44 protein-coding genes (2 of these 44 cut by a window edge) are annotated in these 57,671 nt (G+C 68.4%); 14 read left to right on the top strand and 30 right to left on the bottom strand.

What is annotated here, in order from left to right; translation table 11 throughout:
• The 7 genes from IFSED24_RS17445 to IFSED24_RS17415 form a co-directional block, all read right to left on the bottom strand.
• Positions 1-1,420, bottom strand: the 5' end (the start) of a protein-coding gene (locus tag IFSED24_RS17445) for a WD40/YVTN/BNR-like repeat-containing protein (RefSeq protein ID WP_491332761.1). The gene continues 1,883 nt to the left of window position 1, outside the view; 1,420 of the gene's 3,303 nt are visible here — the first part of the coding sequence; the start codon lies at positions 1,418-1,420; its stop codon lies beyond the left edge, outside the window.
• Between the two features lie 81 nt (positions 1,421-1,501).
• The gene (locus IFSED24_RS17440; protein ID WP_491332760.1) at positions 1,502-2,092 is read right to left on the bottom strand and encodes a PepSY domain-containing protein; all 591 of its coding nucleotides are present in this window, start codon (positions 2,090-2,092) and stop codon (positions 1,502-1,504) included.
• 102 nt (positions 2,093-2,194) lie between these two features.
• Complete coding sequence (locus tag IFSED24_RS17435; RefSeq protein WP_491332759.1) at positions 2,195-4,018, bottom strand: mechanosensitive ion channel domain-containing protein; 1,824 nt, start codon at positions 4,016-4,018, stop codon at positions 2,195-2,197.
• Between the two features lie 37 nt (positions 4,019-4,055).
• Positions 4,056-5,162, bottom strand: a complete 1,107-nt coding sequence (locus tag IFSED24_RS17430; RefSeq protein WP_491332758.1) for an AI-2E family transporter — start codon at positions 5,160-5,162, stop codon at positions 4,056-4,058.
• A 158-nt stretch (positions 5,163-5,320) separates the two neighbouring features.
• A complete protein-coding gene (locus IFSED24_RS17425; protein WP_491332757.1) occupies positions 5,321-6,289 on the bottom strand; it encodes a lipid A deacylase LpxR family protein in 969 nt (322 codons plus the stop codon).
• Between the two features lie 2 nt (positions 6,290-6,291).
• Positions 6,292-7,011: an HAD family hydrolase gene (locus IFSED24_RS17420; protein WP_491332756.1), complete on the bottom strand. Its 720-nt coding sequence runs from the start codon at positions 7,009-7,011 to the stop codon at positions 6,292-6,294.
• Positions 7,012-7,015: 4 nt separating this feature from the next.
• A complete protein-coding gene (locus IFSED24_RS17415) occupies positions 7,016-7,978 on the bottom strand; it encodes a haloacid dehalogenase-like hydrolase (RefSeq protein ID WP_491332755.1) in 963 nt (320 codons plus the stop codon).
• 126 nt (positions 7,979-8,104) lie between these two features.
• Here IFSED24_RS17415 and IFSED24_RS17410 point away from each other — a divergent pair, with 126 nt between their 5' ends.
• Positions 8,105-8,815, top strand: coding sequence for a class I SAM-dependent methyltransferase (locus IFSED24_RS17410; RefSeq protein WP_491332754.1), 711 nt, complete (start codon positions 8,105-8,107; stop codon positions 8,813-8,815).
• On the opposite strand, the gene IFSED24_RS17405 is transcribed toward IFSED24_RS17410, so the two are convergent.
• Positions 8,812-9,096 (bottom strand): hypothetical protein, encoded by a 285-nt coding sequence (locus IFSED24_RS17405; protein ID WP_491332753.1) that lies wholly within the window; start codon positions 9,094-9,096, stop codon positions 8,812-8,814. The two genes, IFSED24_RS17410 and IFSED24_RS17405, sit on opposite strands and share 4 nt — an antisense overlap.
• A gap of 158 nt (positions 9,097-9,254) precedes the next feature.
• Here IFSED24_RS17405 and IFSED24_RS17400 point away from each other — a divergent pair, with 158 nt between their 5' ends.
• Positions 9,255-9,953, top strand: coding sequence for a hypothetical protein (locus IFSED24_RS17400; RefSeq protein WP_491332752.1), 699 nt, complete (start codon positions 9,255-9,257; stop codon positions 9,951-9,953).
• A 66-nt stretch (positions 9,954-10,019) separates the two neighbouring features.
• On the opposite strand, the gene IFSED24_RS17395 is transcribed toward IFSED24_RS17400, so the two are convergent.
• A complete protein-coding gene (locus IFSED24_RS17395) occupies positions 10,020-11,501 on the bottom strand; it encodes a choice-of-anchor Q domain-containing protein (RefSeq protein WP_491332751.1) in 1,482 nt (493 codons plus the stop codon).
• Between the two features lie 261 nt (positions 11,502-11,762).
• On the opposite strand from IFSED24_RS17395, the gene IFSED24_RS17390 reads away from it, so the two are divergent.
• On the top strand, positions 11,763-12,935 hold the full coding sequence (locus IFSED24_RS17390) for a serpin family protein (protein WP_491332750.1): 1,173 nt from the start codon (positions 11,763-11,765) through the stop codon (positions 12,933-12,935).
• An 81-nt stretch (positions 12,936-13,016) separates the two neighbouring features.
• On the opposite strand, the gene IFSED24_RS17385 is transcribed toward IFSED24_RS17390, so the two are convergent.
• The 5 genes from IFSED24_RS17385 to IFSED24_RS17365 form a co-directional block, all read right to left on the bottom strand.
• The gene (locus tag IFSED24_RS17385) at positions 13,017-13,886 is read right to left on the bottom strand and encodes an alpha/beta fold hydrolase (RefSeq protein WP_491332749.1); all 870 of its coding nucleotides are present in this window, start codon (positions 13,884-13,886) and stop codon (positions 13,017-13,019) included.
• A 122-nt stretch (positions 13,887-14,008) separates the two neighbouring features.
• The gene (locus IFSED24_RS17380) at positions 14,009-16,657 is read right to left on the bottom strand and encodes a c-type cytochrome (RefSeq protein ID WP_491332748.1); all 2,649 of its coding nucleotides are present in this window, start codon (positions 16,655-16,657) and stop codon (positions 14,009-14,011) included.
• A 1-nt stretch (position 16,658) separates the two neighbouring features.
• Positions 16,659-17,717, bottom strand: a complete 1,059-nt coding sequence (locus tag IFSED24_RS17375) for a hypothetical protein (protein ID WP_491332747.1) — start codon at positions 17,715-17,717, stop codon at positions 16,659-16,661.
• Between the two features lie 141 nt (positions 17,718-17,858).
• Entirely contained in the window at positions 17,859-19,988 is a 2,130-nt protein-coding gene (locus tag IFSED24_RS17370) for a hybrid sensor histidine kinase/response regulator (RefSeq protein ID WP_491332746.1), read from the bottom strand.
• Positions 19,985-21,010, bottom strand: a complete 1,026-nt coding sequence (locus tag IFSED24_RS17365) for an ABC transporter substrate-binding protein (RefSeq protein WP_491332745.1) — start codon at positions 21,008-21,010, stop codon at positions 19,985-19,987. The genes IFSED24_RS17370 and IFSED24_RS17365 overlap by 4 nt, the downstream gene beginning before the upstream one ends.
• 95 nt (positions 21,011-21,105) lie before the next feature.
• Here IFSED24_RS17365 and IFSED24_RS17360 point away from each other — a divergent pair, with 95 nt between their 5' ends.
• A complete protein-coding gene (locus IFSED24_RS17360; protein ID WP_491332744.1) occupies positions 21,106-21,681 on the top strand; it encodes a nitroreductase family protein in 576 nt (191 codons plus the stop codon).
• A 3-nt stretch (positions 21,682-21,684) separates the two neighbouring features.
• On the opposite strand, the gene IFSED24_RS17355 is transcribed toward IFSED24_RS17360, so the two are convergent.
• Positions 21,685-23,739 carry a GxGYxYP domain-containing protein gene (locus tag IFSED24_RS17355; protein ID WP_491332743.1) on the bottom strand — a complete coding sequence of 685 codons (2,055 nt, stop codon included), beginning with the start codon at positions 23,737-23,739 and terminating at the stop codon, positions 21,685-21,687.
• 199 nt (positions 23,740-23,938) lie between these two features.
• On the opposite strand from IFSED24_RS17355, the gene IFSED24_RS17350 reads away from it, so the two are divergent.
• Positions 23,939-25,498, top strand: a complete 1,560-nt coding sequence (locus tag IFSED24_RS17350; protein WP_491332742.1) for an FG-GAP-like repeat-containing protein — start codon at positions 23,939-23,941, stop codon at positions 25,496-25,498.
• Positions 25,499-25,596: 98 nt separating this feature from the next.
• Here IFSED24_RS17350 and IFSED24_RS17345 read toward each other — a convergent pair whose 3' ends face one another.
• On the bottom strand, positions 25,597-26,184 hold the full coding sequence (locus IFSED24_RS17345) for a hypothetical protein (protein ID WP_491332741.1): 588 nt from the start codon (positions 26,182-26,184) through the stop codon (positions 25,597-25,599).
• A gap of 243 nt (positions 26,185-26,427) precedes the next feature.
• Here IFSED24_RS17345 and IFSED24_RS17340 point away from each other — a divergent pair, with 243 nt between their 5' ends.
• Positions 26,428-28,626: a FlgD immunoglobulin-like domain containing protein gene (locus IFSED24_RS17340; protein WP_491332740.1), complete on the top strand. Its 2,199-nt coding sequence runs from the start codon at positions 26,428-26,430 to the stop codon at positions 28,624-28,626.
• Positions 28,627-28,700: 74 nt separating this feature from the next.
• Complete coding sequence (locus IFSED24_RS17335) at positions 28,701-29,315, top strand: peroxiredoxin (protein ID WP_491332739.1); 615 nt, start codon at positions 28,701-28,703, stop codon at positions 29,313-29,315.
• Positions 29,316-29,403: 88 nt separating this feature from the next.
• Here IFSED24_RS17335 and IFSED24_RS17330 read toward each other — a convergent pair whose 3' ends face one another.
• Positions 29,404-30,405, bottom strand: a complete 1,002-nt coding sequence (locus IFSED24_RS17330) for a dihydroorotate dehydrogenase-like protein (RefSeq protein ID WP_491332738.1) — start codon at positions 30,403-30,405, stop codon at positions 29,404-29,406.
• Positions 30,406-30,583: 178 nt separating this feature from the next.
• Between IFSED24_RS17330 and IFSED24_RS17325 the strand changes: the two genes are divergently transcribed.
• A complete protein-coding gene (locus IFSED24_RS17325) occupies positions 30,584-32,581 on the top strand; it encodes a tetratricopeptide repeat protein (RefSeq protein ID WP_491332737.1) in 1,998 nt (665 codons plus the stop codon).
• A 36-nt stretch (positions 32,582-32,617) separates the two neighbouring features.
• Here IFSED24_RS17325 and IFSED24_RS17320 read toward each other — a convergent pair whose 3' ends face one another.
• The 4 genes from IFSED24_RS17320 to nuoE all read right to left on the bottom strand — a co-directional run bounded on the left by IFSED24_RS17320 (position 32,618) and on the right by nuoE (position 38,308).
• Entirely contained in the window at positions 32,618-32,773 is a 156-nt protein-coding gene (locus tag IFSED24_RS17320; protein ID WP_491332736.1) for a hypothetical protein, read from the bottom strand.
• Between the two features lie 180 nt (positions 32,774-32,953).
• Positions 32,954-36,049: an FAD-dependent oxidoreductase gene (locus IFSED24_RS17315; RefSeq protein WP_491332735.1), complete on the bottom strand. Its 3,096-nt coding sequence runs from the start codon at positions 36,047-36,049 to the stop codon at positions 32,954-32,956.
• Between the two features lie 4 nt (positions 36,050-36,053).
• A complete protein-coding gene (gene nuoF, locus IFSED24_RS17310; protein ID WP_491332734.1) occupies positions 36,054-37,832 on the bottom strand; it encodes an NADH-quinone oxidoreductase subunit NuoF in 1,779 nt (592 codons plus the stop codon).
• Positions 37,833-37,834: 2 nt separating this feature from the next.
• Positions 37,835-38,308, bottom strand: a complete 474-nt coding sequence (gene nuoE, locus IFSED24_RS17305; RefSeq protein WP_491332733.1) for an NADH-quinone oxidoreductase subunit NuoE — start codon at positions 38,306-38,308, stop codon at positions 37,835-37,837.
• A gap of 298 nt (positions 38,309-38,606) precedes the next feature.
• Here nuoE and IFSED24_RS17300 point away from each other — a divergent pair, with 298 nt between their 5' ends.
• Positions 38,607-40,682: an HDOD domain-containing protein gene (locus IFSED24_RS17300; RefSeq protein ID WP_491332732.1), complete on the top strand. Its 2,076-nt coding sequence runs from the start codon at positions 38,607-38,609 to the stop codon at positions 40,680-40,682.
• Between the two features lie 67 nt (positions 40,683-40,749).
• On the opposite strand, the gene IFSED24_RS17295 is transcribed toward IFSED24_RS17300, so the two are convergent.
• On the bottom strand, positions 40,750-41,352 hold the full coding sequence (locus IFSED24_RS17295) for an outer membrane protein (RefSeq protein ID WP_491332731.1): 603 nt from the start codon (positions 41,350-41,352) through the stop codon (positions 40,750-40,752).
• A 355-nt stretch (positions 41,353-41,707) separates the two neighbouring features.
• On the opposite strand from IFSED24_RS17295, the gene IFSED24_RS17290 reads away from it, so the two are divergent.
• Both IFSED24_RS17290 and IFSED24_RS17285 read left to right on the top strand, forming a co-directional pair.
• Positions 41,708-43,363: a nucleotide sugar dehydrogenase gene (locus IFSED24_RS17290; protein ID WP_491332730.1), complete on the top strand. Its 1,656-nt coding sequence runs from the start codon at positions 41,708-41,710 to the stop codon at positions 43,361-43,363.
• Positions 43,364-43,461: 98 nt separating this feature from the next.
• Positions 43,462-45,864: an ATP-binding protein gene (locus IFSED24_RS17285; RefSeq protein WP_491332729.1), complete on the top strand. Its 2,403-nt coding sequence runs from the start codon at positions 43,462-43,464 to the stop codon at positions 45,862-45,864.
• On the opposite strand, the gene IFSED24_RS17280 is transcribed toward IFSED24_RS17285, so the two are convergent.
• Complete coding sequence (locus IFSED24_RS17280) at positions 45,861-48,347, bottom strand: hypothetical protein (RefSeq protein ID WP_491332728.1); 2,487 nt, start codon at positions 48,345-48,347, stop codon at positions 45,861-45,863. The two genes, IFSED24_RS17285 and IFSED24_RS17280, sit on opposite strands and share 4 nt — an antisense overlap.
• A gap of 238 nt (positions 48,348-48,585) precedes the next feature.
• On the opposite strand from IFSED24_RS17280, the gene IFSED24_RS17275 reads away from it, so the two are divergent.
• The gene (locus IFSED24_RS17275) at positions 48,586-49,230 is read left to right on the top strand and encodes a hypothetical protein (RefSeq protein ID WP_491332727.1); all 645 of its coding nucleotides are present in this window, start codon (positions 48,586-48,588) and stop codon (positions 49,228-49,230) included.
• On the top strand, positions 49,227-49,850 hold the full coding sequence (locus IFSED24_RS17270; protein WP_491332726.1) for a hypothetical protein: 624 nt from the start codon (positions 49,227-49,229) through the stop codon (positions 49,848-49,850). The genes IFSED24_RS17275 and IFSED24_RS17270 overlap by 4 nt, the downstream gene beginning before the upstream one ends.
• Here IFSED24_RS17270 and IFSED24_RS17265 read toward each other — a convergent pair.
• The 4 genes from IFSED24_RS17265 to meaB are packed head-to-tail and all read right to left on the bottom strand — an operon-like array spanning position 49,847 to position 53,403.
• Positions 49,847-50,359, bottom strand: a complete 513-nt coding sequence (locus IFSED24_RS17265) for a DUF6125 family protein (RefSeq protein ID WP_491332725.1) — start codon at positions 50,357-50,359, stop codon at positions 49,847-49,849. The two genes, IFSED24_RS17270 and IFSED24_RS17265, sit on opposite strands and share 4 nt — an antisense overlap.
• Positions 50,356-50,775: a cobalamin B12-binding domain-containing protein gene (locus IFSED24_RS17260; RefSeq protein ID WP_491332724.1), complete on the bottom strand. Its 420-nt coding sequence runs from the start codon at positions 50,773-50,775 to the stop codon at positions 50,356-50,358. Before IFSED24_RS17260 ends, IFSED24_RS17265 begins: the two co-directional genes overlap by 4 nt.
• A 34-nt stretch (positions 50,776-50,809) precedes the next feature.
• The gene (locus IFSED24_RS17255; RefSeq protein ID WP_491332723.1) at positions 50,810-52,450 is read right to left on the bottom strand and encodes an acyl-CoA mutase large subunit family protein; all 1,641 of its coding nucleotides are present in this window, start codon (positions 52,448-52,450) and stop codon (positions 50,810-50,812) included.
• Positions 52,447-53,403: a methylmalonyl Co-A mutase-associated GTPase MeaB gene (gene meaB / locus IFSED24_RS17250; RefSeq protein ID WP_491332722.1), complete on the bottom strand. Its 957-nt coding sequence runs from the start codon at positions 53,401-53,403 to the stop codon at positions 52,447-52,449. The genes IFSED24_RS17255 and meaB overlap by 4 nt, the downstream gene beginning before the upstream one ends.
• Before the next feature lie 171 nt (positions 53,404-53,574).
• On the opposite strand from meaB, the gene IFSED24_RS17245 reads away from it, so the two are divergent.
• Positions 53,575-54,714, top strand: coding sequence for an acyl-CoA dehydrogenase family protein (locus tag IFSED24_RS17245; protein ID WP_491332721.1), 1,140 nt, complete (start codon positions 53,575-53,577; stop codon positions 54,712-54,714).
• A gap of 80 nt (positions 54,715-54,794) precedes the next feature.
• On the opposite strand, the gene IFSED24_RS17240 is transcribed toward IFSED24_RS17245, so the two are convergent.
• The 3 genes from IFSED24_RS17240 to IFSED24_RS17230 all read right to left on the bottom strand — a co-directional run.
• A complete protein-coding gene (locus IFSED24_RS17240; protein ID WP_491332720.1) occupies positions 54,795-55,859 on the bottom strand; it encodes an ammonia-forming cytochrome c nitrite reductase subunit c552 in 1,065 nt (354 codons plus the stop codon).
• A gap of 389 nt (positions 55,860-56,248) precedes the next feature.
• Positions 56,249-57,550 (bottom strand): glutamyl-tRNA reductase, encoded by a 1,302-nt coding sequence (hemA, locus tag IFSED24_RS17235; protein WP_491332719.1) that lies wholly within the window; start codon positions 57,548-57,550, stop codon positions 56,249-56,251.
• Positions 57,547-57,671 carry the 3' end of a hypothetical protein gene (locus IFSED24_RS17230; RefSeq protein ID WP_491332718.1) on the bottom strand. Its footprint extends 700 nt past the window's final position, so the window shows 125 of its 825 coding nt (coding positions 701-825); its start codon lies beyond the right edge, outside the window; it ends in the stop codon at positions 57,547-57,549. Before IFSED24_RS17230 ends, hemA begins: the two co-directional genes overlap by 4 nt.

The following is a 57,671-nucleotide window of genomic DNA, read 5'->3' as shown; positions in this document are numbered from 1 at the left end:
CGAAGCGCACCAGGTTGCCGTGCTGCCACTGGCTGTAGACGATGTCGGGGTTGCCGGGCTCGATGGCGGGCTCGAAGCCGTCGCCGCCCAGGGTGACGAACCAGTCCGCGGTGACGATGCCCTGGCGGCTCAGGGTGCGCGACGGGCCACCCTGGGTGTTGTTGTCCTGGGTGCCGCCGTAGACGTTGTAGAACGGCTGGTCGTCGTCCACCGCCACCCGGTAGTACTGGGTGACCGGTAGGTTCTCCATGAAGCGCCACTGCTCGCCGCGGTCGAAGGTCTCGTAGAGGCCGCCGTCCGAGCCCACGAGCAGGTGGTCGGGGTCGTCGGGGTCGACCCAGAACGCGTGGTCGTCCACGTGCTTGCCCTCGAGCGGCACGCGCGACCAGGTGCGGCCGCCGTCCTCGGTGCGCTGGAAGTAGGTGTCCAGGCTGTAGACGCGGTCCGAGTCGTGGGGATCGACGTAGATCTCCTGGTAGTACTGCGGGCTGGTGGAGACGTAATCGCTCATGCGGCGCCAGTTCTCGCCGGCGTCGGTGGAGCGGTAGAAGCCGCCCTCGTCGCCCACGGCCTCGACGATGGCGTAGATGGTGTCGGGGTCCTTCGGCGCCAGCGCCAGGCCGATGCGGCCCTTGTCGCCGCCGGGCAGGCCCTTGTCGATCTCGCGCCAGGTCGCGCCGCCGTCGGTGGTCTTGTGGACACCGCTCTCGGGGCCGCCGTTGATCAGGGTCCAGGTGTGGCGGCGGCGCTGGTAGCTGGCGGCGTAGAGCACGTCGGGGTCGCGCGGGTCCATCTCGATGGAGACCACGCCGGTGTCCTCGCTGATGTCCAGGATCTTGATCCAGGTCGCGCCGCCGTCGGTGGTCTTGTAGAGGCCGCGGTCGCCGCCGGGGCCCCAGACCGAGCCCATGGCGGCCACGTAGACGATGTCGCCGTCGGCGGGATGGACGATGATCTCACCGATGTGCATGGATTCGGCGAGGCCCATGTTGGTCCAGCTCTGCCCGCCGTCCAGCGACTTGTAGATCCCGTCGCCGTAGCTCACCGAGCGCTGGCTGTTGTTCTCGCCGGTGCCCACCCAGACCACGTTGGGGTCGGTGGGGTCGATGGCGAGACAGCCGATGGAGTAGCTGCCCTCGTCGTCGAAGATGGGCGCGAAGGTGATCCCCGCGTTCCGCGTCTCCCAGACGTTGCCGCTGCAGACGGCCACGTACCAGTGCGCCTTGTCGCGCGGATCGACGGCGACGTCGCCGATGCGGCCGGACATCAGGGCGGGGCCCAGCGCACGCCATGAAAGGCCGCTGAAGGTGCCGGCCGACCACTTCGATTCCTCGGCGTCGTCATCCTTGGCGAGGGACGGCAAGCCGACGAGCAGGACGAGCATGGCCAGGACGGCCACCGGAAGCGGGAAGCGTTTCACGGGATCTCCTTTGCACTGCAGTGAGGCGAGGGGACCTGGCAAGGGTAGCCGGGGCGGCGTCCGGGGGCAAGGTCTGGAGGATCAGCCGTGTCGCCGGGAGCGCGAGGTGGCGCCGGCATGATCGCCGAGCGGCCGGCCCGTCTCGGCGGCGGCCTGCTCGGCCGCAGCCCGGCGGCGCCGTCGCAACCCGGGCTCGAGCCACAGGTAGAACCCGCTGACCACGAAGAACACCACGCCCAGCGCCACCGCCAGCATGACCCAGTTCTTGAACCAGTCGCCGATGAAGCTGCCGTCGTGGAGCTGCTCGATGAGGTCGCTGCGCCGGGTGGCCACCGAGAGGACCTCGCCCGTGATCAGATCCACCTGGATCTCGGCGTTGTGATGGGCCGAGCGCACCTTGGCCACGCGCTTGCCGGGGCGGACGTCGATGCGGTCGATATCGGCCGGATTCTGGAAATCCGGGTGCCCCTGGGCCAGGGCCACCTCCATCACCCTGGTCAGGGAGATGAACCCGGTATGGTCGCCGGCCGCACCCTTCACGGTGGGCGGCTGGAGCCAGGCGACGTTCTTCTTCTGGATCAGCAGGATGCCGGTGCCGGCCACCAGCAGCAGCAGCGCGGCCAGGACGATGCCGAGCCACTTGTGCCAGGTATGCATGGTGCGGTAGGACAAGCCGGAGCCTCCGGAGGCGAAGGGACCGGTCAAAGGTAGGAAAAACGGCGGGGCGAGGCCAATTCCGCGACACGGCCGACGCCCCGCCATGACGAAGGCGGGCTAATCCTCGCCGTCCGCCTCGGCCTCGTCCTCGGCCTCGGGAGCCGTCTCGGCCTGCCAGTCGGTGTCGGCCACCGGCTCGATGACCTGGGATCTGGCGCTCGCCCCCGCGATCCGCACGACCTTCTCCTCGTAGAAATGCACGTCCCGCTGGGGGAACGGGATCGAGATGCCCTCCGCGTCGAAGCGCATCTTCACGGCGCGCGTCACGTCCCAGTGTACCTCCCAGTAGTCCTCGGTCTTGACCCAGGGCCGCACCACGAAGTCCACCGACGAATCGTTCAGCGTGTGCAGCCGGACCACGGGCTCGGGATCGTCGAGGACCCGCTCGTTGGTCGCCAGGATGTCGTTGAGCACGGCCTCGGCCTTGGCGATGTCGTCGCTGTAGGAGATGCCGAAGACCAGATCCACGCGGCGGATCTTCTGGTCGGTGACGTTCTTGATGACGTCGCCCCAGATCTTGCTGTTGGGCACCACCAGCTTCTGGTTGTCCACCGTCAGGATGCTGGTGGACACCAGGCTCATGTTCTCGACCTTGCCGAACGCGCCGGCGATGTCCACCAGGTCGCCCACGTCGTAGGGCCGGTAGATGAGGATCATCATGCCGGCGGCGAGGTTGGAGAGGCTGTCCTGCATGGCGAAGCCGATGATAAAGCCTACCACGCCGAAACCGGCGAGCAAGGGGCCGAGGCTGATGCCGAGCTGCGACAGGGCGATCATCAGCGCCAGCGCCATCATCACGTTGTAGGACGAGGTGACGATCATCTGCCGCAGGAGCTGGGACAGGTTCAACTTGCTCCGGACCAGGGCCTTCGCCACCGCCTTCCGCACGAGTCGCGCGAGTAAGCGCCCGACGAAGAGGATGGCCAGGATCACCAGCAGCTTGACCAGGAGTCGGGGGCCATTCTCCACGAGCCAGGCGATGAATGCCTGCCAGGCCCGGCCGACCAGGCCGGCGGTGACCCTGGCATCCAGCAGTCCGGAGGCGAAGTCCTGGGTGATGGTGACCAGCTGGGCCCGGTATTCGGTTGTGTTGAGCCCCATGGCGTCCATGAGCGCGAGGACCGTCTGCAGGCTGGCCGTGTCGCGGGTGATGCTCTTCTCCACGGCGATGGAGAGCGCCGTCGCATCGGCGTCGCCCGGGCTCTCCTTGAGGCGACGGGTCAGCTCGTCCGCCCGCACCAGATCGAGCTTCAGACGCCCCGAGAGGTTGTCGGCCCGGGACTCGAGGAGCTGGGAATACATCGCTCGTGCCGACGACGTGTCCTGGTCCAGGGCGGCCAATTTCTCCAGATGGGTCCGGGCCAGCGCCAGGATCGCATCCAGGCGTCGCGTGGTGCGCCCGATGCGGTCCTCCAGCGCCGATCGCTCGGCGGGAGCCACCGTCTGTCGCTGCGCCCGCTCGGTGTCGACCTTGCGGTCGAGTTCCTCGATGAGCTGCCAGACCTGCGGTGTGATCAGCGAGTACGCGGCGACCACGCGCTCCCGTAGTACGGCCTGGCTTTCGTTCTCCTCCAGTTCGAGGAGGGCGTCGGAGAGGTCGTGGACATCGGCCATGGCCTTCTCGCGCCGGTCGAACAGCTGGAGGTTGAGGACCAGGCTGTCCTCGCGGCTGGCCGCGATCAGTTGCTCCTGGTACTGTCCGATGGCGACGATGTCGGCCTGGATGCTGGCCAGAAGACTCGAGGCGCGCTGTCCCACCTGCGCGGGCGACATCTCGTCGAAGAGTTCACGGGCGCTCGGCTGCTCGTCCTGGGCCGCCGCGCCGGCGGCCAGGGTGAGGATGGATGCCACGAGCAAGGCCAGGGTCGGGCAGGGGCGCATGGTCGATCTCCTTGGCTCGGCAAACGGTGGAGTCGCGTTATTCGACGGAGGCGATGGCCGGGTCGTCCTCCCGCAGCGAGTCGCCCAGCCAGGCCTCGATCAGCTTGTAACCGATGGACAGGATCACCGCCCCGAGGAACAGGCCGACGAGACCCGCGGTCATCATGCCGCCGATGGCGCCGATGAGGATGATGAGCATGGGCACGGCGACGCCGCGACCGAGGAACAGGGGCTTCAATATGCCGTCCGAACCGCTCACCAGCAGGCTCCAGGCCAGGAAGACCACCGCCACGACGGTGCTGTCGTTGGCCGAGAACACGTACGCCGCGATGGGGCCCAGGATCAGGATCGGCGGCAGCTGGATGATGGCCACCACCAGGACCAGGAAAGCCCAGAATCCCGGGGCCGCCACCCCTGCGAACACGAGCCCCACGGCCGCCAAGAGAGACTGGATGATGGCCACCAGCAGCACGCCCTTGACGACGCTGCGGATGGTGCCGATGGAGACATCCACCAGCTCCCGCCCCTTCTCCCCACCCATCCGGTCGGCGAAGGCGTAGGCCACCCGGCCGCCGCCGATGGCGTTGATCATGAACACGCCGGCGATGATCAGCGCCAAGATCGTCTGTACCACGGCCCCGCCGAGGGAGGCCACACCGTCGACCAGCTTGTCGCCGAAGGCCCGTAGCTGATCGGAATGGTTGGCGATGGCGACCTCCAGATCGGCCGCCGCCTGGGACCAGGACTCGTACAACCGTGCGCCCACGACCGGCCACTCCTGCACGTTGGCCGAGGGTGCCGGCACCTTCAGGGTGCCTTCCTGCAGCCCGGTCCCGAGCTTGCTGGCCCCGGCGATGACCGAATCGGTGAGCCAGACCATGGGCGCCAGGACCAGGATCAGACTCACCACGATGAAGATGATGCCGGCCAGCCTGTCGCGTCCGCCCAGGAGCTCCTTGAACTTGACGAAGGCCGGGTAGACGGCCACGGCGATGATCAATCCCCAGAGCAGGGGCAGGAAGAACGGTGTCACGATCTTCGAACACCACAGGACGATGAGAGCGACGAAGGCGAGGCGCAGGGCCACGTCCAGTGCCCTGTCCATGTGCCCCGTGTGGGCGGTCGGATCGTTGCCAGGACTCATGACGATCCCTCGCTTCTGCTGGCGGTGAGCTGATGGCCGGATCCCGCGGGATGAGCTGGTGGACATACTAGACCGAAGCTGAATTGGATGGCAAAGACAAAGAGGATGCCAGCCAGAGGGTGAGGGTCCGACCAGGCGGACGGGGGCGGGTCCTCGCGCTACAACCGCACGGACAGGCTGAACAGCCCGTAACGATCGGCCCCCTGCTGCCCCGCGAACTCACGCGACCGCGCCACCCACACATAGCTGAGCCGCAGACCTTGCCAGTAGAGATCGGCACCCGCCTGCAGATCCAGTACGAGCGGTCGGCGGTCGAGCGTGGGGGTCTCGTGGAAGAGGCTGCCGTCGAAGAAGATGTTGTGCAGAACCACCCGGGCCTCGGCCCCCGCATGGAGCGCCCAGCCCCAGGCACGATTGGGTGCGAAGTACTCGCTGCCCGCAACGCCAGGCCGGACGCGCGGAGTGCCGAAGCTGGCCTTCAGGTCGCGACCGACCCGGGCGCGCAGTCCGTAGGCGCCATACACGTGCGCCGTGCCGGCACCGATGGACACGTGTGGCAACATGTCCCAATCCACGGCGCCCTCGGCGCCAGTCTGCCGCCAGGTCCGTTCCCAGTAGAGCTGCAGCACCGGTTCGTTGGGCAGCTGGTTGCCCCATCCCTGCGGGTCCGGCGAGCCGATCACCCGGTGCACCCAGCGCTGCACCGCCTCGCCGCCGGCCGCCGGTCCGATGACCCCGAGCGAGAGGTCCAGCGACTCGAGCACCTCGTCCGACACCGCCGTCAGTCCGAACACGCCCGAGAGCCACGCGGCGTAGGGCCAGTCGCCGGGCACGGGCTCCGTGGTCTTGATGTCCTCGGGAGTGAAGAAGCTGTGGCCCACCGCCAGATGCAGGTGCGTATGGCCGGCGGCGGGATAGCCGGGCAGACCGCGACGGAGTCGGTCGGCCCAGTCCGGGACCCGGTCGGGAGCCGACAGCCAGGAGACGAGCATGCCGTTGGTGTAGTGTCGGTCGGTGCCCAGACCGGCGAAGATGTCATTCTCCCACTGGAGGTTGAGGGTGCCGGCATCGCCGGCGAAAGCCGTGGCGGCGACGAGCAGCATGGCAATGGCCGGCAGCAGACGCATCCTCAGCCCTTCCCCGACCCGGCGTCGGGCGCGAGGCCCGCCAGCACCTCCAGCACCGCGCTGTCCTCGCTCAGGTCGGGAACCCAGGCCGCGGACTCGTCCAGGTCCTCCCGGCGCAATCCCATGGCTCCCGTCCCCAGGAACGGCAGGCCGACCGCGCGCGCCGCCGCGTGATCGTGCACCGTGTCGCCCAGCACCACCAGCGATTCCGAGCCGGCCAGCGCCACGGCCGTGCGCAGCAGCTGTTCGCGATCGCGACCGTGGTCGCCGAAGGCCAGCGGGCCGTCGAAGATCGCCCGGTCGATCCCGGCCTGGGCAAGCTTGTAGAGCGCGAAGAACGCCAGGTTGCCCGTGCCGATGCCCAGCCGCCAGCCGGCCTCGCGAAGCGCTTCCAGGATCGCCGGCACACCCGGCAGGCAACGGTAGATGGGTTCACCGCCGGTCGGTCCAGGGGCGAAGACCGCCTCGGCCCGGGCGCAGACCGCGCGCCAGGTAGGTCCGTCGATCCGGGCGGCGGGCTGGTGGATTCGCAGGGCGCGTTCGGCGATCTGCCAGTCGGTGAGGCCGTGCTCGAGGCCCTGGACGAAGTCCACCTGGGGACAGTCGCAGACCTCGGTCAGCGCGCGGTTGATGGCGGCCCGCTTGGGCGCCACGGTGCCGGGAGGATCGGGGCGATCCTTCACCAGCAGCGTGCCGTCGAGATCGCAGAGGACGATGGCCACGGCGCTACTCCTGGTCGAAGATCCGGACCCAGTCGCGTGCCATGCTCACCTCGTACGCCGCCGGGTGATCGCTGCAGAGCGCGGCGATGCGCGTGGTGCCGCGGTCATAGGCGTACTCGCGCCCGGCATCGTCGTGGTGGATCCAGAGCGCCAGCGAGCGGTGCGGACCGCTCACAGACCAGCGGCACATGGGCGCGTCGTTGTTGCTGTTTCCCGCGGCGAAGATGGGCTGCCGGCCGATGCGCAGCTCGATGTTGGCCGGCTTGTGCTGGTGGCCGTTGTAGACCTGCTCGGCGCCGCGGACCATGGTCATCGTGCCGCCCTCGTCGCTGTAGACCGGCGGCGTCCACGAGCCGATCACGCGCTCGGGAGGCACGCCGAAGGTCTCCTCGAGATAGGCGCGCACGAAGTCCTGGGCGCCCCCGGTCACCACCCACACCTGAAACCGGTGTTCCTCGAGCAGCACCTTGAGTTCACGCATGGGCACGTAGTAGAGGTCGGTATGCAGGACCCCGAACCGCGGGTGCCGGGTGCGCGCGAGGTAGGCGCGAGCCGAATCGCGGTAAGCGGTCACCGGCAGGCCGGCGAAGGCGGCATTCATCTGTCGATAGGCCTCGTTCCAGCCGAATTCGCGGAGCGCGTCGCGATCATCCGCGAGCCAGGCGCGGAACGGCATGGCGGTGCCGTCGACCTTGCCGGCCTCCACCTGGCGGCGCAGCAGGTGCACCTGGAACTCGGTGGGCGCGTAACCGGGACGCTCGCACCAGGACGTGCCGTCGTTGTCGAGGACGGCCACGCGCTCGGCCACCGGCACGAAGTCCGGGTCGGCGGGATCGGCGACCCTGGCCACGAAGTCGAGGATGGCGGCCTTGACCGGAGTGTCGCGCCAGCTCGGCAAGGGGTCGGCGGTGCTCTCGGCGGCGATCACGAGGAGCAGGCAGGCGAGCAGCAGGCGGGGGCGGGACATGCGGGGCCTCCGGGTCGGGGTCGGGATCATGCCACTAGTTAAGGTCCTCGCCGTAGGAATTCAATGGGCAACTGCGGGCATGATCAGCGGCGATCAGCCCGGAATCGCAGTATCTTGAGCGGTCCCATGAGCTTCTATACCGAATTCGCTGCTCAATACGAGCAGATCTTTCCTTTCCGCTCCCCGGTTCGCGACTTCCTCGTCGCGAACCTGCCCCCGCGTGGTCGCATCCTCGACCTGGGTTGCGGCCCAGGCCACTACTGCGGTGCGCTGGCCGCCCTGGATTTCGAGATGATCGGCCTGGATCTGGACGAGGCCATGGTCCGTGCTGCCCGCGACCGCTACAGCCGCGCCTGTTTCGCCGTCTGCGACGCCACCGAGATCGCCGTCCTGCTCGACCAGGCCGACGGCGCCTACTGCATCGGCAACGTCCTGCCCCACCTCCCGCCCGGCGACCTCGAGGCCTTCCTCCACGACCTCGCCGCCATCCTCCCGGACGGCGCCCCCTGGCTCGCTCAGACCGTGAACTACGACCGCCTGCTCCCCCTGACCGAACCGTACGTCTTCCCCGACCTCGACGCCGGCCAGGGCCTGGTCTTCCGCCGACGCTACGAGCTGGGCCGCGATGGTTGCCTGCGGTTCATCACGGCGCTGGTGAACGGCGCCGCCACCGTGTTCGAGGGGGAGGAGAAGCTCTGGCCGCTGACCAGCGGCGAACTGGCCGCCCATCACCGCGCCGCGGGATTCCGGCTGGTCAGGCAGCACGGAGGATTTTCCGGGGAGGCCTATCTGGCCGACGCGTCCCCCGGCATGGTGCAGGTCTACGCCCGCAGCTAGGCCATCCGCTCCCCGCAGCGGGGACAGGGCCGCGCCGCGGGCCACGGGGTCAGTCCGCCCGCCTCGCACAGCGGGCACTTGAAGGCCACCGCATGCCAGCGATCGATGGGGATGCCGAACTCGGTCTCCCCGGGCACCAACCGCGACACCACCACATCCACCACCGACTGGCACGACCGGCAGACCTGGGTCTTGAACTTGGCCTCGTGGTCGCGCTCGGCGCCGCCGAGGACCTGGGCCTCGTAACCGCATCCGGTGCAACGGAAGAGCGTGGTTTCCATGAATGGGGCCTCGCGGCGACGGGTGACGTTGATGACGGACGGCCAGGATCAATCTAGCGACGGACTCCGACACGGCAAGGGCTGGCGAAGCCCCACGCTTGTGCTGATCTTTCTCAGACTGTCAGACCATGATTGACTTCACCGCGGAGGAGCCACCCATGTCCTTCACCGAAGCCCAGCAGCGGACCTGGACCAAGCTGTACGGCATGCTGGAGCCAAGGATCGAGAAATACGCCTGCCGGGAATACCTCGACGGATTCGCCGGCCTCGCCATGGCGCGCGACCACATCCCCACGGTCGAGGAGCTGAACGCCAAGATCAAGCCCGCCACGGGCTGGCAGGTGGTCCGCACCTCGGTGCGTTACAGCGACGCCGTGGAGTGGTACAAGAACTTCGTCAAGAAGTGCTTCCTGATCACCGACTACATCCGCGAGGAATCGGAACTCGAGTTCACCCCCGAACCCGACATGTTCCACGACGTCTTCGGCCACCTGCCCTTCCTCATGGACCAGCCCTACGCCGACCTCGAGGAGATCTACGCTCCAACGTTCCTGCGCGTCGGCGACGACGATCGCGAGAAGGTCAAGCGCCTGGCCTGGTATTCCACCGAGTTCGGCATGATCCGCGAGAACGGCGAGATGAAGGTCTTCGGCGCGGGTCTGCTCAGCTCGGCGGGCGAGATGGACCGCGTGGCCGCCGGCGAGGTGCCCATCCAGGAATTCGTCTGCGAGGACGTGGTCGAGCACGCCAAGTCGGTGTGGGAGTTCAACTCGGTGCTCTTCGTGGCGGACAGCGTCGAGGCCTACCACCGGGAATTGAAGCGGTACTTCGACGCGATGCCGGACCGGGAGAGCTAGGCCCGGCGGTAGGAAAAACCAAGGGCCGGGGAGATCCCTCCGGCCCTGTCCGCTCCGTACCTGACCTCACCGTTCCAGCGCGCCCAGGTCCACTCCGCCGCCTCGGGGTCGTGCCGTCCCCTCCATATCCACCACCGGCGCCAGATCCAACGTCCCCGCGTCGAGCGCCGGTCCGCCCTGCCGAGGCCGATAATCACTGGCCTGCAGGTTCTCGAACACGGTCGGGTCCACGGTCAGCAGGTTATGGTCCTCGCGCACGCCAAAGCCGAGGGTGATTCGCGGCATGATGTTGTTGCGGATCAGGCAATCGCTACTGGGTCGGCCGTCCTTGTGGTCGTCGATCCGGATGACGGGATGGCCGTCCCGGTCCTGGATCAGATCGATCACGGTGTTGTTCACGACGCGGCAATCCCGCGCACCCAGCATGATGATGCCGGTCCAGTCGTCGGTCATGATCAGGTTGTTCTCGACGACCCAGTCGACGTAGAAGCCGTCGAAGCAACCGATCCCCTGCAGCACGCCGCGATAGGGCTGATCGGGGTCGGTGTAGCCGATGATCACGTTGCCGCGCAGTACCACGCGCTCCCGCGGGTGCTGGTCGTCCGCGGCCCACGACTGGAAGCCATCGTCGTGGTTGTCGTTGACGGCGTAGCAGTTGCGCACGGTGTTGGTCTCGAAGAGCTGATCGTTCCCCAGTCCGCGCATGCCATCGCCACTGAAGTTCTCCACCAGGTTGTCCACGGCGAGCATGTAGTCGCCCCACATGCCGAGTCCGTGGTCCACGTTGCGGATGGTGTTGCCGCGCAGCGCGATGTGGTCGCCGCCGGCGATGATGCCATTGGCCGCGCGCGCATTCCAGTCGTCGGCGGTCCATCCGGCGATATCGACCACGCTCTCGAGCACGCACTCATTGACGCTCACGTACCGGCACGGGCCGCGATAGCTGTGGTCAGGGAGCTCCAGCAGCGTGTCGCCCAGCTCGTCGCTCTTTTCGGCGCGAATTGTCAAACCCCGGATCACCAGCCTCTCCACGCCGAGTAGCTGGAGGCGCTGCAGGACCGGCTCGGCTCCGGGAGCAGCCTCGATGATCAGGTAATCCGGGTTGTGGGCGTCGATGAGGCGGCAATCGCCATGGTCGCCGTCGTTCAGGACGAGACGGTCGCCGGGGGCTATGGGGGCGTCGGGATTGGCCAGCCGCAGTTCCACGCCCTGGACATACGGATATTCCACCGGTTCCCAGCGCTGGACGAGGTCGGCGGCCAGGACCTCGGCGAGGCCGGGCAGCGGGGCCGAAGGCGTGCCCGGATTGGCCAGGTCGCCGGCATGCGGGTCCAGATAGAAGGTGGTGCCGTCCCGTGATTGGATATCCTGGTCCCAGGAGACCCAGCTCGGATAGGCGATCTGAGGCGCCTCGGGAGGGTCGGGTGGATCGGGCGTTTCCTGATCGGTGATCCTTTCCGGAGCCAGGAGGGTATCCTGCTCAGCGCAGGCGCCTAGGGTCGCGCAGATCAGGCAAAGTGCCAGCAATTTCCAGGTCGAATGTTGCATCGTGAGGTCTCCTGGGTCCTGAAACCGGCGTTTTCGCCAGGCCCATCGTTATGGGCCAGAACGTTGCAATCACCATTCCAGAGACCGCGACCCAACCCGTTGAGACCCGTTGTCGACGGGGGTCCTCCTTGCCTGACCTGAAGCGGGAGCGCGTGCAGGGAAACGATGGCCGCGCCGTAAACACCGTCGTCCTCCATGCCGTCCTGAACAATGCCCGCCGGCTATCCGTACCGTGTCAGCCCTCTCGAAGGAGTCGAGACCATGAACCGCCATCTCGTCATCTCCGCCCTGGTCGCCCTGTCCCTGGCGGTCGAAGCCACCGATGTTCGTGGCGAACAGGCCACGGTCGCCGGCAACTCCTTCGCCTGGGATCTCTTCCACGAGCTGCGGACGCCGGGAGAGAACCTCTTCATCAGTCCCGCCAGCATCTCCCTGGCGCTGGCCATGACCTGGGCAGGCGCCGCCGGCCAGACCGCCGACCAGATGGCGGAGGTGCTGCATCTCGAGGGCCGTCCCCAGGAAGTCCACGCGAGCTTCGCCCGCCTGCAGGCCCTGCTTGACGACCCCTCGGCGCCGCACACCCTGCACATCGCCAACCGACTCTGGGGCCAGCACGGCTACGCCTTCCTGGACAGCTACCTCGGACTGATCCATGGCCACTACGGCGGCGGTCTGGAACGTGTGGATTTCCGATCCGATCCGGCCCGATGCACCCAGATCATCAACGACTGGGTGGCCGCTCGGACCGAACAGAAGATCGGCGAGCTGGTCCCGCCCGGATCCATCGACCGCCTGACCCGCCTCGTGCTGACCAATGCCATCTATTTCCAGGCCGACTGGGAGCACGCCTTCCCGCTCGAGGACACGCAGCACGAGGCCTTCCGGTTGACCGAAGGCAGGTCCATCCAGGTGCCGACCATGAAGCTGACGGGATCCTTCCTCTACGCGGAAGACGAGCACTGGCAGATGCTGAGCCTGCCCTACAGCGGAGGCGAGCTGGAATTCGTGATCCTCCTGTCGAGAGGAAACGAGCACCCGGTGACCATGGACCTCATCGGACAGCTCTCCGCGGCGCAGCGCGAGCGGCCGGTCGATTGCCGGCTGCCCCGGTTCGAGCTGGAGAGCTTCCATGACCTGGGTGCGACCCTGAAGAAGCTGGGGATGGTCGAGGCCTTCGACGCCCGTGATGCCGATTTCAGCGGGATGACCGGGACCGACGACCTGTACATCGGCGCGGTCTTGCACCAGGCCTTCATCGCGGTGGACGAACAGGGCACCGAAGCGGGTGCCGCCTCCGCGGTGGTCATGCTCCGGAAGTCCTCGCTGCCGGCCGGCCCGGTGACGTTCCGGGCCGATCACCCTTTCACCTTCCTGATCCGCCATGTGGCTTCGGAGGCGATCCTGTTCGTAGGGAACTGTGCGGATCCGCGGTGAGTCGGGGACCGGCGATCGTCGCCACCACACCCCACGCCACCAGGTAACGGACCGGCCGCCGACCCCGGTCGCGGGGGGATATCACCCTTCCAGCCGCTCGATCACCTCCCGCAACGCCTGCCGGAATTCCTCCGGCGCCGTGAACATGGGGAAGTGGCCCACGTTCTCCAGCACTGTTACGTCCAAATCCACCCCGTGCTCCCGCCAGGATTCCACCATCACCAGGTATCGGTCGTCGTTCACCAGGCGCAGCGGCACCCGGAGTGCGTCGGCCGCGCCGGGCAGGTCGTAGTGGAAGAGGTTCTCCAGCGCCGAGACGGCGATCTCCGGCGGCATGGCCAGCATGGAATCGAGCGCGCGGCGGATCGCGGCGGAGTCGCTGCCAGCTGGGTACATGTCGGAGACGAACGCGGTGACCGCCGGCACGAAATCCGCGCGCATGGGCGCCAGGAACTGGTCGATCTGTTCGTCGGTGAACGCCCAGGCGGGCGCGTGGAGATTGTCCACGCCCACGACCCCGGCCACCCGGTCGGGTACCCGGCGCGCCACCTCCAGGGCCACCGAGCCGCCCATGCTGTGACCCACCAGGACGGCGCGCTCCACCTTCGCGGCTTCCAGCACGGTCACCACGTCGGCGCCGAACGCCTCGATGGTGTAGTCGGTTCGCTCGCGGCCCGATCGGCCATGGCCGGCCAGGTCGAGGACGATCACGGTGTGATCGCGCATGAGGTCGGCGGCGGTTTCGCCCCAGAAGCTGGCGTTGCCGCCCCAGCAGTGGATCAGGACCACCGAAGGGCCATGGCCGCCCACCGCGTAATGGATGACCACGCCGTCGGCGCTGGGCGTGGTGCCTTGGCGGATCCGGGTCGCGGTGGCGCCCTTGTCCTGCTGACCGCAACCGGCGAGCAGCGCGATGGCGAGGAACGAGAGGATCGCACGCCTGGAGATCATGGCAGGCTCCTTGGCTTCGGGTTTTCAGGACCGAGTGGGAGCATAGCCGCGGAGACCCTGGAAAGCAACGAGGCCGACAACCCACCAAGGGAGTCGGCCTCGCTCCATGAATGCGGACCCGACTACTGCCCCGGCACCTCCATCCCCGCATGGTGGACCGCGAATTCCATGTCGACCCGGTGGCAGACCTTGCAATTGCCGCCGGCGCCGATGGGCCGACGGTTGCCCTGGTACTGCAGCGGCTGGATGTTGTCGCGGTCGGCGCCGTAGAACCTGTTGAGCGCCGGATAGTTGGCGTGGGTGCTGCCGTGGCAGGCCATGCACTGGAGCATCCCCGTGTCGTCGGTGCGCATGCGGAAGAGATCCTCGCCGCCGGCGGTCCACTGGTTGAAGGCCGAGGCGGTGGCCGGATCGGGACGCAGGTACTCCTCGGTGTGGCAGGCCAGGCAGTCGGGTTCCTGGAGCCACGGAGTTCGGCCGTTGATCTCGTCCACCGTGGCCACGGTGCGCGGCGCCAGGTTCGCCATGAGGCGCCCGGCCCCCGGCTTGCCCGCCTCCTGCTCGGCCTTGAGCAGGCTCAGCGCGTGGTCCTCCAGGGTGCCGTGGCAGTGGGTGCAGTCGAGCTGGCGCTCGTGGCCGCCACGGAGGCACGAGGTGGCTCCGGCCGGATCGGCGGGGTGGCACATGGCGCAGGCGTCAGCGCCGCGGTCCAGCAGGTAGTTGGCGTGCCAGCCGTGGATGGCGGCGGGGAAGTTGAGCAGTTCGGGCCGGCCCTCGGTGCCCAGGACCGGATCCTCGTGGCAGCTCTGGCACAGATGCGGCCGGCCCGCCTCGGCCTCGGCCAGCAGCGTGGTGCCGCTGTGCTTGTCGTGGGCGGCGAGGACGCGCCGGCTGGTCTCGTCGGTGAAGCCGGCCACGCCGTCCACCCGCCAGCCGCCGCCGTGGCACTTGGTGCAGCCCATCTCGCTGCTCGTGGGCGCCACGGTCCGGGTGCTGGCGAGGATCTCGCCCGAGGCCGCGTCGCGCGCCTCGATGGTGTACAGCGGGTACGGGTTGAAGCGGCCGTCCTGGTACGGCACCACCGGGATCAGCGTCGCGGCGTACATGTCCTGCTCGGCCACGAGCTTCATGGTCCCCGAAACGCCGTGGCCGCCCAGGCCGACCCCGGGCTCGAGCTGCGTGCCGAAGTTGGCCTGCACATGATCCCAGAACGTCACCTCGTTCTCGGGGTGCTCGAAGCCGGGCTCCACGGTGAACGACACGGTTACCCCCTCGGTCACCACCTCGGGCGTCTCGCCGCGACGGATGAGCTGGGCGTGCAGGTCGTTGGCCGGAGGCAGGATCACCCACCACGGGTCGCTGTCGCTGAGGCAGTGCATGCCCAGGTTGTTCCAGGCCAGGAGCACGTAGTCGTCGTCCTCGAGGTCGAAGGGCGGGATGTGCACGGCCAGATCGCGCGCCGGCGTGCTGGAGCGGGTCTCGGGCGCCCGGCCGTGTACGGTCTGCAGCAGATAGGCCGCCAGCGCGCGGCGTTCGGCAGCGTCGCCGAAGAACGGCGGCATGTACGGCGCGACCTTGCCCTGCCCCACGAACTGGGCCTCCAGGCCCGCCTGGGTGAAGTCGTGACTCAGCGGCACGATGTCGTTCAAGGGGCCCCGGATCGAGTGGCACGCCGCGCACTGCAGGCGGAAGATCTCCTCGCCGGCCGCGAGCAGGTTGGCCTCGTCCACCTGCTTGTGCCGGGACCATTTCGCGGCGGCAAGGAAGCTGGCCCCATCGAGCCCCGCCGCCTCGGCCTTCGTCACCGCATTGGAATACATGAAGCCGTGGATCACCCAGGGCCGTCGGCCGGCCTCGCGCACGAACTCGAAGCTGCCCAGGTGCAGGAAGCCCACCACCAGGATGCCCACCGTGAGCGCGCGCTGGGCGCCGGCCGGCAGCCGGAACGCCAGCAGCACCGCGGCGATCAGGAGCACCGGGGTCAGCCAGAGCAGCAGGGTCATGTAGGGCAGGACCTCGCGCGCGCGGCCGGCGATCATCGACGCCTGCGGTTCGGGCATGGCCTGCAGGTACCACCAGCCGCTCACGAGCAGCACCAGGAACGGCGCGATCACCCAGAACGCGTTGTAGCGCATGAGGTTGTCGCGCTGGACCTGGTCGCGCCGCCAGGCACTGGTGAGGAAGCCGAACATGCCGGCGATCATGAAGGCGATGGCCGAGCGGAAGATGAGCGCCGGCCAGAAGCTCTCGTTGAAGAAGCCGTGCCAGAAGTTGCCGGTCTCCAGCCACCGGCCCGGCGTGAGCATGAAACCGATGATGCCGTTGATCAGGAAGAGCGAGAGCCAGGCGAACACGAAGTAGAACCAGCCGACGATCTCGTGGTCGCGGGCCTTCATGGTGTCGAAGCGATAGTAGTAGACGAGCAACGCCACGATCTCGCCCACGAAGCAGACCCACTCGGTGGCCCAGCCGAAGACGAAGGTATGGATGAGCGAGCTGGTGGCGGCCGGGTTCAAGAGGGCGATGGTCCACCAGATGCCCACGCCCGACAGGCCGCCGAAGACCATGGTCAACAGCAGGAAGAACCGGGCGTGGACCTTGACGTAGTCCAGCAGCGCGGGGTCGTTCTCGCGCCGGGCCTTGCGCTCGGTCATGACGAGCCACAGTCCGCCGCCCACGGCGAAGTGGCTGACGAAGACGTGGGTCACCGCCACCAGGGCGATCCAGAAGCCGCCACCGAGGGCGCCGAGATCCCAGACGGGGTAGTTCATGTCAGCCCTCCTTGCCGGCCCGGGCCGCCAGCTTGAGCATGTAGGCCACGCAACCGAGGCCGACCACGAAGACGACCAGGAAGAGGATCAACGGCGAGACCTGGGGCTCGACCGCGAGATCGCCGGGATGGAAGACCCCCTCGAGGTAGCCGAAGCGCACCACCTCGCGGATCAGCGCCATCAGGAGCACCGTCACCACCAGCAGGCCGGCGGCCAGCCGCACCTTCTTCTGGAACGCCATGATCACCGCGTAGACCCCCGCGGCGATGCCCGCCACCAGGAGGATCGAGGCGGGCACGTTGCCGCCCATGAAGAGCTTCATCACGTCCTCGCGCAGCGCCATGAGCCACCACAGGCCCACCGCCATCACCGCCAGGCTGCCGTGGGTGAAGATACGCAGCGCCCAGTCGCGGGTCGCCGCGGCCTCCCGGTCGCCCCGCCGCGCCCGGTTGTCCTGGAGCAGCGCCACGAAGAGCGCGCCCACGGCGATGGCGCCGATGATCATGTGCAGGTAGCGCGGCCAGAGCGTGGGTTCGCCGAGGTTGAGGAACGAGCCGGAGGGGTCGTCGAACCAGGCTCCCCACCGCTCGGGAGTCAGCGCCAGCGTGTTGTTGTTGACGAACATGAAGCCGACGAAGGCCAGCAGCAGCACGGTGAGCCAGCTGGCCACGGGGCGGATAGGCCGGTCGTACTTGAAATAGGTGATGTAGGCCGCGTAGTAGGCCACGATCATCACGCCGATGATGGCGAACCACCAACCGGCCATGACGATGCTGCTGGTATAAAAGAGATGACCGTAGAGGACCTGCAGGAAGAGCAGGGGCGCCACGCCGAGGTTCACCGCCAGGGCGATGAGCGTGGGCACGCGGCCGGCGGCGTCGCGCGCGGCCAGCGAGGCGGGACCCGAGCGGCGCAGGCCGCCCAGGAGGGTGACCACCGCTCCGCCGAACATGGCGTTCATCATCAGAACGTGCAGCGTGAAGGTCACGGTGAGCAGGATCTGGAACCAGCCCCAGGGCACCTGCAGGGTGTCGGGGCTGGGAATGGCGATGTGGTGCATGGGGATACCTCTCGGTCAGGCGGTGCTACCCGATTGCTCCGGTATCAGCCCATGGAAGACCATGCACGCTGGTGGGTCAACGAGAATGAAATGGTTAAATCATAGTAAAGATTAGGCTTTTGGGGGCGACCGTGGTCCCGCTCAGCGCGGGGCGGCGATGAACGACGCCAGCGTGAGGCACAGCTCCTTCCGCTCGAACGGTTTCTCCACGAAGGCCACCGCCGGCTCCCTGGCCAGGATCTCGCGAACGCGGTCGTCGCGCGTATAGCCGCTCATCAGGATCACCGGTAACGAGGGCGCCAGGCTGCGCAGCGCATGGAAGGTGTCGACGCCGTTGCGGCGCGGCATGACCAGATCCAGGAGGACCAGATCCACCTCGTGCCGGTGCTCGCGCAGCACCTCCTCGGCCCGCAGGCCGTCCTCCGCCTCCAGGACCCGGTAGCCGAGGCGGCTCAGCGTGTGGCGGCACAGGTCGCGCACCAGATCCTGGTCGTCCACCACCAGCACCCAGCCGCCGTTGGTGACCGGATCGGGGCTTGCCGGAGTGGATTGCGATTCGGGCGCGACACAGGTCGGCAGGAACAGAGTGAATTCGGCGCCGCCCGCAGGTGCGTTGCGGACCTCGATGGATCCGGCATGGTCCTGCACCGTGCCGTAGACCGCCGCCAGGCCCAGCCCCGTCCCCTTGCCCACGGTCTTGGTCGTGAAGAACGGCTCGAAGATCCGCGGCAGGACCTTGGGGTCGATGCCCGGCCCCGAATCGCTGATCCGCAGGCGCAGGTATTCGCCGGGCTTCACCGGCCGGTTCGCGCGCTGCGGATCGTCGTGGCCCAGGACGACGTCGGCGGTCTCCAGGCGGAGTCGGCCGCCATCGGGCATGGCGTCGCGGGCGTTGAGGCAGAGGTTGAGGATGCAGTTCTGGATCCGCGCCGATTCGCCGCGGATGAAGGGATGCCGGGCCGCGAGGTCGAGTTGCAGATCGATGCGCGGATCGATGCTGCGTTCGAGCAGGCGGATCGCCTCGCGGATCTGCAGGTGGAGATCGAGGGTGCGCTGCTCGGCGCGGCTCTTGCGCGAGAAGTCCAGGAGCTGGCGGACCAGCTCGGCCGAACGGTCGGCCGCGCTCATGATCTGATCGACGTGGGCGGAGAGGGGGCCGCCGGCCGGGAGATCCTCGGCCAGCAACTGCGCGTAGCCCGAGATGGCCATGAGCATGTTGTTGAAGTCGTGGGCCACGCCGCCGGCGAGCTGCCCGATGGCGTCCATCTTCTCGGTCTGGCGGATACGCTCCTCGAGCTCGGCCTGCACGGTGACGTCGCGCACCACGACCACCGCGCCGAGCGGATCCTCCGCGCCCCCGATCTCGGTGGCGCGGAAGCTGACCAGGCGCTCGGTGCCGTCGTGGGCGGCCAGGACCACGGTGACCGGGGACGAAGCGGCCACCAGCCGGCCGTCCACCGCGGTCAGGCCCGGCAGCGAGGCATGGGTATGGCGGTCGGCGAGCCGGCAGACCTCGCCCAGCGGCCGGCCCAGCGCCGTGCCCCCCAAACAGCCGGTGAGCTGCTCGGCCACCGGATTGATGCGCACGATCAGGCCGGCGGTGTCGGTGACCAGGACGCCGTCCCCGATGCTGTCGAGGGTGATGGCCAGGTTGCGCTCGCGTTCGAGGAGCGCGAGCTCGGCCCGCCGCCGGTCGACCAGGCTGCGCTGCAGGAAGAGGACCCAGCACAGCGAGACGACCAGCGCCGCCAACCCCACGCCGCCGGTGAGTCTTCGCAGGCGTTGTTCGGTCAGGTGCAGCTGTTCCTCGCTGTCGGCGACCACCTGATCGTAGCTGGCGTCGATGGCGTCGAGGATCCGGCGCAGTCGCGGCGCGGCGTGAGCCTCGAGGTGGTTGCGCGCCAGATGTGTGGCGAACTGGTACTGGTAGGCCACGGCGCGGTCGAGGTCGGATCGGTAGGCCTGGAAGACCGTGGGATCCAGGGCGGTCAACGGCGCCATGGCGACGACCTGGTCGCAGATGGCCCCGTATTCAGCCTGGAGGCTGTCCATGCGTGCCGGATCGAGGGTGCCCAGGAGCTGCGAGACCAGGATCATGCTCTCGGAGATCTGACGCCCCATGGTCTGCAGCCGGATCTGGTCGGTGAGGACCCGTTCCTGGATCGACCGCAATTCGCCCACGTTGCGCAGGCCGAGCACCGCCTGCATCGCCAGGAAGATCATGAGGCAGGCGAACGCCGCCAGGACGCGCAGGCCGATGTCGCGCCTCATTCGCCGGCCTCGTCCGCCAGCGCGGCCAGGAGGAAGCGAGCATCGAGCAGGTGTACGGGTTCGGCGCCCGGTTCCGCCGGGAAATGGCGCTGGACGCGGTCGATGTAGTCGGCGGTGGCGCCCCCGGGGGAGTTGTAACGCACGAGGGTGGCTGGCTCGTGGAGACGGACCGCCGCCAGCATGGTCTCCAGGTCGGCGTCGCTGAACTCGCCGAAGCCCTGCAGGGTTCGCTCGCGCAGGATGCGGAAGAACTCGTCGCGGTTGGCGGGATCCCGCTGCCAGGACAGACCGCGCAGCCAGCCGCGGAAGAGCGCCTCGATGCGCTCGGCGCCGATGGTCTCGAGGCGATCGGCGAAGGTGTACGGCCCCTCGGGGATGCACCCGGGAAAATCTGCCGACGTGGCCAGGGTGACCCCGCCGGCAGCCGCCGCCTCGAGCAGGTAGGGTCCGAAGAAGGTGCCCGCCTGGATGCGCCCGGCGCGGAACTGGGGCACCAGATCGTCGGCGCGGATCACCACCAGGCGGAAGTTGTCGAGGCTGGAGCCCTCGCGACAGAGCGCCAGCTCCACGAAGTACTTGAGCGCCGGGCCGTCGACGTAGAGGCCGATGGGGGTCATGGCCGGAGCGGTGGCGAGGTCGAAACCAGGCTGGGTCATGATCACGTCGCCGCCGTGGGACCAGTTGGTCTCGCCCAGGATCACAACCGGCGCCACGGTGCGGTGCACGTCGATGATCTGGCCGAGCATGGAGAAGGCGACGTCGGCCTCCCCGACGAACATGGCGTCGTGCATGAGGTAGCTGTTGGGGAAGTGCACCACCGCGGCCGCCACGCCCAGGTCGTCCCAGAAGCCCTGGTCCTCGGCCACGTCCAGCGGCGACCAGCCGACCCAGGGCATGGACCCGATGTGCAGCACGGCCTCGTCAGCGACTGCCGACGACACCGACGCGGCCACCAGGCAGGCGACCAGCGCCAGGGGCCATCTGGCGGAGGACCCCCGGAAACAGGTGGCGTGACGGTTCAAGACAATGCGCTCCGTGACACGGTTCGTGTGGAATGCCATACTCATGGTCCCGCAATTCAGAGTATTTCGCAAGGCTTTGCCGACAGGAGGCCCCCATGGACCGTGAACTCGTGTGCCGCTGCCGGAGCTACCGCCGCTTCCGCGAGGACGCCGCCGTGAGCGAGGCGACCCTGCGCGAACTGGTCGACCTGGCCCGTCTGTCGGCCTCGGCCGCCAACAAGCAGCCGCTGCGCTACGTCCTCGCCGCGACCCCCGAGCGCAACGCGCGCATCTTCCCGCACCTGAAATGGGCCGGCTACCTGACCGACTGGGACGGGCCCGAGCCGGGCGAGCGCCCCGCGGCCTACGTGGTGATCCTGGGCGACGGCGAGGTCACGCCGAAGGTGCGCTGGGACGACGGCATCGCGGCCCAGACCCTGTTGCTGGGCGCCGCCGCCCGCGGCCTCGGCGGCTGCATGATCGCCGCCATCGAGCGCAAGGGCCTGCGCGCCGACCTGGCCATCCCCGAGCGTTACGAGATCCTGATGGTGGTGGCGCTGGGCGTGCCCGCCGAGGAGGTCGTGATCGAGGAGATCGACCCCGGCGGGAGCATCGAGTACTGGCGCGACGACCAGGGCGTGCACCATGTGCCCAAGCGGCGGCTCGACGACGTGATCCTCGACCTGGGTTGACGATCACTCCCCGCGGTACCGCACGGCGAAGGTGGGCTCCTGCCCCGCCATGACCAGGAACCGATCCAGCGGCACCACCGCGAACTCCTCGGGCGGCAGCAGGTCGAGGATCTCCCTGACCCGGCTGATGTCGCTCCACTGCCGCACGTGCATCAGCAGGAAGTAGGGCCGGGCGGTGTTGATGGCGGCCAGCTCGCGCAGGTCGGCCACCGCGTCGGCCACCGGTCGTTCTGGCGAGAGGTAATAATCGAAGCTGACCAGGGGGCGGCCCTCGCGGCAGTCGAAGGTATGCGCCGGCGCGTAGCCGTTGACGAAGCCCAGCGCGTCGGGCAGGCCGGCGTAGAACGCGTCCATGACCTCGCGCGTGAGCTCGGTGTTGCCGCTCACGGTGGCGCCCTCGCTGTAGTCCATGATCTCGAAGACGTTCAGGTCGAGCAGGTCCATGAGCCGGCGGACCTCGGCCACCATGGCCGGCAGGTGCGCCGGCGGCACCGCCTTGGGATAGACGTAGCCCGGACCGCCCAGCGAGCCGATGAAGTAGTCGTTGGGCGTGGCCTGCTCGTAGAAGAACTCGAGCAGCGCCGGCGCCAGGTGCGACCAGTTCAGGGTGACCTCCCAGGCGTAGGGGATCTCGCCGCGGCCGGGGCGGGTCCAGGCGCCGAGACCGAGGCAGTCGGTCTGGATGCAGGCGATGTAGGTTCTGGCCTCGGGCCGGGGTCGCTCCCCTGGCGCCAGCGAGTGGTGGTTGCGCCAGACGAAGCCCGGCGTGGCCGGCACCCTGGCCATGAAGCTCAGGTTGGGCAGCGTGTGCAGGCCTTCCACCCGGATGGCGTGGCTCGAACAGAGCCGCACGTGGTCGCGCTCGCGGTCCTTGCCGTAGCTGTGCCAGCCGAAGCAGTAGGCCAGGGGCGGCAGATCGGCGAGCAGGGCGTCGGCCAGGGCGTATTCCTCGGCGTCGGCGGGATCGCAGCTCAGGTCGGTGCAGAAGGCGCGGTTGGCCACCGCCCAGTCGGCCACCCCCGGTTTGGCCACGGCCCCGGCATGACCGCCGAGCCAGACCACCATCTCGCGGCTGCAGCGGTCCCAGTACCGGTCGCGGGCGCGGCGGTGGACCGCGGCGTCGTCGAGGCCGTCGTAGCGGCCGCGCAGGTCCTCGGCCAGCGGCAGGCCCGCCGCCTCGACCAGCGGGATCTGCTCCGCGGTCACCAGCACCGCATCCTCGAGGCCGGCCACGGTGAAGCCCACCAGCAGCGAGGCGCGCACGGCGGGATCCCAGACCACGTAGCCGCGCGCGTGTTCGGCGAGGCTCGAGAGGGCCGCGGCCAGGTCGGGCAGCTCGGTGAAGGTCCAGCCGCGCCGGCCGGCCAGGTGGTCGCGCAGGTCGGGCGTGAAGCGGAAATCCCAGTCGTCGGGGTAGAGGCCGTAGAGCCGCGGCCGGTCGCGGTTGGCCAGACCCTGCAGGCTGAGGATGAGCGCCTGGGCGGGCAGGTCGCCGTCGAGACGCCAGTCGCCGTCGAAGCGCCAGAGATAGGCCTGGCGCGCGCCGGGACGCTTGAACACGAAGTGCAGCGGACGATCGTCGGGGCGCGTGGGGCGGTGGATCTCCCAGGTGAGCAGATCCTGGGCGGGGTCGAGGGTGAGGCGGTGGTCCACCGCCAGGGTGGTGCGGCCCTGGCTGCTGCGGATGGGCAGATCCTCGCGGATGGCGAGATCGCGGCCCGGATCGCGCCAGGCGCTGTCGAGGATGCGGTCCGCGCCCACGTCGCAGCTCAGGCCCATGAAGACGTTGCTGGCGAGGTTGCGGTGGGTGAGCGGGCTGTGGGTGGGTTCGCCGTCGGGACGCAGGTCGAGGGTGTCGCGGTGAGCGCTCAGGCCGCGGCTCCAGGTGGCGATGAGGCGCAGGGAGTGGTCGTCCGTTCCGGGCTCGAGGTCCAGGCTCACGGTGCTGAAGAGGTCGATGTCCGTGGACAGGGCCGGGATGAGTTGCCACCGACCGGTGAGATCGGCGGCGGGGGCGACCGTGATCAGGAGCAGGAGCCAGGCGAGCGCGCGGACCATGCGGAGAGCCTCCGGAAGGTGGTGGTGGGCGGAGGCTAGCATGTCTGGCGGGGGTTTGAAATCGGCAGATCGGCGCTGGACACCGGGCGCCGGTGCTCCGACCGCCGATTCCGTCGCGTGCGACCCGCTGGAACCGACCCCTGGAATCCGCTACAATCAACCTGGACTCCCCCGCTTCCTCCAGCCCAGGTGGTCTGCCATGATGCGCACCCTGCTCTCCTGCCTCGCCCTGCTGCTTTGGGCCCTATCCGCGGCGGCCGGCGAACCCGCCCGCGAGGTCTCCGCCGACGGCCACGAGACCGTCATCCTCGACCCCGACGCCGGCGACGGCCTGGTCACCGTGCGCAGCGACGAGGTCTACTTCGGCACCCAGCCCGACTGGCAGAACGACCTGCGCCGGCAGGTGGGCGGCCTGCAGGTGGCCGACCTGAACGGCGACGGCTGGAACGACGTGGTGGTGGGCTGCTACATCAGCAACAGCTACCCGCCCTACGACGACTGGGAGAACCTCATCTACTTCAACACCGGCGGCCAGCTCGAGGCCAGCCCCTCTTGGGTCTCCGACGACGAGGTCTCCACCGGCGACGTCCAGGTCGGGCTGATCGACGACGACGCGTACCCCGACGTCTTCGCGGCCAACGGCGGCGGCCTCGCGTATCCGTCGGTGATCTATTTCGGCGGCCCCGACGGTCCGTCCACCACGCCGGGCTGGTCCAGCGCCGAGCCCGGCGGCTCGTGGAACAACTACGCCATCCTCTTCGACTTCGACCACGACGGGGACACCGACGTGGTCACCGCCAACCAGGGCGCCTCGCAGTACGACCCGTACCGCCCGCTCTACATGTTCGTGAACGACGGCGGCACGCTGGAGACGGTGCCCTCGTGGCAGTCGGCCGAGGAGTCGATCCAGGGCTTCCTCGCCGTGGGCGACTGGAACGGCGACGGCTGGGAGGACCTGGGCGTGAGCAAGTGGGTGAACTTCGAGACCGGCATCTACGACAACCGCGACGGCCAGCTCCAGACCGCCCCCATCTGGACCACCGGCGACGACGATGCGGACAAGGGCGTGGCCTTCGCCGACGTCGACGGCAACGGCTGGCTGGACCTCGCCGTGGGCCACGACCCCACCCAGCTCTGGTCCAACGACGCCACCGCCATGACCATGACCTGGGAGTCGCAGGCCTCGTACCACGGCCACAGCGACCTGCGCTTCTGCGACATCGACCGCGACGGCGACCAGGATCTGATCGAGTGCCACTTCTCCGACGGCAAGGTCCACGTCTACGTCAACCGCGACGGCGTGCTGGACGGCCCGCCCTCGTGGACCTACGACTCGCCCTCGGTGGGCACGGCCATCGCGCTGGGCGACCTGAACGGCGACCAGTGGCCCGACCTGGTGGTGGGCAACTCGGGCGAGCCGTGCGTCAAGGTGTTCTACGCCGTGCCGCCCACCACCGCGGTCGAACCGGCCACCCCGGCGGCCACCGCGCTGCGCGGCAACTACCCCAACCCCTTCAATCCGGCCACCACCATCGCGTTCGAGGTGGCCGAGGCGGGACCGGTCTCGCTGGCGATCCACGACGCGGCGGGTCGGCTGGTGCGGACCCTGGCCGCGGCCCGGACCTTCAGCGCCGGCCGTCACGAGATCCGCTGGGACGGCCGCGATCAGGACGGGCAGAGCGCGGCCGCCGGCGTGTACCTCTGCCGGTTCGCCGCCGGCGAGGTGCGGGACGTGGCGCGGCTCGTGCTCGTGAAGTAGGGGGCCTCACCCGGGTCCGGACCCGCCCCGGCAGCAAAGAAGTGGCCCCCGACCGGAGTCGGGGGCCACGCACGCTACCGGACGAACCGGAGAACGTCTTACTCGAACAGACCCTTCAGGTTGCTCCAGGTCTTGGACTCGGCCGCCACGCCGCCGCACAGCGCCACGTTCTCGCTGGTCTGGACGGAGTAGGTACCGATGGAGGTCGAGTACGAGCAGATGATGAACCAGTAGTCGAGACCCGGGGTGAGGGTCACGCCGTCCGCAGCGACGATGGCGCTGAGCAGGCCCGGACCGTTGTCATCATCCATCTTCACGGCGTTCAGCGTGGCATCCATGGGATCGAACGGGTCGCAGTAGATGTAGATGACCGTGTCGAAACCGGCGTCGGTCACCACGAACTCCACGGGCTCGGAGTCGCTCACGTTGAAGCAGTACATGTCGAAGTGGGGGTCGGTGGCGTAGTCCGTAGCCATGACCAGGTCGCAGTTCAGGCCCAGCTCGGAGTAGCTGGTCGGGCGCCAGCGATGCCAGGTCGGCGTGGTGTCGGTGAGCTCACCGGCGATCACGATGCGGCTGGGGTTGTCCATCTGGTAATCGACCGTATCCACGTCCTTCGGCATATCAGCCGCGACCACGGAGCCGGCGACGGCCAGGGTCAGGAGAAGCACGATAACTTTCTTCATTGCGGATCCCTTCGTCATGCGTTGGCGAGCACGCAGGTGGATGGAAAGCCATACTCCTGCTTCAGACCGGCAGATTATCACATTTTGCGAACATTTGTCAACGATTTGCAATGTCGAGGGGCATGGTTCTCCGGGATCGGAGGCTGGCTGGACACGATCGGCCGAAAGAAGGCTGCCAGAGTCTGCTTTCCTGCGGTTCCTGGGCGGGGTATAATGCATCCGCACCATCCCGGAGGAGATCCCATGCCTGACCGTCTTCGCGCCCCGTTGGCACTGCTGCTGCTCGTCCTGACTGCTGCCGCGGCCATCGCAGGCCCGAATCCGGCCCTGCGTTCAGCGCTCGCGACCCTGCCGCCGTCAGCCTCGCCCTCGGGCGTGCTGCTGGACCGGGTGGTGCTGCTCTCGGCCCTGGCGATCTGCGACGGCGGGCCCGACGCCCCCATGATCTCGGCGACCGTCCTGCGTCAGATGCTCCACGAACTGCACGGGGCCACCACCGAACCCCGGTCCTGGCCCCACCCCCAGGACCTGCGTCCGGCGGGCCACGGCGACGAAACCATCCCGCTGGCGCTGATCAACCTGGCCCACCATCGCCTGCGCCGCGACGTGCTCGACTCCGGACGCCTGCTCGCCACCGACCGCGGCCTGACGGTGGCTCCCGGCGTGGATCCGGCGGCGCTCACCCGCCCCGGCCGCGTGTTCGCGGCCGCGCCCCTGGTCGCCGGCACCCACCGCGGCCACACGGTCGCCTTCACGCTGCCGTCGCGGTTCCTGGTCTCCGACACCCGCCTGGACGATCTGGTGGTGGACCTCGACGACGGCGCCGGCTGGCGGCCCCTCGCCCCCGGCCAGACCCTGGTCACGGCATACCTTACCGTGGGCCCCCGCATCCTTCGCCTGCGCGCCCGCCTCGCCGGCGGCGAGGTCCTCACCAGCCGCAGCCGCTTCGAGGTGATCGCCCTGGACACCCCCGCGCCCAGCGAGACCTGGCCCATCACCGCGAGCACGCCCTACGGCGGCGCGGCCGGCACCGGCAACGCCTACGTCTACCTCGCCGAGGGCCACGACACGCTCACCGCGCCGGTGGTCGTGGTCGAGGGGTTCGACCTCGACGACTCGCTCGGCTGGCCCGAGCTCTACGCGCTGCTGAACCAGGAGAACCTGCTGGAGGACCTGCGCGCCACGGGACTGGACGCGGTGGTGCTCGATTTCACCGAGTCCACGGCTCCGATCCAGCGCAACGCCTTCGTGGTCACCGAGTTGCTGGCCGCCGTGGAGGCCGCCGCTCCAGACCAGCCCTACTGCCTGGTGGGAGCGAGCATGGGCGGCCTCGTGAGCCGCTACGCGCTCTGCCATCTCGAGGCCAATGCGACGCCCCACGGCGTCCGCACCTTCCTCTCCTTCGACGGCGCCCAGAACGGCGCCAACATCCCCCTGGGCCTCCAGCACTGGCTGGCCTTCTTCCAGGACGAATCCGCCGAGGCCGCCTACATGCTGGGCCGCCTGGACACCCCCGCCGCGCGTCAGATGCTGCTCTACCACCACGCGAGCGCCGACGGCGACCATGACCCGACCTTCGGCGAGCTGATGGCCGAACTGGCCGACCTCGGCGGCTGGCCCGCCCAGCCGCGCCTGGCGGCCCTGGCCAACGGCAGTGGCCACGCGCAGGACCAGGGCCATGCGCCCGGCGCCCAGCTCGTAAGCTGGGAGTACGAGAGCCTGCTCGTGGACATCGTCGGCAACATCTGGTCCGTTCCCGACCACACCGCCGGCACCATCTTCCACGGCCTGATCGATCTCATCTGGCCGCTGCCCGACACCGAGCAGACGGTCACGGTGAGCGGCCTGCGCCCCCTCGACGCCGCCCCCGGCGGCTGGCGCCCCTCGCTCGCCCAGCTCGCCGACACCAGCGCGCCCTACGGCGACATCGTGGCCCTGCACCCCAACCACGCCTTCATCCCCACGGTGAGCGCGCTGGCCGTGGCCACCGACGACGTGTTCCTCAACCTGACCGACGTACCGGATCCCCTCGCCCTGACGCCCTTCGACGCCATCTACTTCCCGGCGGCCAACGAGGAGCACGTGTTCGTGACTCCGGCCGGCAAGGAGTGGATCATGGCGGAGGTGCTGGGCCAGGTCACCGGAGTCTCCCGGACCCTGGCCAAGGCGCCCATGCTGTATGGAGGCCAGCCCAATCCGTTCAACCCGCGCACCGTTCTACGCTTCGTCACTCCCGCCGCCGGCCACGTGAGCCTCGACGTCTTCGACGTGGGAGGACGCCACGTGCGGACCCTGGTGCAGGAGGAGCTGCCGGCCGGCGCCCATGCCGCCGCCTGGAACGGTCGCGATGACGGCGGGCGGACCGTGGCGGCCGGGATCTACCTCGTGAAGCTGGCGCAGGGCGGGCGGACGGTGGCCAATCGCGTCACCCTGGTGAAGTGACCCGTGCCGTCGGCGGGAAACATCTCTAGATTGGGGCGCATTCGTCACCGCGAACCCTCACCGAGGAGGACCCCATGACCGAAGCTCTCACCGAGGTCAAGGTCGGCATGCAGGTGCCCGACTTCGAGTTGACCTGCTACGATCCCAAGGCCCACGACTTCGCCAAGGTCAAGCTGGCCGACCTGAAGGAGAAGGGCAAGTGGACCATCCTGTTCTTCTACCCCGCCGACTTCACCTTCGTCTGAGCGACCGAATTCGCTGCTCTGGCAGAGCAGCAGGATCGTTTCGCCAAGATCGGCGCCGAGCTGATCACCGTCTCCACCGACACCGAGTTCACGCACCTGGCCTGGAAACGTGACGAGAAGGAACTGGCCGACGTCAAGTACCTCATGGGGTCCGACCCCACCGGCACGGTCAGCAAGCTCTTCGGCGTCTACGACCACACCTCGGGCCTGGCGCTGCGCGGCACGTTCATCATCGCGCCCGACGGCACGCTCTTCAATTCCGAGGTCAACTTCTACAACATGGGCCGCAACATCGACGAGCTCATGCGGAAGTTCAAGGCCAACATCTACCTCGCGCGCAAGACCGACGAGGGCTGCCCGTCCAAGTGGAAGGACGAGGGCGACAAGACCCTGCGTCCGGGACCCGAGATGGTCGGCAAGGTGCACGAGGCGTTGAACGACTGATTCTCACCGCGACGGCTTGCTTGAAGAAGAGCCCCACCTCAGGGTGGGGCTCTTCAAGCGAACTGGAATCCGGCAGCGCGAAATCCGCTCAGACCACCCCGCCCACCGTCCGCTTCATGAACTGCACCCGGTCGTAGGCCGCGCCGTCGGGCCAGGAGTCCTGGCGCATGCGGCCGCGGAAGCGCGCGAGGTTCTCGAAGCCCTGGCGCTGCATCCAGCCGCGCAGCTCGTCGAGCATGGTGGCGAGGTACTCGGGACCGTGGCGGTAGAGCGCCGAGGCCACCTGGACCACGGTGGCGCCCACCAGGAGCTGCTTGATGAGCGCGGTGCCGTCGTGGACGCCGGTGGTGGCGGCGATGTCGCACTCGAGCTTGCCCGAGAGCTGGGCCACCGAGCGCAGGGTGAGGTACATCTCCTCGGGAGAGCTGAGCGCGGGGCCGGCCACTACCTGGAAGTTCTCGATGTCCAGGTCGGGCTGGTAGTAGCGGTTGAAGAGCACCAGGCCGTCGGCTCCCTTGCGCTGCAGGCGCCGGAAGGTCTCGTGCAAGCTGGAGAACACGCAGCCCACCTTCAAAGAGACCGGGATCGACACCTGCTTCTTCACCGCGGCGAGCACGTCGCAGTAGATCTGCTCGTTCTGGGCGCCGGTGCGGTCGGGGTCGGCCGGGGGCACGAAGACGTTGAGCTCGAGGGCGTCGGCGCCCACGGTGGCCATCTGTTTGGCGAACTTGGGCCAGCCCAGCGGCGAGACGCAGCAGATCGACGCGATCACCGGGATCGAGACCGCCTTCTTGGCTTCCGCGATGAGGCGCAGGTACTCGCTCACCGCGTTCTCGGTGCCGTAGCCGCTGATGTACTCGGCGGCCTCGGGATGCCAGTAGGGGCTCTCGGACGCCGCGATCACCTGATCGACCTCGGCGGCGATCTGCTCCTCGAAGAGCGACTTGAGGACCACGGCGCCGGCGCCGGCCTTCTCGCAGGCCTGGATGCCCTCCACCGAGTCGGTGACGCCGCTGGAGCCCACCACCAGGGGGCTCGGCAGTTCCAGTCCCAGATAGCGCGTGGCGAGGTTCAGATTGGTGTCGGCCATGGCTCTTCGACTCCTGGTTTCTGGGCCCATCGCAGCGGTTAACCGCCATTTTGGGCAACATACTACGTCCACCGCGAATTGGAAAGGACGAGCGCGGCCGGTCCTGGTCAGCGGCGCGGAATGTGCTAGAGTCCTCACGAGCGAACCCCGACCGACTCGAGACCGCAGGAGACCCCCCGTGCAGCGCCACCACCCCCGACCCGCCACCGCGTCCCGAATCGCCCTGCTGGCCCTGGTCGCCGCCGTGTTCACGGCCGGACTGCTCACCGTGTTCCCCAACCCCGACCGCGACATCTGGTGGCACCTGAAGACGGGCGAGGTCATCCTCGCCGAGCACACCATCCCCACCACCGACATCTTCACCTACACTGCCGCCGGCCGGCACTGGGTGACTCACGAGTGGCTGGCCGAGGTGATTTTCGCCGGGATCGCTCGTCTGGGCGGCATCGACCTGCTGATCCTCTTCAAGGCCGGACTCGCCATGGCCGCCCTGGCGCTGGCCGCCGCGGCGGCACTGGTGGGCTCCGGCTGGCGCGACCGGCTGGCCGCCGTGGCCCTGGGCGTGCTCCTGGCCGGACCCCTCCTCGCCACCCGGGCGTTCCTGCGTCCCCACATGTTCACCGCCGCCCTGCTGGGCCTCACGCTCCTGCTCCTGCGACTCGAACAGGTCACCGGCCGCCGGCGCTACCGGTTCCTGCTGGTGCCGGTCTTCCTGGTCTGGGCCAACCTGCACTCTGGTTTCGTGCTCGGATTGCTTGTCGTGGCGCTGTTCTGGCTCGGCGATCTCCGGCAGACCGTGCCGGCGGAGCGGGCCGCGCGCCTGCGGACCCTGCTCGTCACCCTGGTCGTCCTCGTGCTCACCACCCTGCTCAGCCCCAACCACGTGCACGCCCTGCTCTATCCGCTGCAGCTGGTGACCCGCGCCGAGATCCGTGACGCCATCCAGGAGCTGCGCAGCATCTTCCACCCCGGCTTCCAGGGCGCGCTGTTCCGGCTCGACCTCGCCGTGGTGGCCGCGGTGCTGGCGGTGCTGCTCGCCGCCTCGCGCCGCCAGCTGGCGTGGCCCGTGCTGCTGCCAGGCATCGCGCTGGCGATCCTGGCGGTGCGCAACGTGCGCGGCGTCTCGGAATTCGCGGTGATCGTGCCGCTCCTGGTGGGCGTGCACGGTGCGTGGCTCGCCCGGCGATCGGCCCTGGCGCTGGTCGTGCCGGCGGTGGTGCTGGCGGTGATCGCGGTCGGCGTGCCGGCGGTCTTCCGCTGGGGCGTGCCCATGGGCCCCGACCACGTGCGCCGGCCGGGCCTCGGGATCGCCGACGACGTGGCGCTCGCCGGGACCACGCGGTTCCTCCAGGCCATCGGTCCCGAGGGGCGACTCTTCAACCTGCTCGGCTTCGGCGGCTACCTCATCCACGACCTCTGGCCCCAGCGCGAGGTGTTCATCGACGGCCGCCTCGACATCTACCCGCCCGGCTTCCTCGACGCCTACGGGCGCCTCATGAGCACCGGCGAGGGCTGGGACGAGCTGTGCGACCGCTGGGACATCTCCCTCGCCGTGGTGGACCGCCGACCGGGACCGCGCGGCGACTACGGCCTGCGCCGGCGACTACGCACCGACCCGGACTGGGTCTGCGTCTTCTTCACCCACAACGCCCTGGTCTACGCGCGGCGCGGCGCCCGGGACGAGGTCATCGCCCGGCACGGGTCGCCCTTCGATCCCGTCGCGGTCACCGTGCCCGCGATCCACGAATTCGTAACCGGGGCGTCGCCGGCGAACCTGGAGCAGGCGCTGACCGCGCTGTCGTCGTGGCTGGCCATCGTGCCCGGAGACCGCTTCCTGGCCCCTGTCCTCGCCCAGCTGCTCGACACCGCGGGCCGCAGCGCCGAGGCCACACCGCACCTGCGCCGCCTGCTGCGCCACGATCCCGCGGCGGTGGACGCCCGGATCCTGCTGGCGCGCACGCTCCTGCGGGCCGACTCGCTGGCAGCCGCCCGGATCGAGATCGACGCCCTGCTGGCCCGCGCACCGGACAGGGTCGAGCCGCTCCTGCTCCTGGCGGCCCAGCAACAGTTGACCGGCGACCCCGATGCGGCCCTGGCCACCCTGCGTCAAGCCAAGGCGGCGCACCCGGACGATCCCGGAGTGCGCCGCAGTCTCGAGGCCCTCGAGCGCCAGTGAGCCGGAACAGGTGCCCGTCTCCTGGCTACCGCCGGGCTACCACCAGTGCCAGCCCCAGCGCCAGCCCCAGCGCCAGCCACCGTGGTGCTGTCCGTCATCGCAACCGCCACCACCGCTGTTTCCGTAGTTACCGAACACGCCCATTTCCAGGGGCAGGGTCGACAGACGTGGTTTCTCGTAGATCTTCGCCATGGCCAGTCTCGTCTCCAGGTCAAGGATTCACCCAAAGCAGCAAAAAAAACACAATAAGTATTATATAATAACAAGTACGACAAATAAAGTATTTTTTAATCTCTTTAGTCACTGATGGTCATGAAAGAAGCGGGGCCCCTGCCGGGGCCCCGCGCCTCGCATCAGCCTGTGCTGGTGATCCTAGACCTGCAGCGCCCGCGCCTCCGCCAGCGCCGCCTCCACGTCCACGTCCGCTCCGGCGGCCACCGCCAGATCGCGCAGCAGCTCCCAGTTGGCCGGACGCGGGCGGGCGGGCCGGAGCTCGCACACCCGGCCGTCGGTGGCCACGATGGTCCCCTGGTCGTCCAGGTAGTGGGTGCGCGGCAGCAACAGATCGGCGTCGACCTTGACGGTCTGCGCCACGCTCTGCGCGGCGAAGAACGCTTGCGGACGCGGCAGACCCACCGGCGCGTCGCCCAGCAGCAGGGTCGGCGTGCCGTTGGCCAGCGCGCCGGCGTCCACCGGCGCCAGGCCGAGGGCGTCGAGTCCGGTGGCGTTGACCCCGGACCGCAACGGCAGCACCTGGCAACCGGTCTCCCGGACGAGTGCGCCGAGATCGCCGGCGCCCGGGCCCATCACCAGGACCGCGCCCTCGCGGGCGAGGATCTCGGTCATGGCGGCACGGTCGTCCAGAGCCACCTCGCGCGAGGTGCCGGCGCGATGGCCCGTACAGCCGGCGTACTTCACCTCGGCGCCGTGCATGATGGCCCGGCGCAGCATCACGCCCGCCACCGGGAAACCCTCGCCCAGGTCGGCGCCCACCACGACGATGTCCTGACAGGTCGCCAGCTCGGCCAGCGTCGGGGTGCCCGAAGCCGCGTCCACGGCGGCGTTCTGCGCGGCATGGGCCACGGCGCCGGGCGCCAGCCAGCCAACCTCGCCACCCAGCTTGGCCGCCACGGCGCGGGCCAGCACGGCCTCCTCGTTGGTGCAGTCGCTGCCCAGGACGATGCGGCCGCCGGCGAGCTCACGGACCAGCTCGGCCAGCGCCGCCTCGCGGTCGACCTCGGGAGCGGCCGCGTTGGCGTCCACCCACTCGAAGCGACCCTTGCGGCACATGTGCACGTCGTTCCAGCCGTCCTCCTGCGGCGTCACGCGGATGATCTTGTCGGCCAGAGCGTGCACTCCCACCTCGCAGGCCAGCGAACAGCCGGCGCAGGTGGAGTCGGCGGGCACCGTGTCGTAGGGACCCGGCTTGTCGAGCGGGGTCTTCTCGGTGAGCGCGCCCACCGGACAGACCGCCACGCAGTCGCCGCAGGCCTCGCACATGGTCTCCTGCATGGGCTTGTCGAGCACGGGGCCGATGTTGGTGTCGAAGCCGCGCGACGAGAAGCCAAACACGGCCAGCGCGCGGTCGTGCTCGCAGACCTCGACGCACTTGCCGCACTTGACGCACTTGTTCGGATCGCGGCGGATGTGCTCGTGGCTCTCGTCCACGGCGTAGTCGTGGGTCTCGCCGGCGTAACGCTGGGGATCCACCTGGTACTCGTCCATGTAGCGCTTGAGCTTGCACTCGAAGACGTCCTGGCAGCCGCAGCTCAGGCAGCGCTCGGCCTCGGCGATGGCCTGCTCGCGGGTGAACCCCGTGTCCACCTCCACGTCGCTCTGGACGCGCACGGCGGGCTCGAGGAAGACCGGCTCCAGGCGGTCGCGCTTCTCGTACTCGGCGAAGAGGCTGTCGGGCACGTCGACGCGGGTGGAGACGATGTCCATCTGCTCCACGTACTCCTTGCCGCTGAACAGCAGGTCCACGCCCTCGGCGGCCTTGCGGCCCATGTAGACCGCGTCGACCACGAGCTGCGGCCCGGTGACCAGGTCGCCCGCGGCGAAGACCTTCTCGCGGTTGGTGCGGAAGGTGGGCCGGTGGACGTTGACGGTGCTCCACCTGGTCTGGTCCACCGCGTCCTCGGGGATGACCCCGGGCTCGATGTCCTGGCCGATGGCCTTGATGATGGCGTCGGCCTCGATGAGGAAATCGCTGCCCTCGATGGCCACCGGACGGCGGCGGCCCGAGTCGTCGGGCTCGCCCAGCTCCATGCGCTGGCACTCCATGCCCACCAGACGGTCGCCGTCGAAGCGCAGGCCGGTGGGAGCCACCAGGAACTCGTAGAGCACGCCCTCTTCCTCGGCGTCGTGGATCTCCTCGGCCTCGGCGGGCATCTCGTTGCGCGTGCGCCGGTAGACCAGGGTGACGTCGCAGCCCTGGCGCCGCGCCGTGCGCGCCGCGTCGATGGCGGTGTTGCCGCCGCCGACCACGATCACCTTCCGGCCCAGGTCGACCGTGCGGCCCAGCGCCACCTCGCAGAGGTAGTCGATGCCGCCGAACACGCGGGCGTGGTCCTCGCCGTCGACCCGCAGGCCCTTGGCCTTCCAGGCGCCGATGGCCAGGATCACCGCGTCGTACTCGTTCTCGAGCTGCGCCACGGTGAAGTCGCGGCCCAGCGCCTGGTCGCAGCGCGCCTCGATCTCGCCCATGCTGATGATCTGCTCGATCTCCCAGTCCAGCACGGCCTTGGGCAGGCGGTACTCGGGGATGCCGTAGCGGAGCATGCCGCCGAGCTGGGGCATCTGGTCGTAGATCACCGAGCCGTGGCCCTTGATGCGCAGGTAGTAGGCGGCGCAGAGTCCGGCGGGGCCGCCGCCGACGATGGCCACGCGCTTGCCCGAGAACGGCTCGAGCTGCGGCAGGATCACGCCGTGCTCGCGCTCCCAGTCCGAGACCCAGCGCTTGAGGTTGCGGATGGAGATGGGCGCTTCGACGCGGGCGCGCCGGCAGTCCTCCTCGCAAGGATGCGGGCAGACGCGGCCCAGCGATCCCGGCAGCGGGATCTTCTCGCGCAGGATCTTCATCGAGGCCTCGTAGTCCTCGTTGGCGATGGCCCCGACGTAGCCCTGCACGTCGGCATGGGCCGGACACATCTTGTGGCACGGCGCCTTGCAGTCGGCGTTGTGGTCGGAGAGCAGCAGCTCCAGGCCGGTCTTGCGCGCCTCGCGCACCCGGTCGCCGTCCACGTCGATGACCATGCCGTCGCGCACGGCGGTGCCGCAGGCGGGCACCATGCGGCCCATGCCCTCGATCTGCGCCAGGCAGATGAAGCACGAGGTGAAGGGGCGCTCGCGTTCCTTGTCGCGGCACAGCGTGGGGATCTCGCACCCCGCGCCGGCGGCGGCGTCCAGGATGCTGGTGCCGGCGGGAACCTCGAGCTGCTTGCCGTTGATGGTGATCTGCACGGTCATGTCATCACCTCGTGTATACGGCCCCGGTGGGGCAGACTTCGCGGCAGGAACCGCACTTGATGCAATCGTCGAGGATGATCTCGTGGGGCTCGCCCTTGCTGCCGGTGATGCAGTCGCTGGGGCAGGCCTTCTTGCAGGCACCGCAACCGGTGCAATCCTCGGCCGTGATGTGGAAGGTGATCAGCTCCTTGCACTGGCCGGCTGGGCACTTCCTGTCGCGGATGTGCGCCTCGTACTCCTCGCGGAAGTACTTGAGCGTGGTCAGCACCGGGTTGGGCGCGGTCTGCCCCAGGCCGCAGAGGCTGGCGCCCTTGATCTGCTCGGCCAGGTTCTCCAGCTCCTCGATGTCGCCCTCGCGGCCCTCGCCGCGGGTGATGCGCTCGAGCACCTCGAGCATGCGCAGCGTGCCCAGCCGGCAGAAGGTGCACTTCCCGCAGCTCTCCTTCTGGGTGAAGCTCAGGAAGTAGCGCGCCACCTCCACCATGCAGGTGTTCTGGTCCATGACCACCATGCCGCCCGAGCCCATGATGGCGCCGGTGGCGTTGATGGACTCGTAGTCCACGGGGGTGTCGAGCAGCGACGCGGGAACGCAGCCGCCCGAGGGGCCGCCCAGCTGCACCGCCTTGAACTCCTGCTTGCGCGGGATGCCGCCGCCGATGTCGAAGATGACCTCGCGCAGCGGGATGCCCATGGGCACCTCCACCAGGCCGCCGCGCTCGATCTTGCCGGCGAGCGAGAACACCTTGGTGCCGGTGGACTTCTCGGTGCCGAACGCCTTGTAGGCGTCGGCGCCGTGGCGCACGATCCAGGGCACGTTGGCGTAGGTCTCGACGTTGTTGTTGTTGGTCGGCTTGCCCCACAGCCCGGCCTCGGCGGGGAACGGCGGGCGGATCCGCGGCATGCCGCGCTCGCCCTCGATGCTCGCGAAGAGCGCGGTCTCCTCGCCGCAGACGAAGGCGCCGGCGCCCTCCTTGACCTTGATGTCGAAGGAGAAGCCGGTGCCCAGGATGTTCTTGCCGAGGTAGCCGCGCTCGCGGGCCTGGCCGATGGCGATGTTGAGGCGGTGGATCGCCAGCGGGTACTCGGCGCGGGCGTAGACGTAGCCGTACTCGGCGCCGATGACGTAGGCGGCGATGGCCATGCCCTCGAGCACCGCGTGGGGATCGCCCTCGAGCAGGTTGCGGTCCATGAACGCCCCGGGATCGCCCTCGTCGGCGTTGCACACCAGGTACTTGACGTCGCCCGCGCTCTTCTTGGCGAAGCTCCACTTCAGCCCGGCGGGGAACCCGGCGCCGCCGCGGCCGCGCAGCCCCGAATCCATCACGATCTGCAGGACCTCGTCGGGAGTCGACTCCTGGAGCGACTTCGCCAGCGCCTGGTAGCCTTCCTTGGCCAGGTAGTCGTCGATGTTCTCGGGGTCGATGACGCCCGAGTTGGCCAGCGCGATCCGCTCCTGCTGCTTGAACATGAGGTACTTGGGTTCGCGGGTGCCGTCGCTGAGCTCGTGGAAGAGGTAGCCCTCCACCGGCTGGCCGCCCTGCACGTGTTCGCTGAAGATCCGCTCGGCCTTGCGCTCGTTCACCTTGCGGTAGACCCAGCGGCCCCTGGCGTCGTGGACCTCGACGATGGGCTCGTCGAAGCAGATGCCCATGCAGCCGGTCTGCTTGACCACGGCGTCGGCGCCGGTCTCGGCCACCTTCGCCTCCAGCAAGGCGCGCACGTCCTTCGCTCCGGCGGCGATGCCGCAGGAGGCGTAGCCCACCAGGATGGTCGTCTTGTCCATGCCTAGGCCTCCTTCCCGCGGAAATCGTCGAGGATCTCGCGGATCTTCTCGACGTTGAGGTTCGCGTAGGTCGTCTCTCCCACCATCATCACCGGCGCCAGCGAGCAGCAACCGAGGCAGGCCACTTCCTCGACGGTGAAGACCATGTCGGAGGTGGTGTCTTCCTCGGCCGCGAGCCCGAGGTGGTCGCGGATGGCGGTGATGATGGTCTCGCTGCCCTTGACGTGGCAGGCGGTGCCGTCGCAGACCTTGATGAGGTTCTTGCCCACCGGGGTCATCCGGAACTGGGCGTAGAACGTGGCCACCCCATAGGCCTTGCTGGCCGGGATCCCGAGTTCCTGCTCGATGAGGTCGAAGCTGTCGGGAGGGAGGTGGCCGAGGTTGGTCTGGATGGCCTGCAGCACCGGGATCGTGATGCCGACCTGGCCCTTGAAGGGGCGGATGAGATCGATGACCTGACTGGCAGTCGCTTCCATGGGTGCACCCCGCATCGCTTGGGTCGCTCTAGGAAACCTTATTGGACCGGATTCGGTCGGTTTGTGGGTCAAAGATAGTCAGCGGTAAGGGAAAGCCAAACAATTCCGGAGCGACCTGCGAGAATCAAGATCAGCGCCTTTGGCGGGTTTTAAGTGCGGATTCATGACCATCGACGTCAAGGAACCTCCGCCGCGCGGATCGGGATTCTACTCAATCCTGGCCCTCCCTGGACGATCCTCTTGAGACCAACTCTCACCCGCTTCGCGTCCCCAGGGGGACACGGAAAGAGGCCTCGTCATGATCAAGGGAGACATCGCCCAGTTCGCTCCCGCGGATCTGTTGCTTTTCCTGTGCCACATGAGCAAGGAAGGCGTCCTGACCGTCCGGCACGAGGAATCCTCGCTCAGCCTCACCTTCCGCCAGGACGGCCTGGTCGACGGCCAGTGCGAGGCGGCCGACCGGCTCGTCCTCGAACAGCTCGAGCACCACGGCGCCACCACCGCCGAGACCATGGAGTATCTGCGGCGGGCCAGTGCAGAGACCGACCTGCCCTTGCGCCAGATCCTGGGCGAGGTGGAATGGCTGTCGGTGGGCGGCCTCGAGCAGGCCATGGCGGCGGGGCTCAAGGAGACGGTGTTCCGGCTGTTGCTCTGGGAGCGCGGCGAATTCCAGTTCCACGAATTCGCGGTGGACCCCAATCCGTTCCTGCCCCCCTGCGACGGTCCCGCGCTGGTGATGGACCTGACCCGCGAGGTCGACGAGTACCGCGAGCTGCTGCGCGGGCTGGGCTCGCTGGAGCGGGTGCTGGTACCGGCTGGGAACCATCCGGCGGAGTCCACCAGCGCCGCCGAGGAGTACATCCTGCAGCAGGCCCATGCCGGCCGGACCGCCCTGGACCTCATCACCAGCGCGCCCTATCCGCAGATGGCCTCGATCCGGGCCCTGGCCGAGTCGCTCGCCAACGGGTGGGTCGACCTCGCCATGCCAGCGGACCAGTCCGAAGCGGCCGGCGTCAAGATCGATCCGGCCACTGCCTACCGGCAGAGCCTGCGCCGGCTCCTGACTGTCGGCGAACCCCAGGCCCGGATCCGCGAGATCCTGCAGTACGGTCAGGAACATCTCGGGGTCACCGTGCTTTTGGCCCAGCGTGACGGCATCTTGGTCCGGGCCTCGATCCACGATCACGATGCCGAGGGCCGCCCCCGCAGCCGGGACCGGCGGCAGTTCACGGTCGACCCGAACGAGGCGCCCTCGCTGCACGAGCTGGCCGAGGCGATCCCGGCTCCCTCCGCAGAGCTGACCGCGAGCGGCCTCCTGGCGGACCTCGAGCTGTCCGCAATCGAAGACCCGGGCCTTCTGGTGCCCCTGGGCCAGCTCGGCGGCCACGATCTGCTGGTCCTCGCCTACGGCGAAGCGACCGCGCTCTCGTGGTTCGAGAGCCTGGCCTGGCAGGTCCAGCCGCCACAGCCCCTCGCCGTCCCGGATCGTGTACCGGACTCGAGCGCTCCTGACACCCAGGCTGACTCCGACGACGACGCCTTGACGCGGCTGGTCTCGTCCATCAAGGACCTGCCGCCCATGCCCCACATGATCGCGCGCATCCTCGATCTGCTGGCCGACCCCGACTGCCAGATGACCACGTTGAGCGAGGCGCTGGCCCACGAGCCGGCGCTGGTGGCCAAGCTGATCAAGGTGAGCAACTCGTCGCTGTACGGCGGCGGTCAGGAATCCCGCAGCCTGAGCCAGGCCGTCGTGCGTCTGGGCACCCGCACCACGCGCAGCGTGGTGGTGGCCGCCTCCACCCGCGCGCTCTTCCCCACCGACAACACCCGCATCGGCTACTTCGGCAAGGCGCTCTGGCAGCACGCCGTGGAGACGGGCATCGCCTCGCGACGCGTGGCCGAATTCGTCCGTCACACCGACCCCGACGAGGCATTCGTCGGCGGCGTGCTCCACGACCTCGGCAAGCTGATCATCCTGCTCAACCAGCCCGAAACCTACCGGACGATCCACCGTCGCCTCGAGGGCGGGGACGTCCTGGCGACCACGGTCGAGCGCGAACTCCTCGGGTTCGACCACGGCCTGGTGGGCGCCCGGCTCCTGGGGAACTGGAGCATGCCGGATCAGTTGCAGGCCTGCGCACAGCATCATCACGCGCCCGAGCAAGCGGGCGACCATGCCCAGCTCGCAAGGATCGTGGCCTGCGGTGATCTCCTGAGCAACTGCCTGGGCGCCGCGGGCGAGGGACGGGGTACCGAGACCGAGCGGCGACTGACCGAGGCCGGCGAGGCCCTCGGGCTCGATGACGAGGCGCGTGCCGACCTGATGACCATGGTGGCCTTCGACCTCGAACAGAGCGACATGCTCGATTGAGCACAGGCGACGACCTCCGGCTCGAAAGAACCGGAGGTCGTCGGGCGCCGGGATCTCTCCCGCGTGGCTAGAAGAAGTAGTTCATGGTGAGGCCCAGGGTCGACTCGCCGAACTCCACGTCCTCGAAGTCCTCGAAGTCCTCCACCATGCCGCCCCGCGCGTCGAGAGCCAGCCCCAGCGAGAAGTGCTCGTTGACCAGCCACTCGTAGCCCAGGCCGAAGGTCACGATGGCGCCTCGCTCGTCGAACTCATGGACCAGGTCGCGGTCGGCGTCGTCCTTGAACTCGGTCTCCAGGCGGGCGCCGCCGGCGCCCACGCGCAGGAAGAAGCCGCCGCCGGCGGGGTAGACCGTGGCCACCAGCGCCGAGGAGCCGATTCCATAGCGGAGGTCGTCGTCCTCCATGCCGAATCCCCGGACATCCGCCGAGAGGGAGAAATAGGGATTGAACGCGTAGCCCAGACGGAGGCCGAGGCCGGCGCCCGCCTGGTCCTCGCTGTCGTACTTGACGCCATCCCGTTCGTACTGGACCTGGCCGCCGCCCACGCCGAAGTCGAGGCCGCCGAAGAAACCGCGCCGTTCGAGCTTGCCGGTCTGGGCCTGGGCAGCTCCGGCCGTCAGGATGCTGGCTGCGAGCAGGATCACCACGGTGGTTCGCAAGTTCCGGGTCATGTCATCGCTCCTTGTTCGGGTATGGTGTCGGTGCCTGGGCCACCGGTCTTCGCTTCGTTGCCCGGACCATCGCAGGGGGCGTACCAGTCCGTCGGCGCCGCCCGACACCTCGGAGCCAAGCGATTACATCGCTTTATCTTAGAGTTGAATTACCCGTCGTCCGGTCGATCCGGAGCCGGCATGCAGGGGTGTGCTGATCCGCCACACTGTGCCAGGACCTGTGGATTGTCGAGACGCCGACCACGGGCGGGAGGCGGTCGCAACCGCTGTTTGACCCGGGGTTTCTCAACGCTTAGGATCGCCCGTGATCCCGGGCCGTAGCGCCCTGGTTCCCACTGCCCAGAAAGGAAACACCGTGTCCGAATACTCCATCAGCCCCGCCGGCGAGAAGTTCGCGCTGCCGCGCAAGCAGGACTACGCCAAGGAGATGAAGCGCCTCGAGAAGCTGGCCGCGGCCGCGCGCGCCAAGGGCCAGGAGGTCGTGGTGGTCATGGGGGTGGGCTTCGTGGGAGCGGTGATGGCCGCCATCGTGGCCGACACGGTGTACAAGAAGGGCAAGCGCAAGGGCGAACCCAGCAAGTTCGTCATCGGCTGCCAGCGCCCGAGCGTCCGCAGCTACTGGAAGATCCCCTTGCTGAACCGCGGCGTGTCGCCGGTGAAGGCCGAGGACCCCGAGGTCGACCCCATGATCGCGCGCACGGTTCTCGAGAAGAAGACCCTGACCGCGACCTACAACAGCGATTGTCTCGCCCTGGCCGACTGCGTGGTGGTGGACGTGCAGTGCGACTACGCCAAGCAGGAGCTGGGCAACATGCGCACCGGCGAGGCCGACATGAACGCCCTCGAGGCCACCATGCGCACCATCGGCGAGAAGATCCCGCCCAGGTGCCTGGTGCTCATCGAGACCACCGTGGCCCCCGGCACCACCGAGTTCGTGGCCTGGCCCATCCTCAAGCGGGCGTTCGCGGCCCGGGGCCTGAAGCAGACGCCGCTGTTGAGCCACAGCTTCGAGCGCGTCATGCCGGGCCGGCACTACGTCTCGTCGATCCGCGACTTCTGGCGCGTCTGCGCGGGCTGCAACGCCACCGCGCGCAAGCGGGTGGAGAAGTTCCTCCACGAGATCCTCGACACCGAGAACTTCCCGCTGACGGTGATGGACCGCCCCATCGAGTCCGAGACCACCAAGATCGTGGAGAACTCGTACCGGGCCACGATCCTCGCCTTCCTCAACGAGTGGAGCCTCTTCGCCGAGCGCAACGGGGTCGACCTGATCAAGGTGATCAAGGCCATCGGCATGCGGCCCACCCATAGCAACATCATCTTCCCCGGGCCCGGTATCGGCGGCTACTGCCTGCCCAAGGACGGCGGCCTGGGCTACTGGTCGTACAAGCACCTGCTGGGGTTCGAGGACGGCGACGAGGTGTTCAAGATGTCGACCACCGCCATCGACATCAACGACACCCGCGGCCTGCACGTGGCCACGCTCACCCGCGACGCGCTGCGCAACCTGGGCCGCTACATCGCCGGCGCCGACGTGCTGCTCTGCGGCGCGAGCTACCGCCAGGACGTGGGCGACACGCGGTACAGCGGCAGCGAGCTGGTGGTGCGGCGCCTCACCGAGATGGGTGCCGAGATGCGTGTCCACGACCCCTACGTCGACCACTGGTTCGAGCTCGAGAAGCAGGACGTCTACCCGGCGCCGGGTCACTCGTGGGCGCGCTTCTTCCGCAACCAGGACGGCCTGCCGGACCTGCGGATCGAGCAGAACCTCACCAGGGCGCTGAAGAAGGTCGAGGCCGTGATCCTGGCCGTGCCCCACGCGCCCTATCTCGAGCTGGATCCCGACAAGGTGGTCAAGGCCGCCGGCAACCCGCTGGCGGTCATCGACTGCTTCGGCATCCTCGACGACCAGAAGATCCGCCGCTACTTCGAGCTGGGCTGCGAGGTCAAGGCCCTCGGTCGCGGCCACATCCAGCGCATCAAGGAGGAAGTGCGCTCCCGTCAGCGCTGAGCGTCGGCCACGCCGCCGCGTTGACGCCGTCAGCCATCGCCACTAGGATGACCGGGTCGGTGCGCCACCCGTCTTCGCCGCATCGTGGAGCCTGAACCATGTCCTCGGCTAATCGTCGTCCGGGCGTCGCGATCGCCTCCCACCGGCAGCGGCTGCTCGTGCTGCTGCCGGTCGTCTTCTTCCTGGCCGGCGTGGCGACCATCGTCTTGCTCTGGCAGGCGGTCGATCGTCCCGAGACCCAGCGCGTACAGATGCAGACGCGGCTGACCATCTCCCAGGTGAAGCTGCGCCTGGAAGCCTGGACCGACGCCCAGACCGCACCCGCACGCTACCTCGCCGCAGGCCGCTTCGCCGACACGAGCGACCTCGAGGAGGGGTTCGCTCGCGACGCCATCCACCTCCTGCAGTTCCACCCCGACATCCAGGCCCTCAACCGCATCGATGACCAGTGGGTGATCCGCACCGTGGTGCCCAGCGCCGGCAACGAGCGCGCGCTGGATCAGGACCTGCACCACCATCCCTCGCTCGGCGTGCGCGACGCTCTCGCCCGCTCCGTGCGCACCGGCGAACTCACCCGCACCCCGGTCATCGACCTCCTCCAGGGCATCCGCGGCATCGCCACCTACCTGCCGATCCAGGACCGTGAGGGCCGGCGCCTGGGATTCGTCAACATGGTCCTGCGCCTGGAGACCATGGTGGACACCTGCCTCGACGACGCCTGGCTGCGCGAGCACTTCCGCTTCGACTTGATGGCCGAGGACGGCACCCTCGCCTACCAAGGGCGGCGCGAGGACGGCGATGCCCCCTGGCCCCTGCAGGAGACCATCCCCGTCCGGATCGTCGACCGCCCGCTCATGCTGCGGCTGGCGCCGACCATCGACTACCTGGAGGCCTCGCAGACCCTGGCCGACGAGATCCTGGCTTTGGGCGGTTTGCTGCTCACGGCCGGACTGGCGCTCCTGCTGCACCTGCTGATCGGCCGCCAGCTGGCCCTGGCCGAGGGCCGCCAGAAGTACCAGCTCCTGGTGGAGAACCAGACCGACCTGGTGGTGAAGGTGGATACCAGGGGCCGGTTCCTCTATGTCAGCCCCAGCTATTGCGAGGTCTTCGACAAGCAGGAACACGAGCTCCTGGGCCAGGAGTTCATGCCGCTGGTGCACGAGGATGATCGTGAGACCACCCGCCTGGCCATGGAGGACCTCTACCGGCCGCCCTATCACGCGTCCATGGAGCAACGCGCGCTGACCCGTCGCGGCTGGCGCTGGCTGGCCTGGTCGGACAGCGCCGTGCGCGACGAGAACGGCGAGGTCGCGGCCATCATCGGAGTGGGGCGCGACATCACGCGGCGCAAGGAACTGGAAGAGCAGCTGCGGCAATCACAGAAGATGCAGGCCATCGGCCAGCTGGCCGGTGGCATCGCCCACGACTTCAACAACCTCCTGCAGGCCATCCGGGGACACCTCGAGCTGCTCATGGAGGACCTCCAGCCCGAGGGGCGCATCCGCGAGGACCTGGAGGCGGTCCAGCGCAGCGCCCGTCGAGCCAGCGACCTGACCGGACAGCTGCTGGCCTTCAGCCGGCAGCAGGTCCTGTCCCCCGCCATCCTCGACCTGAACGTGGTGGTCGCCGAGACCCGACCGCTCCTCGAACGCCTGCTCGGCGAGGGCATCGAGCTGATCTGCGCGACCGCGGCCGCGCCGGTGCTGGTCCGTGCCGATCAGGGCCAGCTCGAGCAGGTGATCATGAATCTCTGCGTCAACGCGCGGGACGCCATGGGCGACAACGGGACCATCGAGATCCGGACCGGCGTGGTCGAGCTGGACAGGAGCCGCCGACAACAGCACACCGAGCTGGAGCCGGGCCCCTACGCCAGGCTGTCGGTGCGCGACAACGGCCGGGGGATCGCCGCCGAGATGCTGCCCAGGGTGTTCGAGCCGTTCTTCACCACCAAGGGCGTGGGCGAGGGCACCGGACTCGGGCTGGCCATGATCTACGGGATCGTCCAGCAGCACGGGGGCATCATCGAGGTCGAGAGCGCGGTCGGCCAGGGCAGCACCTTCACGGTCCTGATGCCCATGGCCAGCGGTGAGCCGGCCAGCAGCCAGGATCAGGTGGCGGCCGCGGCGCCCGGCGGCCAGGAGACCATCCTGGTGGTGGAGGACGAGACCACGGTGCGCGACCTGGCCGTGCGCGTGCTCGAGCGGGCTGGCTACCGGGTGCTGGTCGCGGCCGACGGCGTCGAGGCTCTCGGCCTCCACGAACGCATGGGGTCCGAGATCCAGCTGGTCGTGCTCGATGTGATCATGCCGCGCATGGGCGGTCGCGAGGCCGCACGGCTCATTCGCGAGCGCGATCCCGGCGCCCGGATCATCTTCGTCACCGGCTACGCCGCCGAGGTGCGAGACACCGAGGGGCTCGAAGATTTCCTGATGAAGCCCTACGACGCCAACACCCTGCTGGGCCACGTGCGCCTCGTGCTCGACCGCGGCCACACCCCCTAGCGGTCGCGTCCGGGCCGGCCTGGATAATCCCAGGCGAGGGACAGGGCCCCGTGCCGCTCATGCCCGGCCTGGTCGATCAGGGTGATGGTGATCACGTTCAGGCCGCGCTGGAGCGGGATGCCCTGGATCGACCAGGACGTTCCCGGCTCCCCCTGGCCGCTGCCACCCAGCGTGTTCTGCCAGAGCACCTGGACCGGCACGAAGCCGTCCGCCACCGCGCCGGCGAGTTGCAGGTAATGCGGCGGCGCGAAGTTGGGCACCGTCGTCCCCTCGCCAAGGACCACGTACTGTCCGTCGGGGCCCCTCAGCCCGTAGGCCGTGCCCACCACCCGGGCTTCCTCGATCACCACGCCCTCGTCGCCGAACCTGGTGATCGGCAGCACGAAGACCGACCACTCCGAGTGCTGCCCGGCCTCGTCGCGGGCCCGGGCACGGATCCAGAGGTTGCCCGACAACGTCGGCAGTCCGGTCTGCCACGTCTCGGTCAATTCGGTGCTGAAGTCCTCGCCGAGTTCCGGGGCGGACCAGGCGCCGTCGTCGCCCATCCGGCAGCTCCGCTCCCACTGGACCGGCTCGCTGGCCAGCCCCACCAGCTCGAGGCGGATGGTCCCGCCGACGCCGGCACTGTCCCAGCTCGCCGCGAAGAAGGCGTCCACCGCGGGCCGCCCCCAGTACTCGCTCTGCCGCGCCGGCGAGCCGTCGAGGCTCACCCGGTACTCGAAGCGATCGCCCCGCTGGCAATCGAATCCCGTGGTGTCGGCGAGGATGATCTCCACCTGGCCGTGCTGGTAGGAGCGACGCAGGTAGACACCGCCCCACGACATGGTGCCCCGGGAGAAGGGGGCGACGGCGTGGCCGAGATCGTGGAGGTCGGCGAGGCCGTCCTCGGTTGGGCTGTGGTAGCAGCGGTCGCAGCCTTCCTGCCAGTTGTTGTAGATCGGGAAGAGGTTGTCGACCAGCAGGCCGAAGGACTCGAGATAGGCGGGGTCCTGCCGATCGCCGGTGCAGGAGCCGCGGGATTCGGGTGTCACGAAGGGGCCGCCGGCCGAGTCGCGCATGGCGGACACCAGGCTCGGGAAGTCGGAAGTGAAGTCGGGCGGGGACGGGACGACGACTCCGTCGATCAACGAGGCACTCGGGAAGTCGCGGCGCACGTAGGTCGGATCGAGGGCGTGATGCCACGGTCTCTCCGCATAGCCCGTGCTGCAGCTCCGTGGGCACTGAAGGTCTTCCACGAAGACGTGATCGAGCAGGCAGAGCATCTCGGCGTCGCAGCGGCCGATGACGCTGTTGCCGCCGATGAGGAAGTGCCGACCCACCGTGGGATCGGTGGACGACTGGTAGAGGCGCCGACGCAGGCCGCGCACGAAGCTGATCCTGGCCTCGCGGCTCGCGATCTGCTCGTCGAGATCGTCCCGCAGCGGAATGCCGTCCAGATCCCAATCGAGCCAGTCCGCCGAATGCGCCCGTACACCATCGATGTCGAGGGTGTAATCGTTCGAGTATTCCCAGACATCGAACATCAAGCCCACGTTCGGCAGGCGATTGTCCGCGTGATTCCACTCGTTGACGATGAACCAGGCCAGGGTGTCCTGAGCGGTCTCGTTCAGGAGATTCACCAGGCTGGCCCCGACCTCGACGTTCTCATGGCCAGGCACCGCCAGGCGGCCATCCACTAGATGGGAGAGGACGTTGGTGTCGGGACTGGCCGCCGCGCGAGCTTCCTGCAAGAGGCTATCGAAAAACAGGTAGCAGCGTTGATCGAACGGCTGGTGGTTGTTGTTCCAGAGGGCGAGTCCGCGTCCGAAGGCCAGCACCGCCACATTGCGCGAGCCCGGCGTCTGACGGACGTCCTCGATCCAGTGCTGGTAACCGTGGGTGGCTGCCTCGCTGGAGCCTAGGATGTGCGATGCTTCGCAGAGCACGACATCGAGCTGAGCCCAGTCGCTGATGGAACCCGAGGCCGGATAGCCGTAACCGAGCTGCACGCCGGCCACCCCGTAGGCGTCACTGGCGACCTCGGGAACCGGGCCGATGGGCATCTCGATGAGGCGCGACCAGATCGCGGTGGGAGTCGATCGATTACCCGCCGCATCGACCGCCTGCACGAAGACCGAGAGCGTGTCCGAATGGTAGCAACGGGGACCGATGGTCACGGCGAGGTCGTTCAGGGTATAGGCCAGCGAGGTCGAGGAATCGCGATGGGCGCCCACGGCCTGGGTCTTGTAGGCATAGTGCTCGGTCAGGATGTCCCGATAGCGGGGGTAGGAGGTGGCATAGTCGCAGGTGATCACGAACCGGGAAAGCTCGTCGGCCTCGGCCGTCACCAGCACGCGCAGGGGGGCGCCATTGGTCCCGAGTTGCCAGGCGGCGCTCGCGGTGAGGATCTGGGGCGGCACGGTGTCCTGGGCGTGGACGGCCCGTGGCTGCCCCACGGCCAGCAACAGCAACCATAATGGCCACGTAATGCGGAGAGATCGCATGGTTTCCCAATCTTTCAACGATCTTGACAGGTGTCGGCGAGCCCATCAATTCCCGGGCCAGGATCTAATTACGTTTGTCAGGCTGGTGGCCCGATGATTTCGAGACCTCCCTGGTACCACTTGGTTTGAAACAAGACCCTCAAACATGATATCATGCCAGTGTCTCTCCGGTCGGGCTCATTGCGTCCCAGACCCGCGGTCGCTCCTTACCGACCGGTCCACCGGAAGGGGGATTCTCATGATCCTCAGACGAACGATCCTTCTGTTCGCCGTCCTGATCCTCGGCCTCGCCCTGCCCGCCCTGGCAAACCCCTTGCCCGACATCGGCTGCTGGTGGGAAGACCCGAGCGTCACCGTCCTCGGTCTCTATGGCGACGGCGATCCGCCCATCATCGTCGAGAACGTCACCGCGCCCGACCCCGTCTTCGAGGGCGACCGCTCGCTGCGCCTGCAGGACAACGCCGAGAGCGGCACGCCTCAGGCCTTTCTAGCCTACATCTGGGGCCTGGAGGACGGGGACCAGGTCACCGCCTGGTTCTACCGCTACGACGACACGCCCGACGGGGCGCCGTCGTGCCGCATCTGGGGCCACTGGAACGACGAACTGCCCGGCAACCCCGAGGGCTACAGCGGCAGCGCCGGCGGCAACAGTGATTACGGCGTCGACGTGGGCTGGGGCCTGCTCGAGCACACCTGGACCGTGGCGGAAGGCCACACCGGGCTGGTGATCGAGGTGCGCACCTATTCGGGCATCGGCGACACGGTCTGGATCGACAGCTTCACGGTCATCCCGCCCGAGGAATGCACCGTCCAGACCCCGGACATGCTGGTGGTGGGAACCGAGGGCCGGACCCTCACCGACGTGAAGGCCCTGTTCCGTTGATCACCGCCCCTTCACATGCGACCGGCCGCCTCCTGGCGGCCGGTCTCCTGCTGCTCGCCTGGACGGCCCGTGCCGGCGAGCCCACCCGGGCGCGACCGACACCGCTGCGCTTCGAGTCCGAGATCGTGCGGCTGCTGGTCAGCGCCGACAGCCTCACGGTGGAGGGATTCTACGTCCTGTCCTGTGACCCGGACCGCACCGGCTTCACCACGCTCCTGTACCCCTACCCGGACGATCCCCGCCTCGGCGGCGCCCGGACGCTCGAGCTGGCCACCCGGGTCCGCCCCGACCCGGCCTGGCAGCCCGCCGAGTACCGCGAACTGCCCCGCAACCTCGGCGCCCACTGGCGCCTGGCCCTGGCCCCCGGCGACACCCTCGAGGTCCGCACGGTCTACCGGCAGGCACTCCACGAGGCCTATGCCCGCTACATCGTCACCACGGTCCATGGCTGGCGGCACCCGTTGCGGCGAGCCCGCTTCGAGATCACGCTGCCGCCGGATGCCGAGCCCACGGAATTCAGCTTCCCCTTCGCCCCCTGCGACAGCATCGGGCCGGGAGTCTGGTGCTACGAGGCCACCGACTTCCGGCCCGACAGGGACATCGAGGTGCGGTGGCGCTAGTCCGCCAGGGTGAACTCCCAGCCGCAGTACATGCCCTCGGGCGCGTCGGGCGGGCAGCGCAGGCATTGTGTCCGGATGCGCGGATCGATGGTGGCGGCGAAGGTGGGGAACTCGGTCTCGCCGATGACCTTGCACGGGAACCGCGGCAGTCCCTTCCGCTCGCGCGCGGAGTGCACGCGGCAGCTGTCCATGAAGAAACGCAGCGTCCGCCCGTCCTCGCTCCACTCGGTGTGCTGGCGGTTGAGCATGGCGTACATGCGCAGGCCCAGGGCGGTCTCCAGCGCCGCCAGACCCCCTGCGTCGCCCAGGTTCGCGAGCTGCTTGATCCGGCGCGCCTCCGCGGCGGCGAAGCGCTCCCAGGCCTGCCGGTCGAGCTCCATGGCGGTGTCCATGCCGTGGGCTTCCTCGGCGGCCAGGAACCAGCAACCGTCATGGGCCAGCCAGTTCTTGGCGAACATCTCGGCGACCTGGAGCAGCTGTTCGCGGGTCATGTCCTGGAAGGCGTTCATGACGTCGTCTCCGGGCTGTCGGCCGCCGCGACCACCTCGCGGATGTAGTCGACGATCTCGCGGGTGCTGGCCCCGGGACCGAAGAGCCGGCCCACCCCCTGGGCAGCCAGCTCGGCCATGTCCTCGTCGCTGATGCAGCCGCCGCCGGTGAGCAGGATGTCGCCGGCGCCCTTCTCGCGCAGCAGGCGCAGGACCTCGGGGAAGATGTGCATGTGGGCACCCGAGAGCAGCGACAGGCCGACCGCGTCCACGTCCTCCTGCACCGCCGCCTCGGCGATCATCTCCGGCGTCTGGCGGATGCCGGTGTAGATCACTTCCATGCCCGCGTCGCGCAGCGCCCGCGCCACCACCTTGGCGCCGCGGTCGTGGCCGTCCAGACCGGCCTTGGCCACCAGGACCCTGATCGCTCGTTCCATGTCCCTCTCCTCGGAAGGTGATGAGACCCTCACCTCAGATGATGATGGGCTCCACGTACTCGCCGTACACTGTCTTCAAGGTCGCGATGATCTCGCCCAGCGTGGCGTAGACCCGCACCGCCTCGATGAACGGCGGCATGAGGTTCTCGTCCTGGCGGGCCGCCGTCTCGACCCGGGCCAGGGCGGCCTGGACCGCGCCGTCATCGCGGCGGGCGCGCAGCGAGGCGAGCTTCTGCTCCTGCTTCGCCGCCACTTCCTTGTCGATGCGCAGTAACGGGATCTGCTGCTTCTCGTCGGGGTTGACGTACTCGTTCACGCCCACCACCACGCGCTGCTTGCGTTCCAGGGCCTGCTGGTACCAGTGCGCCGCGTCGGCGATCTCGCGCTGGAAGAAGCCCTCCTCGAGCGCCGGCACCACGCCGCCGATTTCGTCGATGCGCGCGAAGTACGCCTCGGCGCCCGCCTCCATGTCGTCGGTGAGCTTCTCCACGAAGTACGACCCCGCCAGCGGGTCGATGGTGCTGGCCACCCCGATCTCGTGCGCCAGGATCTGCTGGGTCCGCAGCGCGATCTCCACCGCCTCCTCGCTGGGCAGCGCCAGCGCCTCGTCCAGACTGTTGGTGTGCAGGCTCTGAGTGCCGCCCAGGACGCCGGCCAGCGCCTCGTAGGCGGTGCGCACCACGTTGAGCGTGGGCTGCTGCGCGGTGAGGCTGCAGCCGGCGGTCTGGGTGTGGAAGCGCAGCAGCCACGAGCGCGGGTTCTTGGCTCCGTAGCGCTCCTTGAGGTGGCGCGCCCAGATGCGGCGGGCCGCCCGGAACTTGGCGACCTCCTCGAAGAGGTCGAGGTGGCTGTTGAAGAAGAACGAGAGGCGGGGCGCGAAGTCGTCGACGTCGAGGCCGGCGGCGATCGCGGCGTCGACGTAGGCGAACCCGTCGGCCAGGGTGAAGGCCAGCTCCTGGACCGCGGTCGATCCGGCCTCGCGGATGTGATAGCCCGAGATGCTGATGGTGTTGAAGCGGGGCAGGTGGCTGGTGCCGAACTCGATGGTGTCGGTGACCAGCTTCATGCTCGGCTCGGGCGGGAAGATGAATTCCTTCTGCGCGATGAATTCCTTGAGGATGTCGTTCTGCAGCGTCCCGCGGAGCTGGGACACGTCCGCGCCCTGCTTCTCGGCCGTGACGATGTACATGGCCCAGATGATGGCCGCGGGGCTGTTGATGGTCATGGAGGTGGAGATGTCGGCGAGCGGGATCCCGTCGAACAGGGTCTCCATGTCCTCGAGGCTGCTGATGGCCACCCCGCACTTGCCGACCTCGCCGAGCGCCCACGGATCGTCAGAGTCGCGACCCATGAGCGTGGGTAGATCGAAGGCCACCGAGAGGCCGGTCTGGCCGCGCGAGAGCAGGAAGCGGTACCGCTCGTTGGTCTGCTCGGCGGTGCCGAAGCCCGCGAACTGGCGCATGGTCCAGAGCTTGCCGCGGTACATGTCGGCGTGGACGCCGCGGGTGAAGGGGTACTGGCCGGGGTCGCCGAGATCGCGCGCGTAATCGAGGTGGGCCGTGTCCTGCGGCGTCGCCAGCAGCGGGATCTCGCGGCCCGAGACGGTCACGTGGGGATCGTCGTCGGCGGGTCGGTTGTACAGGCCGCCGAGGGTCTTGGCATCGCGGTCGCTCATGTATTCTGCTCCAGGAGGGCCGCCAGCAGGGCGCGGGCGGCGGTGTAGGGAGTGGCCTCGCCGGCGGCCACGCGCCGGGTCCAGGTCGGTAGCAGGTCGGCAGAACGCCGGTGCGCCTGCCGGCGGAGCCGGTCCTCGAGAATGGCCAGGATCTCGGTCCGGGCGCGGTCCTGGCGGCGACGGTCGAGGGCGCCGCTCGCCACCAGGTAGGCGTGGTGCGCTGCGACGGCGTCCACCAGTTCGGCCACACCTTCGCCGCGCGAGGCGATGGTGGCCAGCACGGGCGGCGTCCAGTCCGCGGCGGGTCGCAGCGTGAGGTCGGCCTCGAGCGTGCGGACCATCTGGCCGGCGGCGGGGCGGTCGGCCTTGTTCACGACCAGGACGTCGGCCACCTCCATGAGGCCGGCCTTCATGGCCTGGATCGAATCGCCCGACTCGGGAGAGACCACCACCACCACGGTGTCGGCGGCCTGGGCCACGTCCATCTCGGTCTGGCCCACGCCGACGGTCTCGATGATCAGCACGTCCTGGCCGAAGGCCTCGAGCACGTCCGCCACCTCGCGGGTGGCGCGGGCCAGACCGCCGAGGCTGCCGCGGGTGGCCATGCTGCGGATGAACACGCCGGGGTCCACGGTCAGATCGCCCATGCGGACGCGGTCGCCCAGGACCGCCCCGCCCGAGAACGGGCTCGTGGGATCCACGGCCACCACCCCGACGCTGCGGCCCTCCCGGCGATGATGGCGCACCAGGGCATCCACCAGCGTGCTCTTGCCCACGCCCGGCGGGCCGGTGATGCCGAGGCGCGGGGCGCGGCCGAGTCGGGGATAGAGGTGGTGCAGGATCTCCTCGGCCCGGTCGCCGCCGTTCTCCACCACGCTGATCAGGCGTGAGGCCGCACGGCGGTCGCCCTGGTCGAAGGCCTTGAGGAGGGAATCGAGGTGTGTATCCAGCATGGCTCCCACCAGTTGAACATCTACGATTGAAGTCGACAATCTAGTCGAATCGCACGATCGGGCCACCATGGCAGCCGTGGCGGCCCGGTCGATCCGGCGGTATCGTGGTGATTTGTGATCATGATTCATCAACGCCAGCCGGCCGCCACCCGCCATCAGGGAAGGACCGCCATGGACCTGAAACTCACCGAACAGCAACAGATGCTCCGCGACGCCACCCGTCAGTTCGCCGACCAGCGCCTGCTGCCCCAGGCCGAGGAGATGGAGAACGCAGGCGCCATTCCCGAGAACCTGCTCAAGGAGCTGGCCGAGATGGGCTTCTGCGGCATCGGCACGCCCGCCCAGTACGGCGGTTCCGAACTCGACGCCGTGTCCTACGCCCTGATGGTCTCCGAGCTGTCGCGCGGCGACGCCTCGGTCGGCGTCACGGTCTCGGTGACCAACAGCCTGACGCAGGATCCCATCCTGATGTTCGGCACCGAGGAGCAGAAGCAGCGCTGGCTGCCCCCGCTGGCCAGCGGCAAGGTCTGGGGCGGCTTCGCCCTGACCGAGCCCTCGGCCGGTACCGACTCGGCTGGCACCCGCACCACCGCGGTGGAAGACGGCGACAGCTACATCCTGAACGGGACCAAGAACTTCATCACCAACGGCGCCTTCGCCGAGACCTTCGTGGTCTTCGCCCGCGGCGACCGCGAGGTCAAGCACGGTGGCATCTCGGCGTTCGTGGTGGAGCTGGGCACGCCGGGCTTCTCCATCGGCAAGAAGGAGAACAAGCTGGGCATCCGCGCCTCCTCCACCACCGAGCTGGTGTTCGAGGACTGCCGGCTACCCAAGACGAACTTGCTGGGCGAGTGGGGCCAGGGGTTCAAGGTCGCCATGAAGACGCTGGACAACGGCCGTATCGGCATCGCCGCCCAGGCCCACGGCATCGCCCAGCGCGCGCTGGAGCTGGCGGTGAAGTACGCCAAGGAGCGCGAGCAGTTCGACCGGCCGCTGGCCAAGTTCCAGCACGTCCAGTTCCGCCTGGCCGACATGGCCACCGACGTCGAGGCCTCGCGGCTGCTGCTCTTGCAGGCGGCGTGGGAGAAGGACCAGAAGGTGCGGCACAGCAAGGCCGCCGCCATGGCCAAGCTCTTCACCTCGGAGGCGGCGCACCGGGTGGTGCACCAGTCACTGCAGATCCACGGCGGGTACGGGTACATCAAGGAATTCGAGATCGAGCGCCTGTACCGCGACCAGCGCATCACCGAGATCTACGAGGGCACCAGCGAGGCCATGCGCATGGTCATCTCCGCCGCGCTCCTGCGCTGACCCCAGGCACCGACGAGAAGGACGGCCGGAGCTTGGGAGCTCCGGCCGTCCATTTAATCGCCCACACAGACTGCGGTCAGCTAGTCAGCGATGGCCTCGATGGAGTTCTCGAGCAGGGCGGTGACGTAGTCGGGGTTGTGCACGCCCTTGCTACGATCCTCTTCCAGGCCGATCCAGTTGAAGAACGCCTGGGCCTGGGCCATGGGGTAGGTGCCGACGACGGGCTCGTAGGCCTCGTCCGCCTCGACGTACTCCACGACACCGAGCTCCACGAGACGGTCGCGCAGCTGGTCCATGAGTTCCTGGGTATCGGTCTGGAAGCCGCCGATATCGAAGTCATCGGCGCCGGCATGGCAGGTCTGGCAAGCCGCGATGTTGGTGTGCCAGGTGTGGCCACCCATCTCGTCGCCATACTCGCCCATGTGGCAGGTGACACAGGTGGCGCCGGCGTTGAGGTGGCCCGAATTATCCGGGTAATCGGTGGAGCCGGCGATCTCGGCGAAGCCGAAGCCCTCGAGCACGTTGGCCTGGGCACCGTGGTGCGGGCCGTAGTGGGTGCTCGTGATCTCGAAGTTCTCGCCCGGGGCGTCGATGTTGGGCTCGGCCCGACGCGACTGGTGGCAGTTGGCGCACAGGTTGCTGTTGTCGCCGAAGTCCAGCATGTAGGTCTCGTCGCAGATCAGCGCCACGGGACCGGTCAGGCGGAGTTCGAAATCGTTGGGGTGCACAGCGTGGCACGTTGCGCAATCGATGGCCGCGGGGTTCGCGATGTCCCCGGACACCTCGCCATTGACGGCATACTGGACGAAGCCCTGCTTGCCATGGCACTGCGCGCAGCTGGCACGACCACCGGCGTAGGCAACGTAATTACCCGCGAAGTGGCCCGACTGGGTGTACTCGAAGTCGAGCTGCAGGAAGCCTTCGCTGGTATGGCATTCCAGGCAAACGGTCACGCTCATGCCGTTGGCGCCATCGACGCCATCGGCACCATCGGCACCATCGGCACCATCGGCACCATCGGCACCGTCGGCACCGGCGGCGCCATCAGCGCCGGCAGGGCCGGCGGGTCCACGATCACCTTCGCAGCCCATGAGCGCGATGGCGGCGATGAGCATGAGCAACCAGACTAAATGCTTTGTATTCACTGGGCACCTCCTAGGCTGTGTGGGCGATTATCGGGATCGCGGAAACTATCGGATACCGCGAAATCCAACTCAAGCATTTGTTGAGCCATTAACAACTAATAATGGATGATATTCTCAAATAAGCGCTAATTGTTGTCGCAACCAACACTTGAGCAATGATGTCATTGTGCTTAAAAATAATAAGTTACAGGATTATCCTAGCGCATTCCTAGGTATATTGATTATCTATTTCAACCAAGAAGCCCCTGATTAGCCTAATAAAAAAAACACCCCGAAATGGCAGGTGTTTGCCTTACATAACCTTCCCGCAGGAATCCCCAGCGCTCCGGTCGCCTTATTGCAATGGTAGTGAGCAAGCTTGTAAGACATTCTGCCAGTGAGGATACGGTCTAGTGCGACCCCTCCTGACGCAGCCGTTCGAGCACCGCTTTCACCTCTTCATCGTCGGTATCGCGCGCCATGGCGCGGGCCACGGCGTGCGCCATGGAAAGGTCGTCCTCCTGGCGGCCGGCCTGGCGGAGATTCGAGGCGATAAGGCCCTCCACCTTGCGGATGAGCGCCTTGGAGAACAGCTCGAGCTGTTCGTGGTCCGCCGGCTGGAATCGCTTGCGGTTGCGGGCCACCTCGTGGGCCCGCAGGCTCTCCAGCACCACGTGCAGCTGCTGGATGGTGGGAGCGACCCGGTTCTCACGGTACCAGGTCACGAAATCTTCGACGTGCTTCTCGACGATCTGCTCGGCCCGCCGGGCTTCCTTCTCGCGGGTCTTCAGGTTGGCGGCCACCAGCTCGTTGAAGTCGTCGACGGTGTAGAGGTAGACGTCGCCGAACTTGCCGAGCGCGGGATCCACGTCGCGGGGAACCGCGAGGTCGAGCAAGAGGAGGGGGCGGCGGCGCTTCTTGAGGATCGCCTTGATCGCCTCGCCACCGATCACCGGCTCGCTGGCGCCCGTGGCCGAGACCACGAGGTCGGCCCAGTCGAGGTCATCGGCCGTCGGTGGGAACGACGTGACCTGGCCACCGAGGAGGTCGGCCACCACGCGGGCATTGGCCTCGGTGCGGTTGGCCACGCGCCAGTCGGTGATCCCCACGCCGCCGAGGTGGTTGGCGGCGAGACGCGCGGTCTCCCCCGCCCCCACCAGCAGCACGTGCCGGCCCTCGAGCGAGCCGAATATCCGCTGTGCCATCTGCACCGCGGCGCTCGCCACCGAGACCGCGCCCTGGCTGATACCCGTGCGGTTGCGCACGTCCTTGCCCGTCTCGATGGCGCGCAGCAACGCCTTGTTCAGGATGGTGTTGCTGGTCTCCGCCTCGAGCGCCCGGGCGTAGGCATCCTTGAGCTGACCCAGGATCTGGACCTCGCCCAGCATCTGGCTGTCGAGTCCGGCGGCCACCCGCAGCATGTGCCGGATCGCCTCGTCGTCGCGCAGGACGTAGGCCTGCTGCGCCGACTCCTCGTCGAGCCCCGTGATGCGTGCATAGAGCCGGCGAAGCTCGTCGGGATCGTGGTGGTCGATGGGCGAGAGATAGATCTCGGTGCGGTTGCAGGTGCTGAGGATGGCCAGGCCCTCGAGGTTCGCCGCCCCGGACAGGATGCGGAGCGCGTCGTCGACCCGCTCGGGCCCCATGGAGGCCCGCTCGCGCACCTCGATGCTGGCGGTGCGGTGGTTCAGCCCGATGAGCTCGATCCTCACGCGATCCTCCCATGGAAGATCTCGATCACCGAGATGAACATCAGCGCCACCACGGCCGCTGACATGATCACGCAGCCGACAGCGAGCTTGTTGGCCGACAGCCAGTGGAAGAGGTCGGCGG

The sequence above is a fragment of the Candidatus Latescibacter sp. IFSED24 genome (assembly GCF_058273205.1).
The sequence above is the reverse complement of the archived record's forward strand: the minus strand, read 5'-3'. Positions and strand labels throughout refer to the sequence as shown.

Excerpts from the sequence above, each read along its gene's own strand:
- IFSED24_RS17435 (WP_491332759.1), bottom strand. The coding sequence starts at position 4,018 with ATGCGCCCCTGCCCGACCCTGGCCTTGCTCGTGGCATCCATCCTCACC.
- IFSED24_RS17430 (WP_491332758.1), bottom strand. The coding sequence starts at position 5,162 with ATGAGTCCTGGCAACGATCCGACCGCCCACACGGGGCACATGGACAGG.
- IFSED24_RS17425 (WP_491332757.1), bottom strand. The coding sequence starts at position 6,289 with ATGCGTCTGCTGCCGGCCATTGCCATGCTGCTCGTCGCCGCCACGGCT.
- IFSED24_RS17415 (WP_491332755.1), bottom strand. The coding sequence starts at position 7,978 with ATGTCCCGCCCCCGCCTGCTGCTCGCCTGCCTGCTCCTCGTGATCGCC.
- IFSED24_RS17410 (WP_491332754.1), top strand. The coding sequence starts at position 8,105 with ATGAGCTTCTATACCGAATTCGCTGCTCAATACGAGCAGATCTTTCCT.
- IFSED24_RS17405 (WP_491332753.1), bottom strand. The coding sequence starts at position 9,096 with ATGGAAACCACGCTCTTCCGTTGCACCGGATGCGGTTACGAGGCCCAG.
- IFSED24_RS17400 (WP_491332752.1), top strand. The coding sequence starts at position 9,255 with ATGTCCTTCACCGAAGCCCAGCAGCGGACCTGGACCAAGCTGTACGGC.
- IFSED24_RS17395 (WP_491332751.1), bottom strand. The coding sequence starts at position 11,501 with ATGCAACATTCGACCTGGAAATTGCTGGCACTTTGCCTGATCTGCGCG.
- IFSED24_RS17390 (WP_491332750.1), top strand. The coding sequence starts at position 11,763 with ATGAACCGCCATCTCGTCATCTCCGCCCTGGTCGCCCTGTCCCTGGCG.
- IFSED24_RS17385 (WP_491332749.1), bottom strand. The coding sequence starts at position 13,886 with ATGATCTCCAGGCGTGCGATCCTCTCGTTCCTCGCCATCGCGCTGCTC.
- IFSED24_RS17380 (WP_491332748.1), bottom strand. The coding sequence starts at position 16,657 with ATGAACTACCCCGTCTGGGATCTCGGCGCCCTCGGTGGCGGCTTCTGG.
- IFSED24_RS17375 (WP_491332747.1), bottom strand. The coding sequence starts at position 17,717 with ATGCACCACATCGCCATTCCCAGCCCCGACACCCTGCAGGTGCCCTGG.
- IFSED24_RS17370 (WP_491332746.1), bottom strand. The coding sequence starts at position 19,988 with ATGAGGCGCGACATCGGCCTGCGCGTCCTGGCGGCGTTCGCCTGCCTC.
- IFSED24_RS17360 (WP_491332744.1), top strand. The coding sequence starts at position 21,106 with ATGGACCGTGAACTCGTGTGCCGCTGCCGGAGCTACCGCCGCTTCCGC.
- IFSED24_RS17355 (WP_491332743.1), bottom strand. The coding sequence starts at position 23,739 with ATGGTCCGCGCGCTCGCCTGGCTCCTGCTCCTGATCACGGTCGCCCCC.
- IFSED24_RS17350 (WP_491332742.1), top strand. The coding sequence starts at position 23,939 with ATGATGCGCACCCTGCTCTCCTGCCTCGCCCTGCTGCTTTGGGCCCTA.
- IFSED24_RS17345 (WP_491332741.1), bottom strand. The coding sequence starts at position 26,184 with ATGAAGAAAGTTATCGTGCTTCTCCTGACCCTGGCCGTCGCCGGCTCC.
- IFSED24_RS17340 (WP_491332740.1), top strand. The coding sequence starts at position 26,428 with ATGCCTGACCGTCTTCGCGCCCCGTTGGCACTGCTGCTGCTCGTCCTG.
- IFSED24_RS17330 (WP_491332738.1), bottom strand. The coding sequence starts at position 30,405 with ATGGCCGACACCAATCTGAACCTCGCCACGCGCTATCTGGGACTGGAA.
- IFSED24_RS17320 (WP_491332736.1), bottom strand. The coding sequence starts at position 32,773 with ATGGCGAAGATCTACGAGAAACCACGTCTGTCGACCCTGCCCCTGGAA.
- IFSED24_RS17315 (WP_491332735.1), bottom strand. The coding sequence starts at position 36,049 with ATGACCGTGCAGATCACCATCAACGGCAAGCAGCTCGAGGTTCCCGCC.
- nuoF (WP_491332734.1), bottom strand. The coding sequence starts at position 37,832 with ATGGACAAGACGACCATCCTGGTGGGCTACGCCTCCTGCGGCATCGCC.
- nuoE (WP_491332733.1), bottom strand. The coding sequence starts at position 38,308 with ATGGAAGCGACTGCCAGTCAGGTCATCGATCTCATCCGCCCCTTCAAG.
- IFSED24_RS17300 (WP_491332732.1), top strand. The coding sequence starts at position 38,607 with ATGATCAAGGGAGACATCGCCCAGTTCGCTCCCGCGGATCTGTTGCTT.
- IFSED24_RS17295 (WP_491332731.1), bottom strand. The coding sequence starts at position 41,352 with ATGACCCGGAACTTGCGAACCACCGTGGTGATCCTGCTCGCAGCCAGC.
- IFSED24_RS17285 (WP_491332729.1), top strand. The coding sequence starts at position 43,462 with ATGTCCTCGGCTAATCGTCGTCCGGGCGTCGCGATCGCCTCCCACCGG.
- IFSED24_RS17280 (WP_491332728.1), bottom strand. The coding sequence starts at position 48,347 with ATGCGATCTCTCCGCATTACGTGGCCATTATGGTTGCTGTTGCTGGCC.
- IFSED24_RS17275 (WP_491332727.1), top strand. The coding sequence starts at position 48,586 with ATGATCCTCAGACGAACGATCCTTCTGTTCGCCGTCCTGATCCTCGGC.
- IFSED24_RS17265 (WP_491332725.1), bottom strand. The coding sequence starts at position 50,359 with ATGAACGCCTTCCAGGACATGACCCGCGAACAGCTGCTCCAGGTCGCC.
- IFSED24_RS17260 (WP_491332724.1), bottom strand. The coding sequence starts at position 50,775 with ATGGAACGAGCGATCAGGGTCCTGGTGGCCAAGGCCGGTCTGGACGGC.
- IFSED24_RS17255 (WP_491332723.1), bottom strand. The coding sequence starts at position 52,450 with ATGAGCGACCGCGATGCCAAGACCCTCGGCGGCCTGTACAACCGACCC.
- meaB (WP_491332722.1), bottom strand. The coding sequence starts at position 53,403 with ATGCTGGATACACACCTCGATTCCCTCCTCAAGGCCTTCGACCAGGGC.
- IFSED24_RS17245 (WP_491332721.1), top strand. The coding sequence starts at position 53,575 with ATGGACCTGAAACTCACCGAACAGCAACAGATGCTCCGCGACGCCACC.